Origin of the sequence: Candidatus Propionivibrio aalborgensis (assembly GCF_900089945.1) — a bacterium.
Classification (GTDB): Bacteria; Pseudomonadota; Gammaproteobacteria; order Burkholderiales; family Rhodocyclaceae; genus Propionivibrio; species Propionivibrio aalborgensis.
Genome location: NZ_FLQY01000391.1, coordinates 1 through 42,993 on the forward strand (window position 1 = coordinate 1; position 42,993 = coordinate 42,993).

Genomic DNA, 42,993 nt, shown 5'->3' on the forward strand with positions numbered 1-42,993 from the left:
GTTTGACCCGGGTGCGCGGGTCAGCGATACTCTTCCTTCCCGAAACCACACCCAGCCATTGATTCATCATGAATATCAATACACTTGGCGAAGCGCGTTTTCCATCCCCGCTCCCGTTCCACGTCAGCGACAAGTCGCGTGTTCTGTCAAACGTCATCGTCAACCCCGACGTTCCCGTGTCGGAGGAGCTTCTGCTCGAAGTTGCCGGCCCGCGCGAGCGCCTTTTCTTCGATCCGAAGCACACGCGCGCAGGCATCGTCACCTGCGGCGGCCTGTGCCCCGGATTGAATAACGTCATCCGTTCGCTCGTTCTGGAACTGCATCACGGTTATGGCGTACGCGAGATCCTCGGATTCGTTAGTGGCTATCAGGGGCTTGATCCTTGGCGCGGCTCCGAACCGATCCCGCTTACTCCCGAGTTCGTCGAGGATATTCACAAGGAAGGCGGCACCGAGCTGAATACCTCGCGCGGACCGGTAGACATCAGTGTCGCGGTGGACAACCTGATACGACGCAAGGTCGACATTCTCTTCGTGATTGGCGGTGACGGCACGCAACGCGGCGGAGAGGCGATCCTGCGAGAAGCGCAGCAGCGTGGTCACGCGCTTTCCGTGGTCGGTGTGCCAAAAACGATCGACAACGACGTCGCTTTCGTCTCGCGAACTTTCGGCTATGTCACTGCCGTCGAAGAGGCCGTCAAGGCGATCAATTGCGCACATACCGAAGCGCACAGCGTGCACAACGGCATCTCCCTGGTCAAGATCATGGGGCGTCACGCCGGGTTCATCGCTGCCGGTGCCACGATTGCCAGTCAGGACGTGAATTTCACGCTGGTGCCCGAAGTGCCTTTCGTCCTCGAAGGCGAAGACGGCTTTCTTGCGGCGCTCAAGAGGCGCGTATTGAAGCGTGCACATGCCGTCATCCTTGTCGCCGAAGGCGCCGGCCAGCATTTGTTCGGGCCTGGCGACGATCAATACGACGCCTCGGGCAACCTCAAGTCGAAGGACATCGGCAATTTCCTGCGCGAACGCATTGAAGCCTATTTCAAGGCCGAGGATATTCCGAACACCTTCCGTTACTTCGACCCGAGCTACCTCATCCGCAGTGTTCCGGCCAGCGCCGAGGACGCCATCCTCTGCGACTTCTTTGCACGCAATGCCGTGCACGCCGCCATGGCGGGCAAGACCGGGCTGGTCATCGGGTTCCAGCATGACACCTTCACCCATGTCCCGATCGAACTGATCACCAGTCGCAAGAAACAGCTCGACCTGAACAGCCCGGCCTGGCTTGGCGTACTCGCGTCGACGGGCCAGAAGTTCGCGCAGTTCGCTGTCTGAAGGACTGCTAAAATGCGCCTTTTTCTGAAAGCGCTTCGTGGACCTTCTGCTGCTGCTCAAAGCCCTTATCCTCGGCGTCGTTGAGGGGCTTACCGAATTCCTGCCGATTTCTTCGACGGGGCATCTGATCCTTGCCGGTGACCTGCTCGATTTCAACGACGCGCGTGGCAAGCTGTTCGAGATCGTCATCCAGTCGGGCGCCATTCTGGCAGTGGTCTGGGAATACCGGGCAAAGATCACCGAAGTCGTACGCGGCCTGCCACGCGAGCCGGCGGCGCAGCGTTTTGCGCTCAATGTGCTGATCGCTTTCATGCCGCTGGCCATCATCGGCCTGCTCTTCGGCAAGGTGATCAAAGCGCACCTGTTCAATGCGCCAACGGTGGCGGCAACCTTTATTCTCGGCGGCTTGATCATCCTCTGGGCAGAACGCCGCGAACACAGCGTTCGCGTGCAATCGGTCGATGAACTCTCGCCACTCGACGCGATCAAGCTGGGCATGGCGCAGGCGCTGGCGCTGATTCCCGGCACATCGCGCTCCGGCGCAACGATTATCGGTGGATTGTTCATGGGGCTGTCGCGTCGCGCGGCGACCGAGTTTTCGTTTTTTCTGGCCATCCCGACACTGATCGCGGCAACTTTCTATCAACTCTACAAGGAGCGTGCGCTTCTCTCCTTCGACGATATTGGAATGTGGGTGGTCGGCTTTATGGCGGCCTTTGTTTCGGCCTTCTGGGCGGTTCGTGGCCTGTTGCGCTACATCAGCACGCACGACTTCACGATTTTCGCGTGGTATCGCATCGCCTTCGGCATCGTGGTGCTGACCACGTGGAAATTCGAGCTGATCGCCTGGACTGCCGCGTGAGTGGGTCGATCCTCTATCTGCACGGCTTCTGCTCATCGCCGGCATCCTGGAAAGCGCAGCTCGTTGCGCAGGCGATGAACGCTCGCGGCCTGGCAGATCGTTATTATTGCCCGGTGCTGCCGCCAATCCCCCGCGCAGCCATCGCGACGGCCGAAGCGATCATCGGCAGCCAGCCCGGTCCGCTGACGCTGGTCGGCAGCTCGCTCGGCGGCTTTTACGCCACCTGGCTGGCGGAGAAATACGACTTGCGGGCGGTGCTGATCAATCCGGTCGTCCTCGCCTCAATCGCGCCGGGTACGTTTGTCGGCACCCAGACCAATTTCCATACCGGCCAATCCTTCGAATTCACGCCCCAGCACGTCGCGCAGCTCGCCGCGCTTGAAGTGCCGCGCATAACTCCGGAGCGCTATCTGCTGATGGTCGAGACCGGCGATGAGTTGCTGGACTATCGGCGCGCCGTCGCGCACTACGCCGGTTGCCATCAGATGATCCTGGACGGCGGCGACCACAGCTTCACCCGTTTCCCGGATTTGTTGCCGCAACTGCTTGAATTTTGCGGGTTATAATGGCTCCGATGCATGTTCTGTTCGAAGAAGACGGCGCCTTCAAAACCGCCACCATCCTGACCGACAACGAAGCGTCGTTGCAGGTTGAGACGGCCACCGGCAAGCGCGCCAAGATCAAGTCGGCGAACGTTCTCTTGCGCTACATGGAACCCTCGCCGGGCGAATTGTTGGGTCGTGCCGAATCCCTCGCTGAGGGCATTGAAACGGATTTTCTTTGGGAGTGCGCGGGCGATGGCGAATTTTCTTTTTGTGATTTTGCCGACGAATACTTCGGCGGATCAGGGCACAAAGCCACGCCGGTCGAAGCGTCTGCGCTCCTGCTGGCCCTGCATTCAGCGCCCGTCTATTTTCATCGCAAGGGCAAAGGGCGTTTCCGCAAGGCCCCTCCAGACATTCTCGCAGCTGCTCTGGCCGGTCTTGAAAAGAAGCGTCAGCAAGCACTGACCGTCGAGCGCATGGTCGGCGAACTCAAGTCCTTCAGACTACCGCCCGAGTTTGCGCCGTTGCTCAACCAATTGCTCTACAAGCCCGACCGCAACCGCTTTGAAACGCGTGCACTGGAAACCGCCTGCGCTGAAACCGGACTCTCCGCGCCGCACCTGCTGGAGAAATGCGGCGCCATCCCGTCGGCAAGCAACTACCACCTGCAGCGCTTTCTGCTCGAATACTTTCCGCGCGGCATCCGCTTCCCGGATATCGAGCCACCCATGCCGCCAGCCGGGTTGTCGCGCGCCTCTGTAGAGGCCTTCTCGATCGACGACGCGGCCACCACCGAGATTGACGACGCCTTTTCATTGCAGACATTGCCCGGCGTCGGCTGGAGGGTCGGCATTCACATCGCGGCGCCCTGCCTCGCCATTGCACCCGATTCGCCGCTTGGGGAGATCGCGCGCGAGCGTCTGTCGACCGTTTACATGCCGGGCAGCAAGATCACCATGCTGCCCGAAGCCATTGTCGAGCGTTTTACGCTGGCCGCGGGTCGCGACTGCCCGGCGCTATCCTTGTACCTGACGGTGACGCCGGAATTCGAGATCGTTGCACACGAAACGCGCATCGAAGTTGTGCCCATCGTCGCCAACTTGCGCCATCACGATATCGAGCCGCTGTTCAACGCGCAGACGCTGGCCGACGGCCTCTCCGAGTTTGCTTTTCGCGACGAGCTCAGAACGCTCTGGCATCTGGCCAATGCCTGTGAAGGCCGGCGCGGCAAGCCATCGTCGATGCAGGGCAACCACGACTACAATTTCTCTATCACGGGCGACCCGTCCGATGACGAATCCAGCCGTGTAGAAATCAGCGAACGCATGCGCGGCAGCCCGCTCGACAAACTGGTCGCCGAACTGATGATCGTCGCCAACAGCACCTGGGGCGGTGTGCTTGCCGAAAAGGGCATTCCAGCCATCTACCGCGCGCAGAGCGCCGGCAAGGTGCGCATGACGACCTCGCCACAGGCGCACGACGGACTGGGCGTGGCGCAGTACGCCTGGTCGTCGTCGCCGCTGCGCCGCTACGTCGACCTGCTCAACCAGTGGCAACTGATGGCGTGCCTGAACGGCGATACGCCGCACTTCGGCGCCAAGTCCGACGCTCTGTTCGCTGCCATGCGCGACTTCGAACTGACCTACGGCGCCTACGCCGAATTTCAGCGGGGCATGGAACGCTACTGGTGTTTGCGCTGGCTGCGCCAGGAAAACGTGCACATCGCCGAAGCCACCGTCCGGCGCGACAATCTCGTCAAACTCGACAGCCTGCCCTTGATCCAGCGGGTAAATTCGGCACCCGAGTTGAAGCCGGGCCAGCGCATTCGTTTGTCCATCGAATCGGTTGATTACCTGACGCTCGAACTTGGCTGCCGTTATGTCGAGACACTCGATCTGGCCGAGAAAAATGCAGAGGAAATCGACGATACGCTTGAGGTGATCAACTGACGTGAGCCGTGCTGTCCGTCAAACAAGGGTTTCAACCAGCGAACGCAACCTTTGGTGGGCGGTCGGCATCTCGATGTTTCTCCACGCAGCCATACTCTCGCTGCACTTCAAGTTTCCCGATGCCTCGCGCGCCTTTCAGGACAAGGCGCTGGACATCATTCTGGTCAACAAGAAATCGGCGCGACGGCCGTCGGATGCCCAGGCGCTGGCGCAAGCCAACCTCGACGGCGGCGGCAATACCGACGAAAACCGACGCGTCAAGACACCGTTGCCCCCCTCGGAAAAGCAGCAAAGCGGCAGCGAACTGGAACAGGCGCAGAAGCGCGTACAGGCGCTTGAATCCCAGCAGGAACGTTTGCTCGCCAAGTCGCGCAGCAAAACGGCGGCCCCCCCGAAAGCCGAGAACGAGGCCCAACCCGAGCCGGTCCAGGGGGTAAGCGGCCGCGATCTGGCGAACCGTGCGCTGGAGATGGCACGCCTGCAAGGCGAGATCGACAGGAATTCGAATGAATACAACAAACGGCCGCGCCCGAAACACATCGGAACGCGCGCCGACGAATACCGGTTTGCCCGATATGTGGAGGACTGGCGGCTGAAGGTCGAGCGCGTGGGGACGCTCAATTATCCGGAAGCGGCCAAAGGCAAACTCTATGGCACGCTGCTCCTGTCGGTGACCATCAAAAGTGACGGCGCCGTCGACAAGGTCGAGATCAACCGCTCCTCCGGACACAAAATCCTCGACGATGCAGCACGCCGTATCGTCACCATGTCCGGTCCTTATGCCGCCTTTCCGCCAGACATCCGGCGCGACACGGACCTGCTTGTCATCACCCGCACCTGGAGCTTTACGACTCGCAACCAGCTCGAAACAGAGACATCGCGGTAGCCCCATGACAGACCACTACTGCGTATTCGGCAATCCGATCGGTCACAGCAAATCGCCGCTCATCCACACGGCGTTTGCCCGGCAGACCGATCAGGATATTCAATACACGGCTCGCCTTGTGCCACATGACGGCTTTGCCCTGGCCGTACATTCCTTTATCAAGGCCGGCGGGCGCGGCGCCAACATCACCGTGCCGTTCAAGGAAGAAGCCTTTCGCCTGGTGCCTTACCGGACGCCGCGTGCCGAGCTGGCCGGCGCGGTCAATACGCTGGTGGTCACCGGCAGCGGCATTGTCGGCGACAACACCGACGGTGCCGGATTGCTGCACGACATCACGCTCAATCTGGGCTGCCCGGTCGACGGGAAGCACGTGCTGCTGCTCGGGGCCGGCGGCGCGGCGCGCGGTGTCATCGGGCCGCTGCTGGACGCGCAGCCGGAAATGCTGGTCATCGCCAACCGCACCGTGTCCAAGGCCCAAGCGCTGGCCCGGCACTTTGCCCGCCTTGGCAAAGTTTCCAGTAGTGCTTATTCCGAACTGGCCGGGCAATCGTTCGACATCATCATCAACGCCACGTCGGCGAGCCTGGGCGGCGAGATGCCGCCGCTACCCGCCGGCCTCTTTTCCCCGCACAGCCTGGCATACGAGATGATGTACGGCCGTGGCGATACGCCGTTCATCACCTTCGGCAAAGGGCAGGGCGCGGCGCGCTTTGCCGATGGCATCGGCATGCTCGTCGAGCAGGCGGCAGAGGCCTTCTTCATCTGGCGCGGCGTACGCCCGCAAAGCGCACCGGTGATCAATATGCTGCGGAACGCCGACGTGTGAAGTCTGCCGCACAACTCCTTTCCCTCTCGATAAAGAGTCTGCTACTTGGCCTGTTCGGCCTGCTCCTGCTCTACCAGTTCTGGCTGTTTTGCTGGGTACTCTGGTGGAATTGGATCAACCCCGATACCACGCGCTTCATGGCAATCCGGCTCGCCGAATTGCAGATCAAGGATCCCAGGGCACAGCTCAAGAAACAATGGGTCGGTTATGGAAGAATCTCGATTAATCTGAAGCGCGCCATCATCGTCTCGGAAGACGACCTCTTCATCCATCATGAAGGATTCGACTGGGGCGGAATCCAGAAGGCCATGGAAAAGAACCAGCGGCGCGGAAAAATCGTTGCCGGCGGCTCGACCATTTCCCAGCAACTGGCCAAGAACCTTTTTCTGACACCGTCGAAAACCCCCTGGCGCAAGGCCGAGGAAGCGATCATCACCCTGATGATCGAATCGGTCTGGAGCAAGCAGCGCATTTTCGAGGTCTATCTCAACGTCATCGAATGGGGCAACGGCGTGTTCGGCGCCGAAGCGGCGGCGCGGCACTACTACGGCATCAGCGCCGCGCAACTTGGCCCCGAGCAGGCGGCACGACTGGCCGGTATGGTGCCGAGTCCGCGCTTCTACGACCGCAACCGCAACGCGCCCGGCCTGGCCAACAAGGCCGCGGTCATCCAGTCGCGGATGCCGTCGGCACAGGTGCCTTGAAAGCAGACGCATTACCTGTATCGGGCGGGGCTTCGAAGTGTCGTGCTAGCCCCGCATCACCCCGCGACCGGCCCGTGTTCAGGCGTTAAGACAGCAAGGCCTCCTGCTTATATTTGCGGGTCGCCAGAATTCCGAGCAAACCCAAGCCCATCAAGTCCGGTAGGCTGCTAGAATTCCCGTCTGGTTGACGCGTTGCAGTACAGGGGGAGTCCTGCCCGATGAGTGAAGACAAGAGCATCCTGGATCACCTGGCCAATGTGAAGGAATTGCTTGCCAAGCACAAGCTGGTCGAGGAACTCGTTCACCGCCAGGATATGCCGCGTCATGATCTCGTCGAGGAGGTCGTACACAAGCAGCATCTGGCCGGAATGCGTACTCTGCTCGAACGCATTCCCCTGGCCGAGATTGCCCAGATCATCGAGGCTCTGGAGCCCGAGGATCGCCTGTTGGTGTGGGAAGAGGTGCGCGAGGAGCGCGGCGAGCCGATCCTCGAAATTCTGTCCGACGAAGTGCGTCAGGAACTGATCGGCGACAGTCATCACCGCAACGAAAAGACGACCGTCAGTGCCTTCGAATTGCGCAACGGACGGCTCAGCCAGATCAACGTCAATACGCCTTACGACCTGAAATGCCTGAAGCCGATCTGGGTCGATCTGGTCGCGCCGACTCCCGAGATTCGGGCCTGGGTGGGGCGTTTCTTCGATGTTCAGCTGCCGAATCCAAGCAACCTGACCGACCTTGAGGCAAGCGCGCGTTTCTACATCGAGGACAACGGGGAAATTCATCTGCATTCGGATTTCCTGCTCGATACCAAGGAGGGATCGCGCAACGTGGCGGTGGCCCTGATTCTGCACCGGGATGTTTTATTCACCGTGCGTACCGAAGAGTTGCCGGTCTTCCGCCTGCAGCGTCTGCGCGCACGCACCCAACCGGGTTACGTGACCGACGGCAAGGATGTGCTGCTCGATCTCTATGCCGCCGATGCGGAGTATTCGGCCGATGCGCTGGAAGATGTCTATGCCGCGCTGGAGGAAGTCGGCAAGCACGTGCTGGGCACGGAGATCACCGACAAGGAGGCGGCCATGATTCTGGCCGACATCGCTCGCGAGGAAGACCTGAACGGGCGCATTCGCCGCAACGTCCATGACACCCGCCGCGCTGTTTCCTTCCTCACCCGCGGCAAGTTTCTCGGCCCCGATCAGATGGAGGATGCCCGCCAGATTCTGCGCGATATCGAATCGCTTGACGGTCACACGTCATTTCTGTTCGGGAAGATCAACTTCCTGATGGACGCCACGGTCGGGTTCATCAACATCAACCAGAACAAGATCATCAAGATATTTTCCGTGGCCTCGGTCGCCATGCTGCCACCGACCCTGATCGCCAGCATCTACGGCATGAACTTCAGGTGGCTCCCCGAACTTCAATGGGAGTATGGCTACCCCTTCTCGATGACGCTGATGTTCGTTTCCGTCGTCGTTCCGTTCTGGTTCTTCAGAAAGAAGGGCTGGCTGCGCTAGTCGCAAGAACGAGCGGCAACAGATCACGGTGTGCTGCGCTTTGATCCAGGTACGAATACGTCTTATCCCGGAGGTTCCCTTGAGTATCACGCCCTCGCCCGCAAAGCTGTTGCCACCCGACCATCCGGAGCGCGCCACGCTCGCCGCCGAGGTTCTGGCGCGTGCGGCGGAGCCGCTCTCGGCACCGTGCCGGGCCACCTATGTGGCGGTGCGCATCGATACCGAGGCGCTTGATGCCGAACTGGCACACATCGCCGCACTTTGCGCCAGCCAGGGGCTGGAACCGCCACCCGAGCACGCCACGCACTGGTCCGCATCGCTCGGCGCGCAGCGTCTGAAGTGGGAGCGCCATGGCGAGTTTTCGAGCTACACCTTCTTCACTGAAGGGCTGAACCCCCAGCCTTACAGCGAGCCGGTGGCCGCGCTGCTACCGCCGGGCTGGCTGGCCGCCGTGCCGGGGCAGACGGTGTTCGCCGCCCACGCCAAACTGATGGTGGCCGATGTGCAGGCCGACGGCGCCGCAGCAATACCTTTGGCCGAACAGTTCTCCACCCATTTCGGACAGAACATGGTCGTCGGTTCGCGCATCGGCGACGGCGCAGGCCTGGCGTTCACCGATTTCGTGATCCATGACGACGGCTTTGCACGCTTCCTGCTCCTGGACAAGGACATGACCGCGCGCTCGGCCGGCCGGATGCTGCAACGGCTGTTCGAGATCGAGGCCTATCGCATGATGGCACTGCTGGCGCTGCCGATAGCGCGTGAGCTGTGGCCACGGCTGATGACGATCGAGCGTACGCTGGTCGGGTTGATCGAACGCATCGCCTGCGACGCCGGCGAGGACGAGGACTTGCTGCATCGGTTGACGGCGCTGGCTACTGAGGTGGAAAGCGCACTGGCCGCCAGCCAGTTTCGCTTCGGCGCCAGCCGCGCTTACCATGCGCTGGTCACCACCCGCATCGGCGAATTGCGCGAACAGCGGATCCGCGGCCTGCAGAATTTCGACGAGTTCATGACCCGGCGGCTGAGCCCGGCAATGGCCACCTGCGCCACGGTGTCGCAGCGGCTGGGCGACCTTTCGGACCGGGTGGCGCAGGCCAGCACCCTGCTGTCGACCCGGGTGAACATCGTTCGCGAACGCCAGAATCAGGAGCTGCTGGCCGCCACCGCGCGCCGCGCTGCACTTCAGCTCAAGCTACAGCAGACCGTGGAAGGGCTGTCGCTGGCCGCCATCGTTTATTACCTGACGGGCCTGGTGGGCTACGGCGCCAAGGCGCTGAAGACGCTCGGCGTGCCGATTTCGCCCGATCTGGTCATCGGCGCGGCCATTCCGGTTCTTGCTCTGGTCGGCTTGCTGCTATTGCGGCGCGTACACCGCCGCTTGGGTCAGGACTCGGACGTGGGCGCCACTTAGGAGCGCCCGCGAAAGATCTTCCCGGCTTCACAGTACTCGGAGTTGGCTCGTCGAGTTAGCCTGCGGCGTTCCTCATAGGGGATGCTGAGAGCGATTCCGATGTGTTCCAAAAGCATTGGCACTACCATGTCTTGAAAATCGCTTCTGCCGCAGCGACCGTTTCGGCGATATCCGCTTCACTGTGTGCTGCCGAAACAAAGCCGGCCTCGAAGGCGGACGGCGCGAAGTAGTGTCCGGCGCCCAGCATGGCATGAAAGAAACGATGGAATGCGTCCTTGTCGCATTCCATGACTTCGGCGTAACTGTGCGGCCGCTCCCGGCGGAAATAGAGACCGAACATGCCGCCGACCGATTGGGCGGAAAATGTCACGCCGTGTTGCGTCGCCGCCGCCGCCAGCCCGTCGCACAAGGCCTGGGTTTTTTGTGTCAGCGAATCATGGAAGCCGGGTTGCTGCACGAGCTTCAGAGTCGCCAGTCCGGCCGCAACGGCCACCGGATTGCCCGACAGCGTTCCGGCCTGATAGACGGGGCCGAGCGGCGCGATCATTTCCATGATCTCGCGCTTGCCGCCGAAGGCACCGACCGGCATGCCGCCGCCAATCACCTTGCCAAGCGTGGTGAGATCCGGCTTGATGCCGTAGTAGCCTTGTGCACACTGCGGGCCGACGCGGAAACCCGTCATCACTTCGTCAAAGATCAGCACTGATCCGTGTTTGCTGCACAATTCGCGCATCGCCTGCAGGAATTCCTGCCTGGGGGCGATCAGGTTCATGTTGCCGACGACCGGTTCGACGATCACTGCCGCGATGCTGTCGCCATACGCGGCGAAAGCGCTTTCGAGCTGCGCGACATCGTTGTAGTCGAGCACCATCGTATGTTTCGCCAGGTCAGCGGGGACGCCGCCTGAACTCGGGTTGCCAAAGGTCAGCATGCCCGAGCCGGCCTTCACCAGCAGGCTGTCGCTGTGGCCGTGGTAGCAGCCTTCGAACTTGATCAGCGTATCGCGTCCGGTGTAACCACGCGCCAGGCGAATGGCGCTCATCGTCGCTTCGGTGCCCGAGCTGACGAGACGAACCATGTCGAGTGAAGGCAACAACTCGCAGAGCAGATCGGCCATCTCGACTTCGCTTTCGGTCGGCGCGCCGAAGGAAAGCCCGAGAGCGGCCGCCTTCTGAACGGCGGCAACAACCTCTGGGTGCGCATGGCCGAGAATCAGCGGGCCCCACGATCCGACGTAGTCGAGGTAGCATTTTCCGTCCGCGTCCGTCATGCGCGACCCGCTTCCCTTGGCGAAGAAGCATGGCGTGCCGCCGACCGAGCGAAAGGCGCGGACAGGGGAATTGACACCACCAGGAATATGTCGCTGTGCGCGCTCGAAGAGGTGTTGATTGCGGTGACTCAAGCTCGTTCTCCTTTGAACAGTTGCTGAAAATCCCTGGCGTGCGACGCGATGTCGCCAGCATCGAACAGATCCGTGATGACGGCAAGCAGGTCGGCACCTGCTGAAACCAGTGCGGGCGCATTTGCCAGGGTAATACCGCCGATGGCGCATCCCGGAACGCCCAGTTCGTCGCGGCAGCGGCGGAACAGCGACAGTGGCGAACGGACGGCATACGGTTTGGTCGGCGACGGGTAGACTGCGCCGAAGGCAACGTAATCGGCACCAGCCCCGACCGCAGCGCAGGCCAGATCGAAATCTGCATAGCAGGACGCCCCGAGCAGTTTGCCCGGACCCAGCGCGAGTCTGGCGGCGGCCAGATCGCCATCGTCCCCGCCCAGATGCACGCCGTCGGCATCGACCGAGCAGGCCAGCGCCACGTCGTCATTGACGATAAGGCGGGCGCCGAATCGTCGACAAAGCGAGAGCAGCGCATACGCCCGGTCGGCTTGTTCTGCGGGCCGGCGTGCCTTGTCGCGATACTGGACGAGCCGGACACCGCCGCGAAGCGCGGCTTCAACGCCCGTCAGGAGGGTTGGCTTGTCGAGGCCGTCCGGGGTGATGGCATAGAGCCCGCGCAATGACATCATTCTGCTTCAGCCATGATTGATCATGCCTTCCGGCGCGCCCTGAAGAAACGATCCGGAATGAATTGCCCCTTTCCCGGCCGGAAACCCGCCGCCAGCGTCTGCCAAGTATAGTCCTGCGCTTCGCGCACCGCATCGCCGACGGTCAGACCGTGGGCCAGATGAGCTGCCACGGCCGACGCCAGCGTGCAGCCTGAGCCGTGATAGCTGCCGGCCAATCGTTCCCAGCGGTCGCTACGTACGAGGCCGTCCGCGTTGTAGAGGTCATTGACCACCTGTGGAGTATCTTCATGCGTGCCGGTAATCAGGACATGGTCACAACCCAGGTCGATCAGTCGGTGGGCGCATTCTTCGAGCCGCATATCGCTTTCGCAGTCCTCCGCATTTGTCATGCCGGCCAACCAGCGCGCCTCAAGGGAATTCGGTGTCAGGATGCTGACCAGCGGCAGCAGCAATTCGGTTAATGCCAAAACCATGCTCTCATCAGCCAGTTGATCTCCTCGCCCGGATGCAAGCACCGGATCAAACACCACCGGAAGATCGGGATAATCGGACAGTATTCGAGCAACCGCCCTGATGTTTTCGACACTTCCAAGAACGCCTATCTTGAAGCAAGCGACCGGCATGTCTGAAAGAAGGGTGCGCGCCTGAGCTTCGACCCAGTCGGCGTTTACGGGCAGAACGCTCGTGATGCCGAGAGTGTCCTGCACCGTCAACGCCGTTATGACAGATAGCGCATGGCAAGCCAGCGATGTAACCGTCATCAGGTCGGCCTGAATGCCGGCACCTCCCGTGGGGTCGCTGGCGGCAAATGTCAGGACAATCGGAGGCGGCAGTTGCATCGATAATGAATCCATGAAAGCGAACCGGCGCCGGGACAAGAAAAGCCTTGGCAGAGGGAAGAACGTATGGCTAGAATCGGAGGCAATTCACGCGGCCGATTTTACCCGAAATACGAATCACGCTATGAAAACTACTGAAGATGCCGCATATTGCACTTGGATGTGTCTGATCTGCGGCTACGTATATGACGAAGCGGCAGGCAGTCCGGAAGAAGGCATTCCGGCGGGAACACGCTGGCGGGATATCCCGATCAACTGGGTGTGCCCGGAATGCGGTGCGCGCAAGGATGAATTCGAAATGCTTGAAATCTAAATCATTGATGTATAGTACCGCCTGAATATAAGAGATGTATTAGCCATACCATCCGATTTGATCAGAGCCCTCAAGATTAGAAATGAAGGGCAGCCTGGAGGAAAAAATTGGCCGACGCTGCGAACCTGAGTGGCATCAAAGTGATGATCATCGACGACAGCAACACTATCCGGCGTAGCGCGGAAATATTTCTCGTGCAGGCCGGTTGTCAGGTTGTTCTCGCCGAGGATGGTTTTGACGCTCTCGCAAAAATCGCTGACCACCAGCCCGAAGTCATCTTCTGCGACATCATGATGCCCCGGCTCGATGGCTACCAGACCTGTGCGCTGATCAAAAAGAACCAGCGCTTCCGCAATACACCGCTGATCATGCTTTCGTCAAAGGACGGTCTGTTCGATCGCGCGCGCGGACGTATGGTCGGTTCCGACCAGTACTTAACCAAACCGTTTACCAAAGACAGTCTGCTGCAGGCAGTCGCAACTTTTGCGCGTCAGCCGGACTGAGATTGAATTCATAACTTCAAGGGCACCCAGGGAGTCACCGCCATGTCAATCAAGAAAATCCTCGTCGTTGACGATTCACCTACCGAACGTCATGCCATGCTTGAGCTTTTGTCCAAGCATGGCTACCAAGTCATTACTGCCGAAAGCGGCGAAGAGGGCATCGCAAAAGCAAAGGCCGAATTGCCGGATCTGGTCTTGATGGATGTCGTGATGCCCGGACTCAATGGTTATCAGGCGACCCGAACGCTGACACGCGACGAAGCGACCAAGCATATCCCTGTCATTGTGTGCACCTCAAAGGGCCAGGAAACCGACAAGATCTGGGGCTTGCGCCAGGGCGCGCAGGACTACCTGGTCAAACCGGTCAATAGTGAAGAGCTGCTGGCCAAAATCGCAGCCCTGTAGGCATCAAGACACGGTATGGCAAAAAAAGGGAGTCTACGCGAGTTTCAGGCGCACTTGGCCAAGCGGCTTGCCGGAGTCAGCGACCAGAGTGCAGCGGGCCTGCTGGGCGTTCAGGCAGGATCCGACTTCTGGCTGATCAGCCTGTTCGATTCCGGTGAAATCATTCCGCTGACGCCACTGACCGGCGTTCCTTTGACCAAGCCCTGGTTTGCCGGCATTGCGAATATTCGCGGGAATCTTTACGCGGTCGCCGATTTTTCCGCTTTTCAGGGCAAGGAAGCCACTCCACAAAACGCCAGTTCGCGATTGCTGCTGATTGGCACTCGCCATGGTGACAACGCCGCACTGCTGATTCCACGCGTTCTCGGCCTGCGCAATCTTGACGATCTGACACCGGTGGCTACTGATCCCGACGCGCCTCCCTGGTCGAGTGAAGCTTATTCCGATAACGAGGGGCGCCGCTGGAATATGCTGAATGTGCGCCGGCTCCTTTCGGATGACTCTTTCATGGACATTGGCGTTTGAGACCCTCATGTATTTCAACCGTACCTGAAGACACGTACGCTCAATACGTTGCTACCGGAGATCCAACATGGCGTTCAACCTGAAACTATCTGGCTCAAATGATGCTGCGGGTCAAACCGCATCCGACACCACGATCATGGATGATGCTCAACCGATCGCCACAAAGAAAAGCGCCTCCGGTCCGGGCTTTCTGGGTCAGTACTCCGTCATCAAGCAGCTGCAGATTCTCGGCGGGGCTTTTCTCCTTATCGTGGTAATCATCATCGCTTTCGTGTATCGCGACAACCGCGAATCGGCTTTCAACAGTACCTACATTGCGACCGCCGGTGAAATGCGAATGCTCTCGCAGCGTCTGGCCAAGGCTTCCAGCCTTGCATTGCAGGGAAATACGTCGGCATTCAAGCAGTTGCGTGATTCGCACAGCCAGTTTGTCACCAATCTGGAACGCCTGACCAAAGGCGGCGAACTGGCCGGCACGACGGTGCCGCCATCGCCCGATGACGTGCAACCCCAACTGCAGGCGCTAACCAAAACCTGGAGTGCAACGGACAAGGACGCGGTCCAGTTGCTTGATATGGAAACCAACCTGGTCGCACTAAGCAAGGACGTGGCTTCCATTACGAACAAGAACCCGGAAATGCTCGAGCTTTCGGAGCAGGTTGCTGCACTCAAGCTACAGTCCGGTGCAGGTGTGCGGGAGATTGCCGCGGCCAACCAGATGGTGATGTTGACGCAACGTATTGCGAAGAACGCCAGTTCGTTGTTGGTGGGCGACGAAATCAGCCCCGAAATCGCCTTCCTGCTGGGCAAGGATACGAACACCTTCCGCGAGTTGCTGAACGCCCTGCAAAAGGGTAACGAAAACCTGCGCATTTCTGGCACAACAGACGCAGACACCAAGCGCAAACTCGGCGACCTGGAAACCAGTTTCAAGGAGTACCAAGACGCTGTCGGTGGCATTCTCGGCAGCATGCAACGACTGACACTGGCGAAGCGGGCGGGTTCTTCAATTTTCCGCAACAGCGAAGGCTTGCTCGAGTCAACGGATAACCTGGCAAACGCCTACCAGCAGGGCGGGCGGCTGGCATACGGCGTAACATTTGCCGTGCTGATGTTTCTGGCATTGGCGACGCTGGCCATGATGGCCAAGGTTTACCTCGACGACTCTCGGCGCCAGGCGGAAACAGCCAACGAGAGCCGACAGGCCACTGAGTCGATCAATCGCCAGAATCAGGATGCCATTCTGCGGCTGATGAACGAACTGGGGGATTTGGCTGACGGCGACCTGACCGTTACCGCGACCGTTTCCGAGGACATTACCGGTGCCATTGCCGACTCGATCAACTACACCATTGAGGAACTACGCGTACTGGTACGCCGCATCAACGATGCGGCGGGGCGAGTGACAACAGCCACTGGCATCGCACAGCAAACCTCCGTCGAATTACTTGAGGCAGCGCAACGTCAGTCAGAAGAAATTCAGGCGGCCGGTCTTTCCGTCCTGGCCATGGCCAGTTCGATGACCAAAGTGTCGGGTGACGCCGACCAGTCGGCCCAGGTAGCGCGTCAGTCGTTGGCCGCTGCCGGAAAAGGCACGCAAGCGGTGCAGGATTCAATCAAGGGGATGACCGAAATTCGCGAACAGATTCAAGAAACATCAAAACGGATCAAGCGGCTTGGCGAATCTTCACAGGAAATCGGTGAAATCGTTGAGCTGATTTCCGACATTACCGAACAAACCAACGTACTGGCGCTTAACGCCGCCATTCAGGCCGCTTCTGCCGGCGATGCCGGGCGAGGGTTCACCGTGGTTGCCGAGGAAGTGCAGCGTCTCGCCGAACGTTCCGGCGAAGCGACGAAGCAGATTGCGGCGATTGTGAAAACCATTCAGACCGACACGCAGGACGCTGTGTCCGCCATGGAAGAATCAACGCACGGCGTGGTTGAAGGCGCGAGACTATCCGATGCAACGGGCCAGGCGCTTGCCGAGATCGGGAGCGTTTCACAAAATCTTGCCGAACTGATCGAGAACATTTCAGGAGCAACGCGCCAACAAGCCGATTCGGCAACCAGCGTGGCGGGAAAAATGCAAGACATTCTGCGCGTTACGGAGCAGACGACGGCCGGAACGCAACAAACTGCCACTGCGGTCGGCGAACTGGCAGACCTGGCAACGGAACTGAAGGGTTCGGTTGCCGGCTTCAAGGTGGGCTGATTAGCCTGAGCAGAGATCGGAGACACTGCCCCAATGAATGCCGCAACGGAATTCGATGTCGGCCCGCTGACCTGGGTCAAGAGCGAGATCGACCTTGCACTGGAACGTGCTGACCAGGCGCTGCAGCAATTCTCTGCAAGCGTTGTCGCAGGTTCAGGAGACCTGACGCAGCTTAGATTCAGCCGCACACACTTGCACCAGGTACAAGGTGCGCTGACCATCGTCGGCCTTGACGGGGTCACTCAGTTTGCAGAGGCGGTCGAATCGTTGCTTGAGGGGATTGAGCAACAGAAACGTCCTGCCGACGACGATTTCGTCGCTCTTGCACAGCGCTCCCTGGCTGCCATCAGCCACTATCTCGGTGACCTGATCAGCGGCCAGCCGAACCAGCCATTGCGCCTTTTGCCGCTCTACCGCGAGGTGCAGGAGGCGCGAGGGCTGGAGCACGTCTCGGCCACTGATCTCTTCTTCCCGGACTTGACCGCCCGCCTGCCGCGCCGCGAAACCCCGGCGCGGAAGATCGCGCACAGTGACTTGCAGCGCCTTGCGCGACAAGAACGCGCGCGCTTTCAACACGGTCTTCTGGCATGGCTGCGCGCGCCACACGATAGCCGTGGCATCAGCGAAATGCTGGGTGCGATAAAGCGTATTGAAAACACGCAGGATGTCCCGTCGGCTCGCGCTTTCTGGTGGATTACGAGTGGCTTTCTCTCAGCATTGGCCGAGGACAGCTTGCCGGGAGAGACGAACGTCAAGCAATTGTGCGCGCGCATTGATCTGCAGATACGTCGCTTGATTGAAGGATCGAAGAATGTCGCTGAGCGCCTGATGCGCGACGTGCTCTATTTCGTCGCCAGCGCTGACAGCAACAACGATACGGTTCGGCTGGTCAAGAAGACCTATCAGTTGCATGCAATCATCCCGACCACCGCCACGAGTGCCCCGGCACCGGAGGAAGCCGTTCGCCGCAAACTGCGTGATGTGATCACGCTGACCGAAGAAGCCTGGAATAAGTACTGCACCGGTACCATGCAATCGCTTCCCTTGTTCAGGGAACACGCCAACGCCTTGTCTGCAGTCGTCGAACAGCTTGGCCATACTGACTTCCGCCGGCTGGCGCAAGCCATTGCCGCAGCCGCCAACTGGCTGTCAGAAGGCAGCTCCCGGCATTCGGAATCGCTGGCGATGGAAATCGCAACCGCGATTCTCCTGACCCAGAATGCGCAGGAAAATTTTGAGCAGCTCGGAAACGATTTTGCTCACCAGGTCGATGTCACCGTAGCCCGGATACATGGTTGCATTGCTGGAACTCCGCCACAGCCCGGATCGGAAGTCCCGTTGCTCGACGAGATGTCGCGCAAGGCTCAGGAAAAGCTGCTGGTCGGGCAGGTCGCCAAGGAGATCCAAAGCAATTTTGCACAAATCGAACAGGTGCTCGATGGATTCTTCCGCGATACCTCGAAGAGCGCGGATCTCGTCAGCCTGGAGGTTCCGTTCCGCCAGGTCGTAGGCGCCTTGACCATGATGCGCCACGACGCTGCTGCCGTTGCTGTGCGCGAGTGTTCGGAAGAAATCAAACGCTTTGCAGAACCTGAGAGCCCCTCACAGGAAGCGGATTTCGAGCGCGTGGCCAACCAGTTGTCCATGATCGGCTTCTTTATTGATTCCCTGCAACATGGCGCTGTCGACTTTGAAGGCTTCGTCAGGCAGATGCAGTCAGGCACGGCGCTGGAGGCTGAAGAGACCGGCGAGCTCGACGAATTTGAAGGAATTGATGAGTCCGGACCGTTCGAAGAGATCGGGACATTCGAAATGGCCGAGGATGCGGAAGTACCCAAATCCGACATTTCGGTTGAGCAGGAGGTCGAGCGACTCAAGCTTGAGACACACGCGCTTCTCGGCGCTCTCAAGGAGCAGGCGGGCAACGAGAATCTGATCGAACAGGTAAGACACAATCTGTCGGCACTGAAGAACGATGCCGATCTCGTCGCTGACACGGCACTCGGCGAACAGGCCAAGGCCATGCTGACGGCATTCAAGGCGGGGGGAGTTGCTTGGTCGCAGATTGAGCAGTTCATGGCAACACTCAAGCCAGAACTCCCTGAATCGATGAAATCATCGGCAGAAACGGTTCAGCTCTCGCAAGCCAGCAACGAAGAGATCGACGCCGAACTGCTTGATATATTTTTGGAAGAAGCGAACGAGGTTCTTGGCACCATCGATGAGAACCTGCAGGCGCTGAAAGGCCAACCACATAACGTCGAATTATTGACAACGATTCGGCGTTCGTTCCACACGCTCAAGGGCAGTGGACGCATGGTTGGCCTGACGGATGTTGGCGAGGCCGCCTGGTCCATTGAGCAGACCCTTAATCTATGGCTACGGCAGGAGCTGGAAGTTGGCGCTTCCATTTTCGATCTGCTTGAGCAGGCACACAGCGTTTTCGCGACATGGGTCCGCTATCTGGAAACTCAAACAGGAAGTGCTCCCGATCCGACCGACCTGATCACTTTTTCCGATTCGCTTCGACGAGAGAAGGAAGAAGTGCAGGAGGCTCCTCCGGCGCCGACTGTTGACGCAACGGCGAGTAGCGAAGTCGAGGGTGAACTCGAAACGATCTCGCTTGACGAACTGCCGTCGGAAACTCCCCTGGAATCGGAAGAATCACCAGAGGCTCTTCAGAGCGCCGAATTGATTGAATTCGATGCCCCGCAACCACCGCCTGAACAAGAGGGGGCCAATCTCGCCAGCGATCTCGAGATAGTTGAGGAAATCGATGAATCGGATTTCAGCTTTGACACTCCCGTCGAGGAAGCGGCGGCGCAAGCTGAGGAGGGCGCGCTGCCGGATGTCGAACCTTCAGCTGTCGAGCCTGTAGCGAGCGAGTCGGAAGCACAATTGCGAATCTCCATCTCGCCAACGCTATATGAGATATTTTCTGAAGAAGCAGACGTTCATCTGGCTACGTTGCACCGCGAACTGCCAGTCCTGGAAAAGGATGAATTGACGCCTACCCCGCAGGATATGTACCGGGCGGCTCACACACTCGCCGGCATCTCCGCAACAGTCGGGATTTCGTCCGTCAATCAATTAGGCCTTGCGCTGGAACATGCACTGTTGCGCCGCGACAATTCGGCACAACCAGGCAGCCTGGAAGCCCTCGGGATAGTCAGACAGGCCGTCGGCGAGCTTGATCTGATGCTGTCATCCCTGGCCGATGAACGCGAACCCGACGTGCCCGCAGGGCTGATCGAAGCCCTGGATTCACTTTATCCGGCAAACCTGGTTACATCTCAGGAACCGCCTGCAGAGCATGAAGCCGCAACGGAACAGCCAGCGAGTGGCGAAACAGTGCCGCCGCAGGAAACCGCCAAAGCCGAATTCGAACACAAACCTTCTTTCTTGTCTGAAATCAATCAACTGAAGGACGAGATTGACGAGCAACTGCTGCCCATATTCCTTGAGGAAGCGGTTGATCTGAATCAGGGCATTGCCACTCAGCTACGTGCCTTGCGTACCGAGCCAAACAGTGCGGAAGCGTTTCGAACGCTCAAACGCCAGTTGCATACCCTCAAGGGCAGCGCCCGGATGGCTGGCGCAATGAATCTGGGCGAAATAACACACGCCATTGAAACACGCGTTGATCAGGCCAGCAGCGCCGATGGCGTTCCGCTCGAAGTGATTGACGAAATCGAAAGCGCCTTTGATTCGGTGCTACAGATTATCGAACGTCTCCAAAAAGGAGAAAAACTCGACCAACTGCCTGAAACGCCTGCTGCACCGCATGTGCAGGTCGACGACGCTGCGCTTGCGAAGCCGGGTGCGGAGCCGGAGAAGGTTGCTGTTACTGTAGAGCGCCGGACGGATCGTCGTGGCGATCGATTGCGCGTTGCCGAGGCCGAAGTCGATGCTGAAGCTCTCGCACAACGGGCCACCTTGCGCGTTCGCGCAGACGTCATCGACCGACTGGTAAATGAAGCGGGTGAATTGTCGATCGCCCGCGCGCGGATTGAAGGCGAGATGCGCAGCCTGAAAACGTCTCTGCTCGATCTGACGGAAAACGTGATTCGTTTGCGCCGTCAGTTGCGTGAAGTCGAAATTCAGGCTGAATCGCAAATGCAATCGCACACTGCGCAAACCAATGAGCAGCACGCCGGGTTCGATCCGCTGGAACTGGACCGTTTTACCCGCTTCCAGGAACTTACACGGATGATGGCGGAGTCGGTCAACGACGTTGCCACTGTCCAGCAAAACCTGCTGAAGAACCTAGACGACGCCAATGCCTCGATCATCGCCCAGGCTCGCCTGAACCGTGAGGTTCAACAAGCCCTAATGGCAGTTCGCATGGTGCCATTTGGCAGTCTGGCGGATCGCCTGTACCGCATTGTCCGGCAAACCTCCAAGGAGCTTAACAAACGCGCCAACCTTGAAATAGTGGGAAGCCAGGTAGAACTTGACCGAAGCGTACTGGACAAGATGGGCGCTCCGCTGGAGCACTTGCTTCGCAACGCTATCGCTCACGGCCTGGAAGAACGCGAAATACGGGTTGCGCAGGGCAAGCCGGGTATCGGCGAGATTTCACTGGCGCTCAAACAGGAAGGTAACGAAATCATTCTGAGCCTTACCGATGATGGTGCCGGACTCGACTATGAGCGAATTCGTGCGCGTGCCATTGACGCCGGGCTGCTGGCTGCCGACGAAGAAGCCAGCCCGACGCGCCTTGCAGATATGATCTTCACTTCGGGCTTTTCGACTGCTACCGACGTATCGCAGATCGCGGGTCGCGGTGTTGGCATGGATGTGGTCAAAACCGAGGTTAGCCGCCTGGGCGGTCGGATCGAAATAGTATCCGCGTCCGGCCAAGGAACGCAGTTCCTGCTTTACATTCCGCTGACGTTGGCTGTTACCAAGGCCTTGTTGGTACGCGCCGGCAACAAGAACTATGCCATTCCATCAGTGATGATCGAGCAGGTGCTCGATCTCAAGGAAGACGCCCTGAGCCGAATTCGTGATGCCGGTAGCGCCGAATGGATGGGGAACCAATACCCATTCAATTACCTGCCGCATATGCTCGGTGAAATACAGACCCATCCCGATCATCAACGCCAGTACTGGGTCTTGCTGCTGCGTAGCGGTGCGCAACGGATTGCGGTACAGGTCGATGAGCTTCTCGGCAACCACGAAATCGTTGTCAAGAATATCGGACCGCAACTTGCCCGCGTCATCGGTATCGATGGGGCGACGGTTCTTGGCAACGGTCAGGTCGTGTTGATATTGAATCCGGTGGCGCTGAGCCGTCGATCGGTTGTTGAATTGGCCGCCCCGATTTCGACAACGCCCGAACTCCCTGCCGAAGAGACGGCTACCGCCACGCTGCCCAAAGTCATGATCGTTGATGACTCCTTGACTGTGCGCAAGATCACCGGCCGTTTGCTGGCGCGTGAAGGTTATCAAGTACTCACTGCCAAGGATGGCGTCGAGGCTCTTGAACAATTGCTCGATGTTGTTCCAGAGGTGATGATCGTTGATATCGAAATGCCGCGCATGGACGGTTTCGACCTCACGCGAAACATCCGTGCAGACAGCCGCCTTAAGGCAATTCCGATCATCATGATCACTTCGCGTACAGCCGAGAAGCACCGTGCCTATGCCTTTGAAATCGGTGTCAATAACTACCTCGGCAAGCCGTATCAGGAAGACGAATTGCTGCAGCTGGTAGCGGATTTCGTTTCGCAGCAACGCCACGCCTGACCACTGCCAAGCGCTCCCCAGAGCTTGTCGGGACTGACGAGCCAATTGAGTGTGGTCGAATCGATGATTCTTCGGCAAGCAGATCGTCCGGCAATGCCCATGTGCCACAGAGCGTCATGGATCGGGTTTTTCAGCCGCCGGATACTGCCCACGGTTAGGTGAGCGGTGGCATGCAGATCGCGTCCGGACCAGCCTCGATCCAAACCAGGCATTGATTCCCTTTGTATCGACTGGCGCCAATGATTAAAATGTACCTATGCAAAGCTTTGACCTGACCGATCATTTCCTTATCGCCATGCCGGCGATGGACGATCCGTATTTTTCTAAATCCCTGATTTACATTGCCGAACACAACGATCAGGGCGCACTCGGAATCATCGTCAATCGCCCGATCGACATGAGCCTGGCGACCCTGTTCGAAAAAATCGATGTGCCTTTCGAGACTCTGGGCATGGCTAATTTGCCGATCTTCTTCGGTGGGCCGGTTCAGACTGATCGGGGCTTTGTCCTGCATCGGCCGGTCGGCGAATGGCAGTCAACGCTGGCCGTCAATCAGGACGTTGGACTAACCAGCTCGCGCGATGTCCTGCAGGCTGTTGCACGTGACGGACAACCGCACGAAATCATGGTAACGCTTGGCTATTCAGGGTGGGGAGCTGGCCAGATCGAACACGAGCTGGCTCAGAATGCCTGGCTGACAGTGCCGGCCGACCCCCACATTCTGTTCGAACTCCCCTACGAAGACAGATTGCCGTCGGCGATGGAAATACTGGGCATCGATTTCAAGAATCTCGCCGTCAAGGCCGGACATGCCTGACGCGACCACGAGTACCCGCGGAACGGTGCTCGCTTTTGACTTCGGCGAAAAACGGATTGGCGTAGCCGTCGGCGAGTGCTTGCTTGGTCAGGCACATCCACTGACAACGATTCGGAGCGAGGTTAACGTCGAACGCTTCGCCGCGATCGCCGCGCTGATCGACGAATGGCAACCCGTCAGACTTATTGTCGGCCTCCCGGTAGCACTCGACGGCACGACGCACGCCATGACCGCGCGCTGCACTCGCTTTGCCAATCAGTTACGCGGCCGCTTCGGCATTGCCGTCGATTACGCCGAAGAACGGCTCAGTTCAGTCGAAGCGGAAGAAAGGCTGCGCGAAAGCGGTCATAATGCGAAAAGCGCCAAAGAACATATAGATGCTCTTGCCGCCCAGATCGTTTTGCAGGGGTTTTTTGAACGCAGCGCTAAACAACCTGTCGATGACCCTACGGATCACAAAATATATGCCACTCACCAAGTTGCCTGATGCCGAAGCGCAATGCGCCGAACTGGCAGCACTCATCCGCACGCAACTGAAGGCAAACACCATGCTGGTGGGGATTCACAGCGGTGGTGTCTGGGTCGCCCGACGTCTGCACGAATTACTCGGATTAGCCGGAGAAATTGGGCAGATCGACGTTTCGTTCTACCGCGATGATTTTGGCGAGAAAGGGTTGCATCCGCAGGTCAAGCCCACGTCGATTCCCTTCGACGTCGAGGCACTTCATCTGATTCTGGTTGACGACGTTCTATACACCGGCCGCACAACACGTGCGGCAGTAAACGAGTTATTCGACTACGGACGTCCCGCCAGCATCAAGCTTGCCGTTCTTGCCGATCGTGGGGGACGCGAGTTGCCGATCTGTGCCGAATTCTGCACCTGGCAAGTTGATCTGGAGGAGAACGAAGAGCTTGTGCTCGAACCCGAAGCGACGGGGAGGCTGCAATGGAAGCGGGTTGAACATGCTTAGTTCTCTGCACAAGAATCCGCAACTCAACACCAACGGGGAACTGACGCACCTGTTATCGATTCATGGTCTGCCAGTTGAAATATTGACGCAAATCCTCGATACGGCGTCAAGCTTCCTTAAAGTCTCCGACCGTGATGTGAAGAAGGTACCGCTGCTTCGGGGAAAAAGCGTTTTCAACGTGTTTTTCGAGAATTCCACACGCACGCGCACTACGTTCGAAATCGCGGCCAAGCGCCTCTCGGCCGACGTCATCAACCTTGATGTGACTCGCTCATCAACGGCCAAGGGTGAGACCTTGCTCGATACCGTCGACAATCTGGTTGCCATGCACGCCGACATGTTTGTTGTCCGTCACGCCGCTTCCGGTGCGCCTTACCTTATCGTTGATCACTTGCGCCGAGTTGGTCGAACTGATGTGCATGTCGTCAATGCCGGTGATGGACGACATTCGCACCCGACACAGGGTCTGCTCGACATGTACACGATCCGTCACTACAAAAAGGGTTTCACCAATCTGACCGTTGCCATCGTTGGCGACATCCTTCATTCTCGTGTCGCACGCTCGGACATTCACGCGCTGAAAACCCTGGGAGTCGCCCAGATTCGCGCGGTCGGCCCACAGACCTTGATGCCAGCGGACGTTGAAAAGATGGGTGTGCGCGTCTGCAACGACCTGCAGGAAGGACTCAGGGATTGCGACGTCGTAATAATGCTACGCCTGCAAAACGAACGCATGAATGGGGTATTGCTGCCCTCGGCACGCGAATACTTCAGCAGTTACGGACTGACGCCTGAAACGCTGGCACTGGCCAAAGACGACGCCATCGTGATGCATCCGGGTCCGATGAATCGTGGCGTTGAAATCGATTCAGAGGTCGCCGACGGGCCACAGGCTGTCATCTTGCCGCAGGTTACCTTCGGCATTGCGGTGCGCATGGCAGTGATGAGCATTCTGGCGGGGAACTGAACGATGCACAGCGAATTCAGCAGATTCGAACTCCCCCATATTCAAATCAAAAACGGCCGAGTGATCGACCCAAAGAACGGCATCGATGAGCAAGCAGACGTATTTGTCGCCGACGGGCGCATCCAGGCCATCGGCCAGCCGCCATCAGGTTTTAAGCCGGCGCAGGTACTTGATGCCAGCGAACGAATAGTCTGTCCCGGGCTGGTTGACCTGTCTACGCGTCTGGCCAACCTCGAATCCGAACTTTCAGCGGCAGTTGCGGGTGGCGTCACGGCAGTGGCCTGTCCGCCCGACACCAAACCTCCGCTCGACGAGCCTGGACTGGTTGAGCGCCTGGTCCGGCGCAGTGAAGCACTGGGTCTGGCGCGGGTTTTTCCTATTGGCGCACTCACCCAGCAACTGGCTGGCGAAAAGCTCTCCGAAATGGTCAGCCTGACGCGCGCCGGCTGCATCGCCTTCTCGCAAGCGAAGCAGCCCATCTTCGATACGCAGGTGTTGTTACGAGCAATGCAATATGCCGCCACCTTCGGTTACGCGACCCGCCTTCAGCCTCAGGATCACTACTTGGCACGCGACGGCGTTGCACACGACGGCGAAGTTGCCTCAAGGCTTGGCCTTGCCGGTATTCCGGTTTGTGCCGAGACAGTCGCTATCGTCACCGCACTTCAGCTGGCACAGGTAACCGGAGTTCGCTTGCATCTGGCCAGGCTGTCCTCGGCCGCGGGCATCGCTTTGGTTCGTCAGGCAAGAAACAATGGTCTGAACATCAGTTGTGACGTTTCCATTCATCACCTGCATCTCTGCGAAGCGGATATCGGCTACTTTGACAGCCATGCCCGCTTTGACCCGCCGCTCCGGTCGGAAAGCGACCGCGATGCGCTACGGGCAGCCGCGGCGGATGGACTGGCTACGATTTGCTCTGACCATACTCCCGTTGACGAAGACGGCAAGCAACTACCCTTTGCTGAATCCCTCTCGGGCGCTACCGGGCTCGAACTGCTGCTGCCGCTGGTCTTGAAATGGGCGGTGGAAATGAAACTTCCCCTGCTAACGGCAATCGCCAGGGTCACCTGCGACCCTGCCGCCATTCTTGGCATTGAAGCGGGCTCACTGAGCGCCGGGTGCCCTGCGGATATCTGTGTCTTTGACCCGACTGAGACGTGGTGCGTCAAGCCCATGGCGTTGCGCAGCGAGGGAAAGAATTCCCCGTTCATGGATAGCGAAATGACCGGCCGGGTGCATACGACGCTCGTAGGAGGACGCATCGTTTTCGAAATCCAGGAATCCAGGTTCAGCTAATCGGCAGTAAGCGCTGCGCGGCATCTGCCGGTGCCCCGATCACTTCAAGCACCTTGCGGCGCGAGGTCTGACCGCTTCTCAGGCAGACCGCCGACTTGGGCAATCCTAGGCGATCGGCAACAAATGCGATCAAAGCCGCGTTGGCCTGACCATCGATTGGAGCTGCAGCGAGACGTATCTTGAGCGCTTCGCCGTGCAATCCTGTAACCGCCGTCTGCTTTGCACCCGGCTGAATGTGCAGCTTCAGCGTGATTTTCCCGTCACTAACAAGCAGCCACGGGCACATCAGAGAAACATCAGTACGAGCTGAGCAAGCAGAATCGCGACCAGTGGCGAGAGGTCAATTGCCGCAATCGGCGGGACGATGCGTTGAATCGGGCGCAGGAAAGGGCGTGTCAGCTGGCTAACCGGCTGGACCAACGGTGAGTAGGGGCTCACCCACGACAGAATGGCCTGCAGGAAGAGCGCACCGATCAAAAGGTAGATACTGAAGCGCAGCGTCGCCAAAACGCCTTGCCACAAGATGATGCCGACCAGCGCGCCAGCAGGTGGCAGACCAACCGTGCCACGCAAAGAAATCGCTGCCGCCAGCAGTAGCACCTGCAACAGATACGCCGGCAAGAGGCTGGCCAGATCGAGGCCGAAAAATCCTGGCAAAACCTTGCGCAGCGGCATTACCAGCCAGTTTGTCAACTGCACGACGAAAGCACCGATCTGGTTGCGGAATGAGACGCGGAATGCCTGGAAGTAAAATCGCAACAGCAATGCAAAAGTGAGAAAACCGATCAGCGCATTGAGCAGGAATAGTCCGGCCTCGGTTAGCATGGCTAGTCCTTGCCGAGCAATTCGCCCAATTCGGCTCCCCGCGCATTGGCCGCAAGCACACCAGCAATGATGCTATCCTTGACGCCCCGCTCGGCCATTGCGAGCAATGCCGCTTCGGTTGTCCCGCCTTTGGAAGTGACTCTCTCGCGGAGGACGCAGGGAGAATCATCGGATTGGGCGGCCAGTTTGGCTGCACCCAGCGTCGTTTCAATTGCCAGCTGGCGCGCCTGCCTTGATGTCAGGCCGAGATCCATTGCTGCCTGCTGCAAAGCTTCAATAAACAGAAAGACATACGCCGGGCCACCACCCGAAACGGCAGTTACGGCGTCCATCTGCGCCTCATCAGCGACCCATACCGCGCTACCGACAGCTCGCAGGATACGCTCGGCACCGAGTCGCTCGGCTTCGGTGACGGTTGGCAAGGCGAACAGCCCGGTCATGCCGGAACCGATCAGTGCCGGGGTGTTGGGCATGGCCCGCACGAGCCTGTCGTACCCGCCTAGCCAGCGCGACAGATCGGCAAGACGCAAGCCGGCGGCGATGCTGATGACCAACTGCTGCTGCAGATGTTCTCGCAGCGGTGTGCAGGCTTCTTTCATCTGTTGCGGCTTGACGGCCAGCAACAAGGCGTCGCATTGAAAGGCGACGGCCTGAAGCTCGGAATAACATCGGACCTTGTGGTCTCTTTCAAGACGCGCACGATTATCGGCGCTGATCTCGATGACGGTGATATCGCCCGGTGGAAACCCCGTATTCAGCAAGCCGCCAATCAGCGCGCTGGCCATGTTTCCACCACCCAGGAATGTAATTTTCATGATTTGCTTCTTGCACCAAAAATTGCTGTACCTACACGTACGATTGACGCGCCTTCAGCTACTGCCGCCTCAAGGTCGTGAGACATGCCCATCGACAGGGTGTCGAGCAGCAGACCACTCTCCTTGAGGCGTTCAAATGCCTCGCGCAGCCGGCGAAACGACTTCCGTTGCTGTGCAAAATCTTCAACCGGCGCGGGAATGGCCATCAAACCCCGCAGCTTTAAGCGAGGAAGCAACGCCACCCGATGCGCCAATGACGATAAGTCATCCATCAGCGTGCCGCTCTTCGATTTTTCACCGCTGACGTTCACCTGCAGGCAAACCTGTAAGGGCGCGAGCGAGTCTGGGCGCTGCTCGGAGAGCCGCTCTGCAATCTTCAGGCGATCGACCGAATGCACCCAGTCGAATGCTGTGGCAACTTGCTTCGCCTTGTTACTTTGTAGAGGCCCGATGAAGTGCCACACCAGTCCAAGCGAGCCAAGCTCGGCGATCTTCGCTGCCCCCTCTTGCACATAATTCTCGCCGAAGGCTTGTTGTCCGGCCACCGCCGCCTCCCGGACAACCGACGCAGGCCACGTCTTGCTGACGGCGAGCAGACTAATATCGTCAGGGTTTCGTCCGTATTTTCGAGCTGCCGCGAAAATGCGTGCGAGAACGGCTTGCAGGTTAGCGGAAATTGTTGTCATAATCAAACGTCACCCGGATGTTCCTAAGTATAACACCGCACCCTGACCCCCGCTGAGGACGAACCCCGATGGATATCACCGAACTGCTGGCCTTTAGTGTCAAGAACAAAGCGTCTGACCTGCACTTGTCGTCGGGTCTGCCGCCGATGATCCGGGTGCATGGTGATGTACGCCGAATCAACTTGCCCGCCATGGAGCACAAGGACGTGCATTCCATGGTGTACGACATCATGAATGACGGCCAGCGCAAGCATTACGAGGAAATTCTGGAGTGCGATTTTTCCTTTGAAATCCCCAATCTGGCACGCTTCCGCGTCAATGCGTTCAACCAGAACCGGGGAGCGGCTGCGGTGTTCCGCACAATTCCTTCCAAGATCATGTCGCTTGAGGATTTGAACTGCCCGAAGATATTCAAGGATATTTCCGAGTATCCTCGCGGCATTGTTCTGGTAACCGGTCCGACCGGTTCGGGAAAATCGACGACGCTGGCGGCAATGGTCAACCATATCAACGAAAACGAACATGCCCACATCCTTACCGTCGAGGATCCGATCGAGTTCGTGCACGAATCCAAGAAATGCCTGATCAATCAACGCGAAGTCGGGCCGCATACACTTTCGTTCGCCAACGCCCTGCGTTCGGCGTTGCGCGAGGACCCGGATGTCATTCTGGTTGGCGAAATGCGCGATCTGGAGACCATCCGGCTGGCGCTCACAGGCGCCGAAACCGGTCACCTCGTTTTTGGAACGCTGCACACTTCGAGTGCTGCGAAGACGATTGACCGCGTTGTTGACGTCTTCCCGGCTGCCGAGAAGGAAATGGTTCGCTCGATGCTCTCGGAGTCGCTGCGTGCCGTCATTTCCCAGACCTTACTCAAGACCAAGGATGGCATGGGGCGAACGGCTGCGCACGAAATCATGATCGGCACGCCGGCGATTCGTAACCTGATCCGTGAAAACAAGGTGGCCCAGATGTATTCGGCCATCCAGACTGGTGCACAGCTTGGTATGCAAACGCTGGATCAGAATCTTCTTGAACTCGTCCGCCGGAACGTTGTTTCCGCCGCCGAGGCGCGCGGCAAGGCCGCCAACAAGGACGCTTTCCCGGGCGCATAATTCGTCAGCTTAGAGGGGTAAATCATGGAACGCGATCAGGCACTAAAATTCATGCACGATCTTTTGCGCCTGATGTCGCAGAAGAATGGTTCAGACCTCTTCATAACGGCCAACTTCCCTCCCGCGATCAAGGTGGATGGGAAGATCACCCCGGTCTCCAACCAGGTATTGACTGCGCAGCACACGGCTGAGCTGGCCCGTTCCATCATGAACGATCGCCAGGCGGCCGAATTTGAAGCCACAAAGGAATGCAATTTCGCCATCTCACCCTCCGGCATCGGACGTTTTCGTGTCAATACGCTGATACAGCAGGGCCGTGTGGCCGTTGTCTGCCGAACAATCAACCTGTCAATCCCGACGCTGGAAGAACTCGGATTGCCTACGGTGCTGAAAGATCTGGCGATGACCAAACGCGGTCTGGTCATTTTTGTCGGCGGTACGGGTACGGGGAAAACCACTTCTTTGGCCGCACTGGTCGACCACCGCAACAAGAATAGTCACGGACACATCATCACGGTCGAAGACCCGATCGAATTCATCCACGATCACAAAGGCTGCATCGTCACACAGCGCGAGATCGGCGTCGATACAGACACCTGGGAGGCGGCGTTGAAGAACACTTTGCGTCAGGCGCCCGATGTCATTCTGATGGGCGAAATCCGTGACCGTGAGACAATGGACCACGCGGTTGCCTTTGCCGAGACCGGACACCTCTGTCTGGCGACGCTACACGCGAACAGCTCCAATCAGGCCATCGACCGGATCATCAACTTCTTCCCGGAAGAGCGTCGTCACCAGCTTCTGATGGACCTATCACTCAACCTGCGCGCCCTCGTCTCGCAGCGTCTGCTGCCCAAAAAAGACGGCAAGGGCCGTGTGGCGGCTATTGAAATCATGCTCAATTCCCCGCTGATCTCCGATCTCATCTTCAAAGGCGAAGTGCACGAAATCAAGGAGATCATGAAGAAGTCGCGAGAACTCGGCATGCAAACCTTCGACCAGGCGCTGTTCGACCACTATGAAGCGGGCCGCATTACCTACGAGGACGCCCTGCGCAACGCCGATTCGATCAATGACCTTCGCCTGCAAATCAAACTGCACAGCAAAGACTCAAAAGATCGCGACCTTAACTCGGGGATAGGGCATCTCGAAGTCGTATAGCCTGCCCAAGCGTGGCCTAAGCGCTTAGGACTACAGCACCTGATTGACCAGACGATCCGCGCGCACCCGCGCCAGTCGCTTGATCAGGCGCTGGACAGGAAGCGGGTAGGTATCGACGGCATCCAGCGACTTATGATGATTCAGTCGTCGCGTGTGGACCATGATTCTTGCCAGCTCGGCCAGATGCTGGTCAAGAAGCAGTTTTTGCGGATCGTGAATCACCAACCCGTTTTCCAAATCGAGTCGCCAGGCGCGCGGGTTGAGGTTGTTGCCGGTCAGCAGCGCATAGTCCTCGTCAATCAGCAGACCCTTGAGATGGAAGCTGTTGTCTTCGTGGCGCCAGATGTGCACGTTGAGCAGCCCCGCATCCATCGCCTTCTGATGGGTCCTGCAAAAACGGCGAAGATTGGCTTCGTAGAGGTAGGGCAGTGCGCCGATGGTTTTGAAAGGCTCGTCGGGTGGTATGTAAAAATCGCTGGCCGTTTTATCGCCGAGCACAATGGTGACCTGACATCCCGCCTTGATCTTGCTGTCGACCGCCTTGCGGATCGGGCCGGGAAGATTGAAATAAGGGGTAAACAAGACAAAGCGCCGTCTTGAGTGGAGGATCAATTGCAGGATCGTCGCATTGAGTTCGTTGCCGCGAACGCCGAGGCCGAATAATGGCGTAATGCCGACTTCTCCCGAATTGATCTGTCCCGCTGCAAAGTGATAGCGGATTGTGGCGAGTACACGGCGAAATTTTACAATCGCGTTCAGTATGGCTGCGGTCTTGGGCGTCTTGCCGGTAGCCAGAGAGCACACCGACGGGCCGTTACGCAACACTCCGGTTAACAAGTTGGCCATACTGTCGGCCAAGAACCGATTGTGGATCAAGTGGTAACGGTCGAGACGATAGCGACTTTTTCGCTGCAGATAAACGTCGTTCAGACTGGCGCCACTGTATAAAACAACATCGTCAATGACGAACCCCTTGAGGTGCATGACGCCCATGAACTCCCGCCGCTGGATTGGAACGCCATAGATCTCGACGCCCGGGCCAAGGCGACGCGCCATGTCCTTGTACAGTGCGGCGTTGCCAGCCGACCGGGCCTTGCCTATGAGACCGCGCTGTGCGCGATGCCAGTCAACAAAGACTGCAATCTCCAGCTGTGGCCGCGCTTTCTTCGCCGCGTACAGCGCTGACAACACCTCCCGGCCGGCGTCATCATCCTGCAGGTACAGTGTTGCCATGAGAATGCGCTGGCTGGCTTGTGCGATCTGCGTCAGCAGCGTGGTGCGGTACGCTTCCGGGCTCGGCAGAACCGCGACGTGCTCGGCAGCGACCGGAATACAAGGCAAACTGTCAAGCGACGGCGTCTCGTTGGTACGCCCACGCCAACGTTGCCACACCGAAGTGAAGCCGTTGGTCTTGGGGATACGTGTCTGGGTGCGTTCCACGGAAAAGGATTATATCGGTAGGTTTAGTGGGCAAATCAATCGCAGCGCATCGATTCGATGCCCATCTGACTCGGTGTGAGTTCTTGGCCGAGCAAATGGGTATACCGCGAATAGCGTGCTTTACCTTCACGCATTTGACTTGGCCGTATTGTCGAACCCTGTATTTTGCCCTATTCTCTCGGATTGGTCTAACTCTGGGAGTTTTCAGAATGCTTCGCCAACTTCATTCGCTTGATCGTCCCGCGCTGAACGACATGGGCCATCCACCGCTGGTGTTTGTGCACGGAGGCTATACGCACTCCGGATGCTGGGATGTAAACTTTCTACCCTATTTCCAGGAGCGGGGCTATAACTGCTATGCGATAGATCTGTCCGGGCATGGCAAGAGCTCGGGGCGCGATGCGCTGAACAGCTTCGGGCTTGACCACTACGCCGACGACGTTGGGCAACTCGTCGACAGTCTGGATGCTGCTCCGGTATTGATCGGGCACTCGATGGGCGCAATCGTGGTGCAGCGATATCTTGAAAAGTCACCGGCGACTGCGGTAGTGATGATGGCACCTGTTCCGCCGACCGGCCTGGCAGCATCGGGAGTTCAACTGGCGATTCGTCAACCGGACTTTATCTTCGAAGCTGATCGCGCCGTACGCGGCGAGTACACTGAGAATACGATCAAGGTGATGCGCGAAGTTTATTTCTCGCCAGACGCAAACTTGGAGCATTTCACCCAATTTCAGCCGATGGTCCAGGAGGAATCGATGCTGGTGCTGACTGAGATGATGTCGCTTGCCATGCGCTTGCCCAAGAAGAGACCGCGTATACCTGCACTGGTCATCGGTGGTCAGCTGGATGCGCTGTTTGCGGCAAACCGGCTGCACTTTACAGCGTCGGGCTGGAACGCGGAAACCTGCGTCATTCCGCGTGCGGGGCACATGCTGATGCTGGATCCGCAGTGGGTGGATGTGGCCCAGAAGATCGATACCTGGCTTGGTGCCAGCCTTGAGCTGAAGGGATTTGGCACAGGATGTGCCCGAGAGGCATTGGCCGCGTAAAGCCCGACGGGAGCTCGCCGGCTCACGCCTGCGCACCAGCCTCTTCCCTGCTTCTTCTGACACCATTTTCGGCCCGGTTCTGGATTCCATGTGAATAATCTCAGCACGCCACCGCTGCTGGTTGCCGACACGTTGCAGCGGCCACTGCGTGACCTGCGTATTTCAGTCACCGACCGCTGTAATCTGCGCTGCACCTACTGCATGCCGCGTGAGGTCTTTGGCAAGGATTTCGTCTTCTTGCCGCGCGCCGAATTGCTCAGCTTCGAGGAGATCGAACGAGTCGCCGGCGTGTTTGTGCAACTGGGTGTACAGAAGATCCGCCTGTCCGGCGGCGAGCCGTTGATGCGTCACGGTGTCGAGCACCTGATCGAGGCGCTGTCGAAGCTGTGTTCTACGGAGGGCCAGCCCGTCGAAATAGCCTTGACGACCAACGGACTGTTGCTCTCCAGAAAGGCGCAAGCGCTGAAAAATGCTGGCTTGTCGCGGCTGACCGTCAGCCTCGACGGATTGAGCGAAGCTGTCTTTCAACGCATGAGCGATTCGACCGCATCAGTGACGACGGTACTCGGCGGTATCGAAGCGGCGCAACGTGTGGGGTTTTCGCCGATCAAGGTTAACATGGTCGTCAAGCGTGGAGAGAACGAGCATGAAATCATTCCCCTGGTTCGCCGCTTCCGCAACACCGGAATTGTTCTGCGCTTTATCGAGTACATGGACGTCGGTACCACCAACGGCTGGCGCATGAACGATGTGGTGACGGCACAGGAGATTCTCGCGTTGATCAACAATCATTACCCGATTCGTCAGCTTGATCCAAACTACCGCGGTGAAGTGGCAAAACGCTGGATGTTTGCGGATGGCGGCGGTGAAATCGGCGTGATTGCATCGGTCACGCAGGCGTTCTGTCATGATTGCAGCCGAATCAGGCTATCCACTGATGGCAAGCTCTACACCTGTCTTTTTGCCAGCCATGGTGTCGACTTGCGCGATTCGCTGCGGCGTAGCGAGAGCGACGCAATGCTGGCCCGATTCATCATTGATACCTGGCAACATCGTACCGACCGTTATTCGCAGATGCGCCACGAGGCAACAACGTTCCAGGGACGCAAAATCGAGATGTCGTACATTGGAGGGTGACTTCGGGTGAAGCAAAGTAATGACTTGACTCACTTTTCCGACTCCGGACGTGCGCGCATGATCGACGTATCGGAAAAGTCCAGCACACAGCGTGTCGCCATCGCCAGCGGGACGCTGCGCATGCAGACAGGCACACTGGAGCGCATCCGCACCGGCGAGATCGCCAAGGGCAACGTGCTGAGCGTGGCCGAAGTGGGTGCCGTCATGGCGGCCAAACGCACTTCGGAGCTGATTCCAATGTGCCACTCGTTGGCGCTGACCGGCGTCGCCGTTGAATTCGTCGACATCCTGGAACCGGACGAGGGCGGTCATGTCGGCATCCGGGTGACTACGACCGCCAGTTGTGTCGGGCAAACCGGCGTCGAAATGGAGGCTTTGTGTGCGGCCAGTACGGCACTGCTCACCATCTACGACATGTGCAAATCGATTGATCGGGGAATGCGCATCGAGTCAATTCAGCTCGATGAAAAACGCGGCGGCAAGAGCGGCGTCTGGCGCCGTGACGAACTGTCCGGGAAAGCGCGCCGATGATTACCGTCCTGTTCTTCGGGCCGGTAGCCGAGCGGGTTGGCGCCAGTCGACTGGTCGTCGATCACCATCCCGGAATGTGCTTGCAGGATGTTCAAGCCCGGCTGAAGGAACAGTATCCCGCAGCGTTCGAGCTGGTTTCCCTGGTTGCCGTGGACGGCGCTCAGGTCCGGGATATGGCTGTCGCGCTGGCAGACAACAGCGAAGTCGTTTTTATGTCAAAGTTTTCGGGGGGGTGAGATGCAGAATGCGGTTCGCATTGTGCTGGAAGACTTCTCGCAGGACGAAGAGATACGCGCCTTGCAAGCCAGCTCCAAACGCATGGGCGGGATCGCCACATTTCTGGGATGCGCTCGCGATTTTTCGGAAGGTCGCGAGGTCAGTGAAATCAGTTTCGACGCCTACGACCGCATGGCTCTCCCGGAAATGCAGAAGCTTCGCGACGAAGCTATTGCGCGTTTTGCACTGATAGATGCGCGCATCGTGCATCGCCTTGGCGTGGTCAGGGCCGGCGATTCGATCGTCTTCATTGCCGCGGGTGCCGAACATCGCGCGCCGGCCCTCGAAGCCTGCCGCTGGATCATTGATGAATTGAAGGAACGGGTGCCAATCTGGAAAAAAGAAATTACTCCACAAGGCGAGTCGTGGGTGACGCCGCATCCGTGAGTCCCGTGACTCCCGTGACTTCCATGATTCCGCCGGTGTTCATTTTTGTCGGGCATTCCGGTTCCGGCAAAACCACTCTGGTGGAAAAACTATTGTCCCTATTGACTGCCAGGGGCCTGCGCGTTGCCGCGATCAAACATGCACACCACAAGGTCGCCCTAGACAGGGAAGGCAAGGACAGTTGGCGCTATAAGCAGGCGGGTGCCGTGATGAGCATGCTGGTGACTGCGAACGAGTTGCAGCTCGTGGCGGATGCCACTGACCGACGCGAACCGGCGCAGTTGGCCGAGCGCTTCCTCGGTGAGGCCGACATCATCCTTGCTGAAGGGTTTTCGCTGGCTCGCGGGGTCAAGATCGAGATATTGCGGCGCGAATGCGCGCAGCCTCCGCGCTGCACCATCGACGACGGCCTGATCGCCCTGGTCAGCGACATGGAGGAGGTGTACCCGCAGCTCCCCCACTTCGCGCTCGACGACATCTCCGGTTTGGCCGACTTTCTGCTTGAGCACGCGTCGCGATGATCGAAGACTGTTTGGCCATTGTCATGGCAGGTGGTCAATCGCGGCGAATGGGTCACGACAAGGCTGCACTTCTGATCGGTGAACAAACCCTGTTGCAACGCGTGGCCGGCACTATGCAGCAGGTTTTTCCGCAGGTTCTGGTCAGCGTTCGCGAGCCGCGCTCGAAAATCAGGCTGCCGCAGGTCTGTGACGCGTATCCCGACGCCGGGCCTCTGGCGGGGCTGTGTGCCGGACTGGTCCATGCCACGCAAGTCGACACCCCGTGGGTTTTTGCCGTTGCGACCGATATGCCATTTGTCAAGCCGGCGCTAATCGAATATCTTGCACAACGGCGCAGTGGATATCAGGCCGTGGTGCCTGTTGCACAGGGACACCCGCAGCCCCTCGCCGCGTTCTACTCGGCAAGTTGCCTGGCGCCGATTCAGGCGATTCTTCAAGGCAACGGGAAACGCAGCCTGCGTGCTGCGCTTGAACAATTGAAGGTTTGTTACGTTGACGAATCGGAGTTGCTGGGAAGCGACGACGACTTGCGCAGTTTTATGGATATCGATACGCCGCAGGATCTGACGGCCGCCATGAAGTATGAGGAGTTTGGATAGATGGGAAATTTATCAGTCAGGGACGCACAAACCTGCGTTCTGGAACATGTGCTCATTCGCGATACCGAGGTCGTCAAACTCGAAGCCTCGCTCGGGCGGGTGCTGGCCGAAGAGATCCGCGCCAACCGCGATCAACCGCCCTACGATGTCTCGGCGATGGATGGTTTTGCATTGCGCAGCACCGATCTAGCCATGACACCGGTAGCATTGACCATCATTGAAGACATCAAGGCTGGCGATATGCCAGGCAAAACGGTGCAGGCTGGCCAGTGTTCACGCATCATGACCGGTGCTCCGGTCCCCGCCGGCGCCGATGCGGTGATCCGTGTCGAGGATACCCGGATGTTATCGGACGAGAATGTGGAAATCAGGATCGGGGTCGACGCCGGCAATGACATTCGTCTGTTGGGCGAGAACATGCGCAACGGACAGGTCGTGCTGAGCAACGGGACGGAAATCACGCCGGGCGTGATCGGCGTTCTGGCAACAGTCAAGTGTGCGCAGATGAAGGTCTATCGTCGACCTCGCGTGGCCATCCTGTCGACCGGAAACGAACTTGAGGGACTCGACGAACCCGTCGATCCGGACAAGATTCCCAACTCGAACAGTTATGCCCTGATGGCGCAGGCGCAGGCTCTGGGGATCGAGCCGGTCTTGCTCGGCATCGCGCGCGACGACCCCGAAGAACTAGCGCAATTTGTTCGCCGCGGCCTGTTGTTCGACGTGCTGCTGATTTCCGGCGGCTCTTCCGTTGGCCTACATGATCATGTCCGACCGACGCTTGAGGCGCTGGGTGTTGACATGCATTTCTGGCGTGTGGAGATGCGGCCCGGACATCCGCTGGCCTTCGGCACCACCGCCTCGACCATGGTCTTTGGCCTGCCGGGCAACCCGGTGTCCAGCATGGTGTGTTTCGAGCAGTTCGTCCTGCCGGCCTTGCGCCGGATGATGGGGCATTCACATCTGTTCCGGCGCACGATCAAAGCGCGCCTGACTCACCCGGTCAAGATTCGTCCGGGCAGAACCGAATTCATCCGCGTCGTTCTGGAGCGCAATGAATCCAGCAGGCTGCCAGGTTCCTATGTCGCCAGTTCGACCGGGACGCAAAGCAGCGGCGCTTTGCTGTCGATGGCCCTGGCCGACGGTCTGCTGGTTGTGCCCTCGACAAGCTCGGGCCTGGCAGCGGGCGAATCGGCCGTGATTCAACTCCTTGACGGCGCTGTTTTCCAGGACGAACCGGGAATCGAGGGTGGCACATGAGCACGGCTCGGATCGGCATTCTGACGGTCTCCGATCGCGCCAGCCGGGGTGTCTATGAAGACAAGGGCGGGCCGGCGATCCAGGCTTGGTTGACGCGTGTGCTGACCAGCCCGTGGGAGGCCGTTGCCAGGGTCATTCCCGACGAGCAACCGCAAATCGAGGACGCGCTGCGCGAATTGAGCGATATCGAGGGATGCAGTTTGATCGTGACGACCGGAGGCACCGGTCCCGCGCTACGCGACGTTACCCCGGAAGCGACAGAAGCCGTGTGCACCAAGATGATGCCCGGTTTTGGCGAGCTGATGCGCACCGCCTCGCTGAAGTTCGTTCCGACAGCGATCCTGTCCCGACAGACAGCGGGTATTCGCGGCAAGAGCCTGATCGTCAACCTGCCTGGCAAACCGTCGGCGATTGACGATTGCCTGAATGCCGTATTCCCGGCGGTGCCCTATTGCCTCGATCTGATCGGAGGCGCACGGCTTGAAACCGACCCTCAGCACTGCACGGCGTTTCGCCCGGGCCAAGGGAAGAAGTGATCCGGAAAGCGATCCGAATGGTTCGGATTCCGACGAACAAATGGATCGCACCGCTTGCTCTGGTGCTGTTTCTCGTCGTGCAGTTGACGTTGCCGGCACGCGCCGAAGAGAAAATCACCCTCGCTGCGGCGGCTGACCTCAAATACGCCCTGGACGAAGTTGTCGTCCTGTTCATCAGGGAGAACCCGGACGCCCGGGTCGAAACCGTTTATGGTTCATCCGGCAAATTTCATGCGCAAATCCGGCAGGGCGCTCCTTACGATCTCTATTTTTCGGCAGATATTGCCTATCCACGCGCGCTGGTGGAAGCCGGTCTGGCCGCTTCCGAAGTACAACCCTACGGCATCGGGCGGATCGTGCTGTGGGGTGCGACACGCGATGCCGCAAAGATGACGCTCATGACACTCGCCGACCTTGCCGATCCGGCCGTCGCAAGAATCGCCATGGCTAATCCACGGCATGCCCCCTATGGCCAGCGTGCGGAAGAGGCGCTGAGGTCAGCAGGCATTTGGGAGCGGGTCAAGCCCCGACTGGTTTTTGGCGAAAACGTCGCACAGTCGGCGCAGTTCGTACAAACCGGCAACGCGCAATTGGGCATCATCGCCTTGTCGCTGGCGCTCAGTCCCGAGCTGTCCGAACATGGCAGTTATGTGCTGATACCCGAAACCTTGCATCGTCCGCTTGAGCAGGGCTTCATTGTTACCCGGCGAGCCGCCGGCAAGCCATTGGCGCAGCGTTTCGCGCGCTTCATGAAGGGTACCGATGCGCGCGCCACCATGACGCGCTACGGCTTCGTGCTGCCGGGCGAAGCAAAATAGCGCGATGGGATCCTACCTTTCGGCGGGCGACATTTCGGCGATCTGGCTGACTGTCAAACTCGCCACGCTGGTCACCTTGATACTGCTCGTCATCGGCACGCCGCTGGCCTGGTGGCTTGCACGCACCCGATCCAGCATGAAGGGTGCCATCGGAGCGGTAGTCGCGCTACCGATAGTGCTACCGCCTACCGTGCTCGGTTTCTATCTCCTGCTGGCCATGGGACCACACGGCCCCTTGGGGCAGCTCACGAAGTCGCTGGGCCTTGGCCTGTTGCCGTTCAGCTTTGCCGGGCTGGTGATCGCTTCGGTCTTCTATTCGTTGCCCTTCGTTGTACAGCCCTTGCAGAACGCCTTTGAAAATATCCCCGAACGCGCCCTGGAAACCGCCGCGACACTGCGTGCCTCGCCGCTCGACCGTTTCTTCAGCGTGGTTCTGCCACTGGCCAAACCGGGCTATCTGACTGCGCTGGTGCTCGGCTTCGCGCACACGGTCGGCGAGTTTGGCGTCGTGCTGATGATTGGCGGCAACATTCCGGAGCAAACCCGGGTGGTGTCGATCCAGATCTACGATCATGTCGAGGCGATGGACTATGCACACGCCCACGGCTTGTCAGCCGGCATGCTGGCGTTCTCCTTTCTGGTGTTGCTGGTGCTGTATACCTTGAACCCGACTGGCAGGCGGAAATGATGCCGGAGAGCAACGGCACCAAGGATGTCATTCGCGCGCGCTTCCAGCTCGTCTATCCGGACTTCGATCTTGATGTTGACCTGCAGCTCCCGGCCAGCGGGGTCAGCGCCTTGTTTGGCCCTTCGGGCTCTGGAAAAACCACCCTGCTGCGCTGTATCGCCGGGCTGGAGAAACCCGTGGATGGATTACTGCGAGTCAATAACGAGGCCTGGCAGGAAGGCGGCTTCTTCATGCCGACCCATCGACGTTCACTAGGGTATGTGTTTCAGGAAGCCAGCTTGCTGCCCCACCTTTCAGTACGGCGCAATCTGGAGTTCGGCCTGAAGCGGATTCCAGCCACCGGCCGCAAGGTGCATTTGGAGCAGGTCGTCGATTTGCTGGGGCTCTCCCGACTAGTCGACCGTGCCAATCCTTCCGCACTGTCGGGCGGAGAGCAACAACGTGTCGCCATCGGACGGGCGCTGCTGACCAGTCCCCGCCTGCTGCTGATGGACGAACCGCTTTCGTCACTCGATGCCGCCAGCAAGCAGGAAATCCTGCCCTACCTCGAACGTTTGCATGGCGCTCTGGACATCCCGGTGCTTTACGTCAGCCATTCGCTCGATGAAGTCACCCGGCTGGCCGATCACATTGTGCTGATGGAGGCAGGGCGGGTCGTTGCCAGCGATTCGCTCGATGCAATCCAGTCAAGGCTCGATCTGCCAACTGCCCGCCTGGACGATGCCGGCGCCGTGATCGACGCTTGCGTGGCCGAGCACGACGAGACCTACCACCTCAGCCGGCTGGATTTTTCCGGGGGACAATTGTGGGTCAGCCGGGTGAACTGCCCGCTCGGCGGCAGGGTACGCGCCCGTGTTCTGGCGCGCGACGTGAGCATCGCCACTGCCAAGCCGCAGGGCTCCAGCATCACCAATATTCTTGCCGCACGGGTCACCGAAATTCGGGATGAAGGGCTGGATCGCGTCAGTCTGCGCTTGCAGGTCGGCGAGGGGAAAACGCTGCTTTCGCGCATCACGCGTCGCTCGCGCGATCAACTGGGCCTGGTTGTGGGACGGGATGTTTTCGCGCAGGTGAAGAGTGTTGCCGTCAAGCGCAGTGATTTTTAATCCCGGGAGCAAGGGCGCCGCAGGTCAATCCGATCCTCTCTAACATCCAATCAGCGCCCGATGCCAAAATAGGTAATGCCTAAATGTTTCATCTCGGACGGTTCGAACAGATTGCGTCCATCGAAAATGATCGGCGCTTTCAGTTTTTGTTTGATTGAGTCGAAGTTGGGACTGCGGAATTCTTTCCATTCGGTCACGATGATCAGTGCATCGGCATTTTCAAGCGCGTCAAGCTGATTGTCGGCGTAGCCGAGCCGAGCCTCGTCGGGAAAGTGATGTTTGGCCTCATTCATGGCTACGGGATCGTAGGCCGTAACCGTCGCGCCAGCGGCCAGCAGATCCTTGATCACCTCGCAACTGGTAGCCTCGCGCATATCGTCGGTGTTGGCCTTGAAGGCCAGACCCCAGAGGGCGAAATGCCGGCCCTGAAGACTGGCGCCGAAGTGCGCCTGAACCTTGGTGCCCAGCACGTGCTTCTGCGCATCGTTGGCCACCTTCACTGCGTTGAGCACCTTCAGCTCGATTCCCGCATTGGTGGCGGCGGTCTTGATCAGCGCCTTGACGTCCTTGGGGAAGCATGAGCCGCCGTAACCGGCCCCGGCATACAGGAAGTCGTAACCGATGCGCGGGTCGCTACCAATGCCTCTGCGCACCTGCTCGATGTCGGCGCCCAGCTTTTCGGCCAGATTGGCCAGCTCGTTCATGAAACTGATGCGCGTCGCCAGCATCGAATTGGCCGCGTACTTGGTCAGCTCGGCGCTGCGGATATCCATCAGGATCAGGCGATCATGATTGCGCTGGAAGGGCGCATAGAGGGTCCGCATGATGTGCGCCGCCTGCTCACTCTCACAACCCACGACGATACGGTCAGGCTTCATGAAGTCTTCAATTGCAGCACCTTCCTTGAGAAACTCGGGGTTGGAAACGACGCTGAACGGTATATCGATCCCGCGCTTCGACAGTTCCTGAGCGACTGCCGCCTTCACCGCGTCGGCCGTGCCCACTGGCACCGTGCTCTTGTTGACGATCACCTTGTAATCGGTCATGTACTTGCCGATATTGCGCGCCGCTGCGGTCACGTATTGCATGTCGGCCGAACCATCTTCGCCCGGCGGCGTGCCGACGGCAATGAACTGGACAGTGCCATACTGAGCGGCTTTCTGCACATCGGTGGTGAAGCACAGACGTCCCGCCGCCACATTGCGGCGCACCATATCCTGCAACCCCGGCTCGAAAATCGGAATGCCACCTTCCTCAAGAATCCTGATCTTTGCCGGATCCACATCCAGGCAAAGCACTTCATTGCCTACCTCGGCCAGACAGGTGCCAGAAACCAAACCAACATAACCCGTACCGATTACAGA

At 58.8% G+C, this 42,993-nt stretch carries 43 protein-coding genes; 34 read left to right on the forward strand and 9 right to left on the reverse strand.

Going from position 1 to position 42,993, the window contains the following annotated elements:
- The first annotated feature begins 68 nt into the window (after nucleotides 1-68).
- The 9 genes from PROAA_RS17590 to PROAA_RS17630 all read left to right on the forward strand — a co-directional run bounded on the left by PROAA_RS17590 (nucleotide 69) and on the right by PROAA_RS17630 (nucleotide 10,043).
- Nucleotides 69-1,337 carry an ATP-dependent 6-phosphofructokinase gene (locus PROAA_RS17590; RefSeq protein ID WP_186412592.1) on the forward strand — a complete coding sequence of 423 codons (1,269 nt, stop codon included), beginning with the start codon at nucleotides 69-71 and terminating at the stop codon, nucleotides 1,335-1,337.
- A gap of 37 nt (nucleotides 1,338-1,374) precedes the next feature.
- Complete coding sequence (locus PROAA_RS17595; protein ID WP_186412593.1) at nucleotides 1,375-2,199, forward strand: undecaprenyl-diphosphate phosphatase; 825 nt, start codon at nucleotides 1,375-1,377, stop codon at nucleotides 2,197-2,199.
- On the forward strand, nucleotides 2,196-2,765 hold the full coding sequence (locus PROAA_RS17600; protein ID WP_186412594.1) for a YqiA/YcfP family alpha/beta fold hydrolase: 570 nt from the start codon (nucleotides 2,196-2,198) through the stop codon (nucleotides 2,763-2,765). Before PROAA_RS17595 ends, PROAA_RS17600 begins: the two co-directional genes overlap by 4 nt.
- 8 nt (nucleotides 2,766-2,773) lie before the next feature.
- Complete coding sequence (locus PROAA_RS17605) at nucleotides 2,774-4,693, forward strand: ribonuclease catalytic domain-containing protein (protein WP_186412627.1); 1,920 nt, start codon at nucleotides 2,774-2,776, stop codon at nucleotides 4,691-4,693.
- Nucleotide 4,694: 1 nt separating this feature from the next.
- Nucleotides 4,695-5,579 carry an energy transducer TonB gene (locus tag PROAA_RS17610; protein WP_245664336.1) on the forward strand — a complete coding sequence of 295 codons (885 nt, stop codon included), beginning with the start codon at nucleotides 4,695-4,697 and terminating at the stop codon, nucleotides 5,577-5,579.
- A gap of 4 nt (nucleotides 5,580-5,583) precedes the next feature.
- Nucleotides 5,584-6,405 carry a shikimate dehydrogenase gene (gene aroE, locus PROAA_RS17615; RefSeq protein WP_186412596.1) on the forward strand — a complete coding sequence of 274 codons (822 nt, stop codon included), beginning with the start codon at nucleotides 5,584-5,586 and terminating at the stop codon, nucleotides 6,403-6,405.
- Nucleotides 6,402-7,109, forward strand: a complete 708-nt coding sequence (gene mtgA / locus PROAA_RS17620) for a monofunctional biosynthetic peptidoglycan transglycosylase (RefSeq protein WP_186412597.1) — start codon at nucleotides 6,402-6,404, stop codon at nucleotides 7,107-7,109. The genes aroE and mtgA overlap by 4 nt, the downstream gene beginning before the upstream one ends.
- Nucleotides 7,110-7,327: 218 nt before the next feature.
- Complete coding sequence (corA, locus tag PROAA_RS17625) at nucleotides 7,328-8,629, forward strand: magnesium/cobalt transporter CorA (RefSeq protein WP_186412598.1); 1,302 nt, start codon at nucleotides 7,328-7,330, stop codon at nucleotides 8,627-8,629.
- Nucleotides 8,630-8,708: 79 nt separating this feature from the next.
- Entirely contained in the window at nucleotides 8,709-10,043 is a 1,335-nt protein-coding gene (locus tag PROAA_RS17630) for a DUF3422 family protein (RefSeq protein WP_222102349.1), read from the forward strand.
- A gap of 121 nt (nucleotides 10,044-10,164) precedes the next feature.
- On the opposite strand, the gene hemL is transcribed toward PROAA_RS17630, so the two are convergent.
- From hemL to thiD, 3 genes are read right to left on the reverse strand one after another with little or no spacing between them, the layout of a single operon-like run.
- Nucleotides 10,165-11,445, reverse strand: coding sequence for a glutamate-1-semialdehyde 2,1-aminomutase (hemL, locus tag PROAA_RS17635; RefSeq protein ID WP_186412599.1), 1,281 nt, complete (start codon nucleotides 11,443-11,445; stop codon nucleotides 10,165-10,167).
- Nucleotides 11,442-12,071, reverse strand: a complete 630-nt coding sequence (thiE, locus tag PROAA_RS17640; RefSeq protein WP_186412600.1) for a thiamine phosphate synthase — start codon at nucleotides 12,069-12,071, stop codon at nucleotides 11,442-11,444. The genes hemL and thiE overlap by 4 nt, the downstream gene beginning before the upstream one ends.
- A 20-nt stretch (nucleotides 12,072-12,091) precedes the next feature.
- Nucleotides 12,092-12,910, reverse strand: coding sequence for a bifunctional hydroxymethylpyrimidine kinase/phosphomethylpyrimidine kinase (gene thiD, locus PROAA_RS17645; RefSeq protein ID WP_186412601.1), 819 nt, complete (start codon nucleotides 12,908-12,910; stop codon nucleotides 12,092-12,094).
- A gap of 160 nt (nucleotides 12,911-13,070) precedes the next feature.
- On the opposite strand from thiD, the gene PROAA_RS17650 reads away from it, so the two are divergent.
- The 11 genes from PROAA_RS17650 (at nucleotide 13,071) to PROAA_RS17700 (ending at nucleotide 26,676) form a co-directional block, all read left to right on the forward strand.
- A complete protein-coding gene (locus tag PROAA_RS17650) occupies nucleotides 13,071-13,223 on the forward strand; it encodes a rubredoxin (protein ID WP_222102352.1) in 153 nt (50 codons plus the stop codon).
- A gap of 143 nt (nucleotides 13,224-13,366) precedes the next feature.
- Complete coding sequence (locus tag PROAA_RS17655; protein ID WP_186412629.1) at nucleotides 13,367-13,726, forward strand: response regulator; 360 nt, start codon at nucleotides 13,367-13,369, stop codon at nucleotides 13,724-13,726.
- A gap of 42 nt (nucleotides 13,727-13,768) precedes the next feature.
- On the forward strand, nucleotides 13,769-14,131 hold the full coding sequence (locus tag PROAA_RS17660; protein WP_281182287.1) for a response regulator transcription factor: 363 nt from the start codon (nucleotides 13,769-13,771) through the stop codon (nucleotides 14,129-14,131).
- A 15-nt stretch (nucleotides 14,132-14,146) separates the two neighbouring features.
- Nucleotides 14,147-14,656 carry a chemotaxis protein CheW gene (locus PROAA_RS17665; protein WP_186412603.1) on the forward strand — a complete coding sequence of 170 codons (510 nt, stop codon included), beginning with the start codon at nucleotides 14,147-14,149 and terminating at the stop codon, nucleotides 14,654-14,656.
- 67 nt (nucleotides 14,657-14,723) lie between these two features.
- Nucleotides 14,724-16,871 (forward strand): methyl-accepting chemotaxis protein, encoded by a 2,148-nt coding sequence (locus PROAA_RS17670; protein WP_186412604.1) that lies wholly within the window; start codon nucleotides 14,724-14,726, stop codon nucleotides 16,869-16,871.
- 33 nt (nucleotides 16,872-16,904) lie between these two features.
- Entirely contained in the window at nucleotides 16,905-22,622 is a 5,718-nt protein-coding gene (locus PROAA_RS17675) for a hybrid sensor histidine kinase/response regulator (RefSeq protein WP_186412605.1), read from the forward strand.
- Between the two features lie 256 nt (nucleotides 22,623-22,878).
- Nucleotides 22,879-23,439: a YqgE/AlgH family protein gene (locus PROAA_RS17680; protein WP_186412606.1), complete on the forward strand. Its 561-nt coding sequence runs from the start codon at nucleotides 22,879-22,881 to the stop codon at nucleotides 23,437-23,439.
- Nucleotides 23,432-23,926: a Holliday junction resolvase RuvX gene (ruvX, locus tag PROAA_RS17685; protein ID WP_186412607.1), complete on the forward strand. Its 495-nt coding sequence runs from the start codon at nucleotides 23,432-23,434 to the stop codon at nucleotides 23,924-23,926. Before PROAA_RS17680 ends, ruvX begins: the two co-directional genes overlap by 8 nt.
- Nucleotides 23,904-24,410 (forward strand): bifunctional pyr operon transcriptional regulator/uracil phosphoribosyltransferase PyrR, encoded by a 507-nt coding sequence (gene pyrR / locus PROAA_RS17690; protein WP_186412608.1) that lies wholly within the window; start codon nucleotides 23,904-23,906, stop codon nucleotides 24,408-24,410. Before ruvX ends, pyrR begins: the two co-directional genes overlap by 23 nt.
- Nucleotides 24,403-25,377 (forward strand): aspartate carbamoyltransferase catalytic subunit, encoded by a 975-nt coding sequence (locus PROAA_RS17695; protein ID WP_186412609.1) that lies wholly within the window; start codon nucleotides 24,403-24,405, stop codon nucleotides 25,375-25,377. Before pyrR ends, PROAA_RS17695 begins: the two co-directional genes overlap by 8 nt.
- 3 nt (nucleotides 25,378-25,380) lie before the next feature.
- Nucleotides 25,381-26,676 (forward strand): dihydroorotase, encoded by a 1,296-nt coding sequence (locus PROAA_RS17700; RefSeq protein WP_186412610.1) that lies wholly within the window; start codon nucleotides 25,381-25,383, stop codon nucleotides 26,674-26,676.
- On the opposite strand, the gene PROAA_RS17705 is transcribed toward PROAA_RS17700, so the two are convergent.
- From PROAA_RS17705 to PROAA_RS17720, 4 genes are read right to left on the reverse strand one after another with little or no spacing between them, the layout of a single operon-like run.
- Entirely contained in the window at nucleotides 26,669-26,962 is a 294-nt protein-coding gene (locus PROAA_RS17705) for a DUF167 domain-containing protein (RefSeq protein ID WP_186412611.1), read from the reverse strand. The genes PROAA_RS17700 and PROAA_RS17705 overlap by 8 nt on opposite strands.
- Nucleotides 26,962-27,501, reverse strand: coding sequence for a YggT family protein (locus tag PROAA_RS17710; RefSeq protein ID WP_186412612.1), 540 nt, complete (start codon nucleotides 27,499-27,501; stop codon nucleotides 26,962-26,964). Before PROAA_RS17710 ends, PROAA_RS17705 begins: the two co-directional genes overlap by 1 nt.
- Nucleotides 27,502-27,503: 2 nt before the next feature.
- Nucleotides 27,504-28,316, reverse strand: a complete 813-nt coding sequence (gene proC, locus PROAA_RS17715) for a pyrroline-5-carboxylate reductase (protein ID WP_186412613.1) — start codon at nucleotides 28,314-28,316, stop codon at nucleotides 27,504-27,506.
- Nucleotides 28,313-29,002, reverse strand: a complete 690-nt coding sequence (locus PROAA_RS17720; RefSeq protein ID WP_186412614.1) for a YggS family pyridoxal phosphate-dependent enzyme — start codon at nucleotides 29,000-29,002, stop codon at nucleotides 28,313-28,315. Before PROAA_RS17720 ends, proC begins: the two co-directional genes overlap by 4 nt.
- A gap of 68 nt (nucleotides 29,003-29,070) precedes the next feature.
- On the opposite strand from PROAA_RS17720, the gene PROAA_RS17725 reads away from it, so the two are divergent.
- Together PROAA_RS17725 and PROAA_RS17730 are read left to right on the forward strand one after the other, a co-directional pair.
- Entirely contained in the window at nucleotides 29,071-30,117 is a 1,047-nt protein-coding gene (locus PROAA_RS17725; protein WP_186412615.1) for a type IV pilus twitching motility protein PilT, read from the forward strand.
- 24 nt (nucleotides 30,118-30,141) lie between these two features.
- Nucleotides 30,142-31,278, forward strand: a complete 1,137-nt coding sequence (locus PROAA_RS17730) for a PilT/PilU family type 4a pilus ATPase (protein WP_186412616.1) — start codon at nucleotides 30,142-30,144, stop codon at nucleotides 31,276-31,278.
- Nucleotides 31,279-31,308: 30 nt separating this feature from the next.
- On the opposite strand, the gene pssA is transcribed toward PROAA_RS17730, so the two are convergent.
- The gene (gene pssA / locus PROAA_RS17735) at nucleotides 31,309-32,718 is read right to left on the reverse strand and encodes a CDP-diacylglycerol--serine O-phosphatidyltransferase (RefSeq protein WP_222102351.1); all 1,410 of its coding nucleotides are present in this window, start codon (nucleotides 32,716-32,718) and stop codon (nucleotides 31,309-31,311) included.
- Between the two features lie 209 nt (nucleotides 32,719-32,927).
- On the opposite strand from pssA, the gene PROAA_RS17740 reads away from it, so the two are divergent.
- The 12 genes from PROAA_RS17740 (at nucleotide 32,928) to modC (ending at nucleotide 41,629) form a co-directional block, all read left to right on the forward strand.
- Entirely contained in the window at nucleotides 32,928-33,770 is an 843-nt protein-coding gene (locus tag PROAA_RS17740; RefSeq protein ID WP_186412617.1) for an alpha/beta hydrolase, read from the forward strand.
- A 90-nt stretch (nucleotides 33,771-33,860) separates the two neighbouring features.
- Complete coding sequence (gene moaA / locus PROAA_RS17745) at nucleotides 33,861-34,907, forward strand: GTP 3',8-cyclase MoaA (RefSeq protein WP_245664337.1); 1,047 nt, start codon at nucleotides 33,861-33,863, stop codon at nucleotides 34,905-34,907.
- Nucleotides 34,908-34,913: 6 nt separating this feature from the next.
- The gene (moaC, locus tag PROAA_RS17750) at nucleotides 34,914-35,438 is read left to right on the forward strand and encodes a cyclic pyranopterin monophosphate synthase MoaC (RefSeq protein WP_281182288.1); all 525 of its coding nucleotides are present in this window, start codon (nucleotides 34,914-34,916) and stop codon (nucleotides 35,436-35,438) included.
- Nucleotides 35,435-35,674: a MoaD/ThiS family protein gene (locus PROAA_RS17755; RefSeq protein ID WP_186412618.1), complete on the forward strand. Its 240-nt coding sequence runs from the start codon at nucleotides 35,435-35,437 to the stop codon at nucleotides 35,672-35,674. The genes moaC and PROAA_RS17755 overlap by 4 nt, the downstream gene beginning before the upstream one ends.
- A 1-nt stretch (nucleotide 35,675) precedes the next feature.
- Complete coding sequence (locus PROAA_RS17760; protein WP_186412619.1) at nucleotides 35,676-36,101, forward strand: molybdenum cofactor biosynthesis protein MoaE; 426 nt, start codon at nucleotides 35,676-35,678, stop codon at nucleotides 36,099-36,101.
- 23 nt (nucleotides 36,102-36,124) lie between these two features.
- Nucleotides 36,125-36,622, forward strand: coding sequence for a molybdopterin-guanine dinucleotide biosynthesis protein B (gene mobB / locus PROAA_RS17765; RefSeq protein WP_245664338.1), 498 nt, complete (start codon nucleotides 36,125-36,127; stop codon nucleotides 36,620-36,622).
- Nucleotides 36,619-37,221, forward strand: coding sequence for a molybdenum cofactor guanylyltransferase (mobA, locus tag PROAA_RS17770; RefSeq protein WP_186412621.1), 603 nt, complete (start codon nucleotides 36,619-36,621; stop codon nucleotides 37,219-37,221). The genes mobB and mobA overlap by 4 nt, the downstream gene beginning before the upstream one ends.
- Nucleotides 37,222-38,481 (forward strand): molybdopterin molybdotransferase MoeA, encoded by a 1,260-nt coding sequence (locus tag PROAA_RS17775; protein WP_186412622.1) that lies wholly within the window; start codon nucleotides 37,222-37,224, stop codon nucleotides 38,479-38,481. It abuts the gene before it with no gap.
- On the forward strand, nucleotides 38,478-39,017 hold the full coding sequence (gene mog, locus PROAA_RS17780; RefSeq protein WP_186412623.1) for a molybdopterin adenylyltransferase: 540 nt from the start codon (nucleotides 38,478-38,480) through the stop codon (nucleotides 39,015-39,017). Before PROAA_RS17775 ends, mog begins: the two co-directional genes overlap by 4 nt.
- Nucleotides 39,018-39,034: 17 nt before the next feature.
- Nucleotides 39,035-39,835: a molybdate ABC transporter substrate-binding protein gene (gene modA, locus PROAA_RS17785; protein WP_186412624.1), complete on the forward strand. Its 801-nt coding sequence runs from the start codon at nucleotides 39,035-39,037 to the stop codon at nucleotides 39,833-39,835.
- Nucleotides 39,836-39,839: 4 nt separating this feature from the next.
- The gene (modB, locus tag PROAA_RS17790; protein WP_186412625.1) at nucleotides 39,840-40,523 is read left to right on the forward strand and encodes a molybdate ABC transporter permease subunit; all 684 of its coding nucleotides are present in this window, start codon (nucleotides 39,840-39,842) and stop codon (nucleotides 40,521-40,523) included.
- The gene (modC, locus tag PROAA_RS17795) at nucleotides 40,520-41,629 is read left to right on the forward strand and encodes a molybdenum ABC transporter ATP-binding protein (RefSeq protein WP_425394033.1); all 1,110 of its coding nucleotides are present in this window, start codon (nucleotides 40,520-40,522) and stop codon (nucleotides 41,627-41,629) included. Before modB ends, modC begins: the two co-directional genes overlap by 4 nt.
- A gap of 50 nt (nucleotides 41,630-41,679) precedes the next feature.
- Here the strand turns inward: modC and PROAA_RS17800 are convergent.
- Nucleotides 41,680-42,993 (reverse strand): UDP-glucose dehydrogenase family protein (locus PROAA_RS17800; RefSeq protein ID WP_186412626.1); only part of this gene is annotated, 1,314 nt, incomplete at its 5' end.

What these genes read in the sequence shown, in the direction of transcription:
- PROAA_RS17590 (WP_186412592.1), top strand. Translation starts at nt 69, where the DNA reads ATGAATATCAATACACTTGGCGAAGCGCGTTTTCCATCCCCGCTCCCG.
- PROAA_RS17605 (WP_186412627.1), top strand. Translation starts at nt 2,774, where the DNA reads ATGCATGTTCTGTTCGAAGAAGACGGCGCCTTCAAAACCGCCACCATC.
- aroE (WP_186412596.1), top strand. Translation starts at nt 5,584, where the DNA reads ATGACAGACCACTACTGCGTATTCGGCAATCCGATCGGTCACAGCAAA.
- corA (WP_186412598.1), top strand. Translation starts at nt 7,328, where the DNA reads ATGAGTGAAGACAAGAGCATCCTGGATCACCTGGCCAATGTGAAGGAA.
- thiE (WP_186412600.1), bottom strand. Translation starts at nt 12,071, where the DNA reads ATGATGTCATTGCGCGGGCTCTATGCCATCACCCCGGACGGCCTCGAC.
- thiD (WP_186412601.1), bottom strand. Translation starts at nt 12,910, where the DNA reads ATGCAACTGCCGCCTCCGATTGTCCTGACATTTGCCGCCAGCGACCCC.
- PROAA_RS17650 (WP_222102352.1), top strand. Translation starts at nt 13,071, where the DNA reads ATGTGTCTGATCTGCGGCTACGTATATGACGAAGCGGCAGGCAGTCCG.
- PROAA_RS17655 (WP_186412629.1), top strand. Translation starts at nt 13,367, where the DNA reads ATGATCATCGACGACAGCAACACTATCCGGCGTAGCGCGGAAATATTT.
- PROAA_RS17660 (WP_281182287.1), top strand. Translation starts at nt 13,769, where the DNA reads ATGTCAATCAAGAAAATCCTCGTCGTTGACGATTCACCTACCGAACGT.
- PROAA_RS17665 (WP_186412603.1), top strand. Translation starts at nt 14,147, where the DNA reads ATGGCAAAAAAAGGGAGTCTACGCGAGTTTCAGGCGCACTTGGCCAAG.
- PROAA_RS17670 (WP_186412604.1), top strand. Translation starts at nt 14,724, where the DNA reads ATGGCGTTCAACCTGAAACTATCTGGCTCAAATGATGCTGCGGGTCAA.
- PROAA_RS17675 (WP_186412605.1), top strand. Translation starts at nt 16,905, where the DNA reads ATGAATGCCGCAACGGAATTCGATGTCGGCCCGCTGACCTGGGTCAAG.
- PROAA_RS17680 (WP_186412606.1), top strand. Translation starts at nt 22,879, where the DNA reads ATGCAAAGCTTTGACCTGACCGATCATTTCCTTATCGCCATGCCGGCG.
- ruvX (WP_186412607.1), top strand. Translation starts at nt 23,432, where the DNA reads ATGCCTGACGCGACCACGAGTACCCGCGGAACGGTGCTCGCTTTTGAC.
- pyrR (WP_186412608.1), top strand. Translation starts at nt 23,904, where the DNA reads ATGCCACTCACCAAGTTGCCTGATGCCGAAGCGCAATGCGCCGAACTG.
- PROAA_RS17695 (WP_186412609.1), top strand. Translation starts at nt 24,403, where the DNA reads ATGCTTAGTTCTCTGCACAAGAATCCGCAACTCAACACCAACGGGGAA.
- PROAA_RS17700 (WP_186412610.1), top strand. Translation starts at nt 25,381, where the DNA reads ATGCACAGCGAATTCAGCAGATTCGAACTCCCCCATATTCAAATCAAA.
- PROAA_RS17705 (WP_186412611.1), bottom strand. Translation starts at nt 26,962, where the DNA reads ATGTGCCCGTGGCTGCTTGTTAGTGACGGGAAAATCACGCTGAAGCTG.
- PROAA_RS17710 (WP_186412612.1), bottom strand. Translation starts at nt 27,501, where the DNA reads ATGCTAACCGAGGCCGGACTATTCCTGCTCAATGCGCTGATCGGTTTT.
- proC (WP_186412613.1), bottom strand. Translation starts at nt 28,316, where the DNA reads ATGAAAATTACATTCCTGGGTGGTGGAAACATGGCCAGCGCGCTGATT.
- PROAA_RS17720 (WP_186412614.1), bottom strand. Translation starts at nt 29,002, where the DNA reads ATGACAACAATTTCCGCTAACCTGCAAGCCGTTCTCGCACGCATTTTC.
- PROAA_RS17725 (WP_186412615.1), top strand. Translation starts at nt 29,071, where the DNA reads ATGGATATCACCGAACTGCTGGCCTTTAGTGTCAAGAACAAAGCGTCT.
- PROAA_RS17730 (WP_186412616.1), top strand. Translation starts at nt 30,142, where the DNA reads ATGGAACGCGATCAGGCACTAAAATTCATGCACGATCTTTTGCGCCTG.
- PROAA_RS17740 (WP_186412617.1), top strand. Translation starts at nt 32,928, where the DNA reads ATGCTTCGCCAACTTCATTCGCTTGATCGTCCCGCGCTGAACGACATG.
- PROAA_RS17755 (WP_186412618.1), top strand. Translation starts at nt 35,435, where the DNA reads ATGATTACCGTCCTGTTCTTCGGGCCGGTAGCCGAGCGGGTTGGCGCC.
- PROAA_RS17760 (WP_186412619.1), top strand. Translation starts at nt 35,676, where the DNA reads ATGCAGAATGCGGTTCGCATTGTGCTGGAAGACTTCTCGCAGGACGAA.
- mobB (WP_245664338.1), top strand. Translation starts at nt 36,125, where the DNA reads ATGATTCCGCCGGTGTTCATTTTTGTCGGGCATTCCGGTTCCGGCAAA.
- mobA (WP_186412621.1), top strand. Translation starts at nt 36,619, where the DNA reads ATGATCGAAGACTGTTTGGCCATTGTCATGGCAGGTGGTCAATCGCGG.
- PROAA_RS17775 (WP_186412622.1), top strand. Translation starts at nt 37,222, where the DNA reads ATGGGAAATTTATCAGTCAGGGACGCACAAACCTGCGTTCTGGAACAT.
- mog (WP_186412623.1), top strand. Translation starts at nt 38,478, where the DNA reads ATGAGCACGGCTCGGATCGGCATTCTGACGGTCTCCGATCGCGCCAGC.
- modA (WP_186412624.1), top strand. Translation starts at nt 39,035, where the DNA reads ATGGTTCGGATTCCGACGAACAAATGGATCGCACCGCTTGCTCTGGTG.
- modB (WP_186412625.1), top strand. Translation starts at nt 39,840, where the DNA reads ATGGGATCCTACCTTTCGGCGGGCGACATTTCGGCGATCTGGCTGACT.
- modC (WP_425394033.1), top strand. Translation starts at nt 40,520, where the DNA reads ATGATGCCGGAGAGCAACGGCACCAAGGATGTCATTCGCGCGCGCTTC.